General features: G+C 46.3%; 43 protein-coding genes, 4 tRNA genes and 1 pseudogene (2 of these 48 cut by a window edge). 28 read left to right on the plus strand and 20 right to left on the minus strand.

Features of this window, described 5'->3' with window-relative positions; genetic code table 11:
• The 5 genes from ACYVGO_RS21020 to ACYVGO_RS21040 all read right to left on the minus strand — a co-directional run.
• Positions 1-662 carry the 5' portion of an efflux RND transporter periplasmic adaptor subunit gene (locus ACYVGO_RS21020; protein WP_460970954.1) on the minus strand. 442 nt of this gene lie to the left of the window's left edge, so only the first 662 of its 1,104 coding nucleotides appear in the window; the start codon lies at positions 660-662; the stop codon falls past the left edge of the window.
• A 9-nt stretch (positions 663-671) separates the two neighbouring features.
• Positions 672-2,030: a TolC family protein gene (locus ACYVGO_RS21025; protein WP_460970955.1), complete on the minus strand. Its 1,359-nt coding sequence runs from the start codon at positions 2,028-2,030 to the stop codon at positions 672-674.
• A gap of 45 nt (positions 2,031-2,075) precedes the next feature.
• Positions 2,076-2,705: a TetR/AcrR family transcriptional regulator gene (locus tag ACYVGO_RS21030; protein WP_460970956.1), complete on the minus strand. Its 630-nt coding sequence runs from the start codon at positions 2,703-2,705 to the stop codon at positions 2,076-2,078.
• 255 nt (positions 2,706-2,960) lie between these two features.
• Positions 2,961-5,453, minus strand: coding sequence for a zinc-dependent metalloprotease (locus ACYVGO_RS21035; RefSeq protein ID WP_460970957.1), 2,493 nt, complete (start codon positions 5,451-5,453; stop codon positions 2,961-2,963).
• A 215-nt stretch (positions 5,454-5,668) separates the two neighbouring features.
• Positions 5,669-6,142, minus strand: coding sequence for a DUF4293 domain-containing protein (locus ACYVGO_RS21040; protein ID WP_142775437.1), 474 nt, complete (start codon positions 6,140-6,142; stop codon positions 5,669-5,671).
• Positions 6,143-6,266: 124 nt separating this feature from the next.
• Here ACYVGO_RS21040 and ACYVGO_RS21045 point away from each other — a divergent pair, with 124 nt between their 5' ends.
• Positions 6,267-6,551 (plus strand): hypothetical protein, encoded by a 285-nt coding sequence (locus ACYVGO_RS21045; protein ID WP_460970958.1) that lies wholly within the window; start codon positions 6,267-6,269, stop codon positions 6,549-6,551.
• A gap of 54 nt (positions 6,552-6,605) precedes the next feature.
• Here ACYVGO_RS21045 and ACYVGO_RS21050 read toward each other — a convergent pair whose 3' ends face one another.
• From ACYVGO_RS21050 to ACYVGO_RS21060, 3 genes and pseudogenes are all read right to left on the minus strand, one after another.
• Positions 6,606-6,845 carry an IS1 family transposase gene (locus ACYVGO_RS21050; RefSeq protein ID WP_460970994.1) on the minus strand — a complete coding sequence of 80 codons (240 nt, stop codon included), beginning with the start codon at positions 6,843-6,845 and terminating at the stop codon, positions 6,606-6,608.
• 49 nt (positions 6,846-6,894) lie between these two features.
• Positions 6,895-6,969, minus strand: a pseudogene (locus ACYVGO_RS21055) (IS1/IS1595 family N-terminal zinc-binding domain-containing protein); the annotation flags it as partial.
• A gap of 232 nt (positions 6,970-7,201) precedes the next feature.
• Entirely contained in the window at positions 7,202-8,392 is a 1,191-nt protein-coding gene (locus tag ACYVGO_RS21060) for a hypothetical protein (RefSeq protein ID WP_460970959.1), read from the minus strand.
• Positions 8,393-8,935: 543 nt separating this feature from the next.
• On the opposite strand from ACYVGO_RS21060, the gene ACYVGO_RS21065 reads away from it, so the two are divergent.
• The 16 genes from ACYVGO_RS21065 (at position 8,936) to rpoC (ending at position 26,197) form a co-directional block, all read left to right on the plus strand.
• On the plus strand, positions 8,936-9,532 hold the full coding sequence (locus ACYVGO_RS21065; RefSeq protein ID WP_460970960.1) for a thioredoxin family protein: 597 nt from the start codon (positions 8,936-8,938) through the stop codon (positions 9,530-9,532).
• Between the two features lie 120 nt (positions 9,533-9,652).
• Positions 9,653-11,674, plus strand: a complete 2,022-nt coding sequence (locus ACYVGO_RS21070) for a M13 family metallopeptidase (protein WP_460970961.1) — start codon at positions 9,653-9,655, stop codon at positions 11,672-11,674.
• Between the two features lie 24 nt (positions 11,675-11,698).
• Positions 11,699-12,244, plus strand: a complete 546-nt coding sequence (locus tag ACYVGO_RS21075) for a hypothetical protein (RefSeq protein ID WP_460970962.1) — start codon at positions 11,699-11,701, stop codon at positions 12,242-12,244.
• A 116-nt stretch (positions 12,245-12,360) separates the two neighbouring features.
• A tRNA-Tyr gene (locus ACYVGO_RS21080) sits at positions 12,361-12,446 on the plus strand.
• A 69-nt stretch (positions 12,447-12,515) separates the two neighbouring features.
• Positions 12,516-12,588: transfer RNA gene (locus ACYVGO_RS21085), tRNA-Gly, on the plus strand.
• Positions 12,589-12,752: 164 nt separating this feature from the next.
• Positions 12,753-12,824, plus strand: a tRNA-Thr gene (locus ACYVGO_RS21090).
• 154 nt (positions 12,825-12,978) lie between these two features.
• A complete protein-coding gene (gene tuf / locus ACYVGO_RS21095) occupies positions 12,979-14,169 on the plus strand; it encodes an elongation factor Tu (RefSeq protein WP_142775442.1) in 1,191 nt (396 codons plus the stop codon).
• A 201-nt stretch (positions 14,170-14,370) separates the two neighbouring features.
• A tRNA-Trp gene (locus tag ACYVGO_RS21100) sits at positions 14,371-14,441 on the plus strand.
• 17 nt (positions 14,442-14,458) lie between these two features.
• Positions 14,459-14,650: a preprotein translocase subunit SecE gene (secE, locus tag ACYVGO_RS21105; RefSeq protein WP_012928967.1), complete on the plus strand. Its 192-nt coding sequence runs from the start codon at positions 14,459-14,461 to the stop codon at positions 14,648-14,650.
• A gap of 112 nt (positions 14,651-14,762) precedes the next feature.
• On the plus strand, positions 14,763-15,323 hold the full coding sequence (gene nusG, locus ACYVGO_RS21110) for a transcription termination/antitermination protein NusG (protein ID WP_460970963.1): 561 nt from the start codon (positions 14,763-14,765) through the stop codon (positions 15,321-15,323).
• Positions 15,324-15,476: 153 nt separating this feature from the next.
• Positions 15,477-15,920, plus strand: a complete 444-nt coding sequence (gene rplK, locus ACYVGO_RS21115) for a 50S ribosomal protein L11 (RefSeq protein ID WP_111344336.1) — start codon at positions 15,477-15,479, stop codon at positions 15,918-15,920.
• Between the two features lie 26 nt (positions 15,921-15,946).
• Positions 15,947-16,645, plus strand: a complete 699-nt coding sequence (gene rplA / locus ACYVGO_RS21120; RefSeq protein WP_142775443.1) for a 50S ribosomal protein L1 — start codon at positions 15,947-15,949, stop codon at positions 16,643-16,645.
• 3 nt (positions 16,646-16,648) lie between these two features.
• Positions 16,649-17,182, plus strand: coding sequence for a 50S ribosomal protein L10 (gene rplJ, locus ACYVGO_RS21125; RefSeq protein ID WP_142775444.1), 534 nt, complete (start codon positions 16,649-16,651; stop codon positions 17,180-17,182).
• Positions 17,183-17,240: 58 nt separating this feature from the next.
• Complete coding sequence (gene rplL, locus ACYVGO_RS21130) at positions 17,241-17,624, plus strand: 50S ribosomal protein L7/L12 (RefSeq protein WP_460970964.1); 384 nt, start codon at positions 17,241-17,243, stop codon at positions 17,622-17,624.
• Positions 17,625-17,872: 248 nt separating this feature from the next.
• Positions 17,873-21,742, plus strand: a complete 3,870-nt coding sequence (gene rpoB / locus ACYVGO_RS21135; protein ID WP_142776874.1) for a DNA-directed RNA polymerase subunit beta — start codon at positions 17,873-17,875, stop codon at positions 21,740-21,742.
• A 105-nt stretch (positions 21,743-21,847) separates the two neighbouring features.
• Positions 21,848-26,197 (plus strand): DNA-directed RNA polymerase subunit beta', encoded by a 4,350-nt coding sequence (gene rpoC / locus ACYVGO_RS21140; protein WP_142775446.1) that lies wholly within the window; start codon positions 21,848-21,850, stop codon positions 26,195-26,197.
• Positions 26,198-26,279: 82 nt separating this feature from the next.
• On the opposite strand, the gene ACYVGO_RS21145 is transcribed toward rpoC, so the two are convergent.
• From ACYVGO_RS21145 to ACYVGO_RS21175, 7 genes are all read right to left on the minus strand, one after another.
• On the minus strand, positions 26,280-26,609 hold the full coding sequence (locus ACYVGO_RS21145) for a type II toxin-antitoxin system PemK/MazF family toxin (RefSeq protein ID WP_460970966.1): 330 nt from the start codon (positions 26,607-26,609) through the stop codon (positions 26,280-26,282).
• A complete protein-coding gene (locus ACYVGO_RS21150) occupies positions 26,597-26,854 on the minus strand; it encodes an AbrB/MazE/SpoVT family DNA-binding domain-containing protein (RefSeq protein WP_460970967.1) in 258 nt (85 codons plus the stop codon). Before ACYVGO_RS21150 ends, ACYVGO_RS21145 begins: the two co-directional genes overlap by 13 nt.
• A gap of 141 nt (positions 26,855-26,995) precedes the next feature.
• Positions 26,996-29,857 carry a TonB-dependent receptor gene (locus ACYVGO_RS21155; protein WP_460970968.1) on the minus strand — a complete coding sequence of 954 codons (2,862 nt, stop codon included), beginning with the start codon at positions 29,855-29,857 and terminating at the stop codon, positions 26,996-26,998.
• A 246-nt stretch (positions 29,858-30,103) separates the two neighbouring features.
• Positions 30,104-32,671 carry a TonB-dependent receptor gene (locus tag ACYVGO_RS21160; protein ID WP_460970969.1) on the minus strand — a complete coding sequence of 856 codons (2,568 nt, stop codon included), beginning with the start codon at positions 32,669-32,671 and terminating at the stop codon, positions 30,104-30,106.
• 380 nt (positions 32,672-33,051) lie between these two features.
• The gene (locus tag ACYVGO_RS21165; protein ID WP_460970970.1) at positions 33,052-33,645 is read right to left on the minus strand and encodes a YbhB/YbcL family Raf kinase inhibitor-like protein; all 594 of its coding nucleotides are present in this window, start codon (positions 33,643-33,645) and stop codon (positions 33,052-33,054) included.
• Between the two features lie 102 nt (positions 33,646-33,747).
• A complete protein-coding gene (locus tag ACYVGO_RS21170; protein WP_460970971.1) occupies positions 33,748-34,425 on the minus strand; it encodes a hypothetical protein in 678 nt (225 codons plus the stop codon).
• Between the two features lie 256 nt (positions 34,426-34,681).
• Complete coding sequence (locus ACYVGO_RS21175; RefSeq protein ID WP_460970972.1) at positions 34,682-35,131, minus strand: winged helix-turn-helix transcriptional regulator; 450 nt, start codon at positions 35,129-35,131, stop codon at positions 34,682-34,684.
• A gap of 101 nt (positions 35,132-35,232) precedes the next feature.
• On the opposite strand from ACYVGO_RS21175, the gene ACYVGO_RS21180 reads away from it, so the two are divergent.
• The 4 genes from ACYVGO_RS21180 (at position 35,233) to ACYVGO_RS21195 (ending at position 40,684) form a co-directional block, all read left to right on the plus strand.
• Positions 35,233-36,081 carry an SDR family oxidoreductase gene (locus ACYVGO_RS21180; protein WP_460970973.1) on the plus strand — a complete coding sequence of 283 codons (849 nt, stop codon included), beginning with the start codon at positions 35,233-35,235 and terminating at the stop codon, positions 36,079-36,081.
• Positions 36,082-36,289: 208 nt separating this feature from the next.
• Positions 36,290-37,879, plus strand: coding sequence for an amidase (locus ACYVGO_RS21185; protein WP_460970974.1), 1,590 nt, complete (start codon positions 36,290-36,292; stop codon positions 37,877-37,879).
• A gap of 74 nt (positions 37,880-37,953) precedes the next feature.
• On the plus strand, positions 37,954-40,170 hold the full coding sequence (locus ACYVGO_RS21190; protein ID WP_460970975.1) for a penicillin acylase family protein: 2,217 nt from the start codon (positions 37,954-37,956) through the stop codon (positions 40,168-40,170).
• Positions 40,171-40,234: 64 nt separating this feature from the next.
• Positions 40,235-40,684, plus strand: a complete 450-nt coding sequence (locus ACYVGO_RS21195) for a hypothetical protein (protein ID WP_142775457.1) — start codon at positions 40,235-40,237, stop codon at positions 40,682-40,684.
• A gap of 89 nt (positions 40,685-40,773) precedes the next feature.
• Here the strand turns inward: ACYVGO_RS21195 and glmS are convergent, their stop codons facing one another.
• From glmS to ACYVGO_RS21210, 3 genes are all read right to left on the minus strand, one after another.
• Positions 40,774-42,627 carry a glutamine--fructose-6-phosphate transaminase (isomerizing) gene (glmS, locus tag ACYVGO_RS21200; RefSeq protein ID WP_142775458.1) on the minus strand — a complete coding sequence of 618 codons (1,854 nt, stop codon included), beginning with the start codon at positions 42,625-42,627 and terminating at the stop codon, positions 40,774-40,776.
• Between the two features lie 156 nt (positions 42,628-42,783).
• On the minus strand, positions 42,784-43,167 hold the full coding sequence (locus tag ACYVGO_RS21205) for a RidA family protein (RefSeq protein WP_142775459.1): 384 nt from the start codon (positions 43,165-43,167) through the stop codon (positions 42,784-42,786).
• 21 nt (positions 43,168-43,188) lie between these two features.
• Positions 43,189-43,995, minus strand: a complete 807-nt coding sequence (locus ACYVGO_RS21210) for a glycogen/starch synthase (RefSeq protein WP_111344377.1) — start codon at positions 43,993-43,995, stop codon at positions 43,189-43,191.
• A gap of 140 nt (positions 43,996-44,135) precedes the next feature.
• Between ACYVGO_RS21210 and panC the strand changes: the two genes are divergently transcribed.
• Together panC and ACYVGO_RS21220 are read left to right on the plus strand one after the other, a co-directional pair.
• Positions 44,136-44,975: a pantoate--beta-alanine ligase gene (gene panC / locus ACYVGO_RS21215; RefSeq protein WP_460970976.1), complete on the plus strand. Its 840-nt coding sequence runs from the start codon at positions 44,136-44,138 to the stop codon at positions 44,973-44,975.
• Positions 44,976-45,016: 41 nt separating this feature from the next.
• Entirely contained in the window at positions 45,017-45,184 is a 168-nt protein-coding gene (locus ACYVGO_RS21220; RefSeq protein ID WP_168207885.1) for a hypothetical protein, read from the plus strand.
• 147 nt (positions 45,185-45,331) lie between these two features.
• Here ACYVGO_RS21220 and ACYVGO_RS21225 read toward each other — a convergent pair whose 3' ends face one another.
• Positions 45,332-46,378, minus strand: coding sequence for a M28 family peptidase (locus ACYVGO_RS21225; protein ID WP_460970977.1), 1,047 nt, complete (start codon positions 46,376-46,378; stop codon positions 45,332-45,334).
• Between the two features lie 105 nt (positions 46,379-46,483).
• Positions 46,484-47,212 (minus strand): M15 family metallopeptidase, encoded by a 729-nt coding sequence (locus ACYVGO_RS21230; RefSeq protein WP_460970978.1) that lies wholly within the window; start codon positions 47,210-47,212, stop codon positions 46,484-46,486.
• 76 nt (positions 47,213-47,288) lie between these two features.
• On the opposite strand from ACYVGO_RS21230, the gene ACYVGO_RS21235 reads away from it, so the two are divergent.
• The 5 genes from ACYVGO_RS21235 to ACYVGO_RS21255 form a co-directional block, all read left to right on the plus strand.
• Complete coding sequence (locus ACYVGO_RS21235; RefSeq protein ID WP_460970980.1) at positions 47,289-48,524, plus strand: nucleoside recognition domain-containing protein; 1,236 nt, start codon at positions 47,289-47,291, stop codon at positions 48,522-48,524.
• 895 nt (positions 48,525-49,419) lie between these two features.
• A complete protein-coding gene (locus ACYVGO_RS21240) occupies positions 49,420-52,602 on the plus strand; it encodes a SusC/RagA family TonB-linked outer membrane protein (protein ID WP_460970981.1) in 3,183 nt (1,060 codons plus the stop codon).
• A 21-nt stretch (positions 52,603-52,623) separates the two neighbouring features.
• Positions 52,624-54,102 carry a RagB/SusD family nutrient uptake outer membrane protein gene (locus ACYVGO_RS21245; protein ID WP_460970982.1) on the plus strand — a complete coding sequence of 493 codons (1,479 nt, stop codon included), beginning with the start codon at positions 52,624-52,626 and terminating at the stop codon, positions 54,100-54,102.
• Between the two features lie 172 nt (positions 54,103-54,274).
• The gene (locus tag ACYVGO_RS21250) at positions 54,275-57,424 is read left to right on the plus strand and encodes a SusC/RagA family TonB-linked outer membrane protein (protein WP_460970983.1); all 3,150 of its coding nucleotides are present in this window, start codon (positions 54,275-54,277) and stop codon (positions 57,422-57,424) included.
• A 24-nt stretch (positions 57,425-57,448) separates the two neighbouring features.
• Positions 57,449-57,671: the 5' portion of a SusD/RagB family nutrient-binding outer membrane lipoprotein gene (locus ACYVGO_RS21255; RefSeq protein WP_142775467.1), read on the plus strand. It continues 1,241 nt past the right edge of the window; the window shows 223 of its 1,464 coding nt (coding positions 1-223); its start codon is at positions 57,449-57,451; the stop codon falls past the right edge of the window.

Consider the following 57,671-nt stretch of genomic DNA (forward strand, 5'->3'; position numbering starts at 1 on the left):
CTGGCTTTGTCGCCTAGTTTAAGTTGATAAACAGCTTGTTCTGGCACACTGACAACCAGTTTCAAATCCTGTAAATTGATAACCGATGCGATTACCGCGCCAATAGCTACGTATTCGCCGTTCTCTACCTTTTTGTCGTACACATACCCGCTGATGGGGGCAATGACGGCACCATTTCCTAGCACGCGTTGCTGTTGTTTGGTATTCAACAAGGCAGTTGTGTACTGGTCTTTATATTTCTGATAGGTCTCCTGGGTTACGGCCCCACCTTGCAGTAATCGTTCGTAACGCTCCATTTCACGTTTGGCGTTGGCAACGGCAGTTTCGTTGTTTTGCACAACTATACCCTGCACCTCATCCTGTATGTAGCCTACCTGCTGGCCTTTTTTAACGAACGTACCTAATACTAATTTGAAATTCTGAAGTTTACCGCGTGTTTCGGCTATGATGTTGGCTTCGTTCTGCGCTTCTACCGTTCCTAATAGCGACAGGTTCTGATCAAGCCGCTCGTAGGAAACAGGCTGCACATCCACAACCGGCGTTGTCTGGAACTGTACCGACGACGTTTTGGCGGCATCGATATCCTTTTTGTTGTTTATTAATCGAAAAGCAATCAGCGCGATCAGGGCAGCTACCGCTCCAATTATAAGAATTCGTTTCATGGTAACTGTTTATTTTTGAGTGACGTATTGAAGTATGGTTCCTTGTGAATTTTCGTAGTCTAATCGAGACTGATACAAACTAATAAGCTTATTGGCCAGATTGTTTTGAGCAGTCGTCAGCGCGTCTTTTGCATCGATCAGCGTTACCGACGTCGCGATTCCTTCCTTGTATTCCAGTTCGGTAACCGTTAGGATTTTGCGAGCCAGGGTAATATTGTCGCGTTCGCGCTGAATATCGGTCACCAGATTCTGGTAACTAACCAGTGCGTTGCTCAGGCTCAACTGCGCCGACTCGCGGGCCAGAATTTGCTGTAGACGCAACGTTTCCAGATTCAATCGATTTTCGCGATCTCGGTATTTTCGTTGATTGCCATCGAAAGGCGTCCAGGAGAGTGTGAGCCCAATGGTCGAGCTTTTAAACCAGGGCAGGCTGCCATCGAAAAAACTAAACGTTTGCCGTTGAGCATTCGTAGCATAAGTGCCATAAAAACCCAGCGATGGGAAATAGCCCCGGTTGTTCGATTGTCGGTTTAAGTCCTGCAATTGTGTATTCAAAACCAATTGTTTAAAATCAGGGCGGTTCTCAACAAAGCGGCTATCGGCCATTGGCAATTCGTTTACCTGCAATTCTTTCTCAATCTCCAGAGGTTGAAGTGCCAGCGTTTCGGCAAGCGGCATCCCCATCTGGTATTTCAGTTGATTGATCGCCTGTTCGTAGTTCCGATTTGCCTGCTCTAACTGCGACTGTAGATTGTTTCGATTCAATTGAATACGCCCGAAGTCGATCTCACGTGTGGTGCCGTTTTTCAGACGAACCTGCTCCTGCCGCAACAACGTGTCCGACGAAGTCAGATCGCGGATGGTCAGGCGTTTCTGCAAATCAATAACCAGCGTCTGGTAGTACGCCCGCGCAATGTTATACGCCTGCGTTTGCTCAGCCTGGATTGTTGCCTGAGCCTGCACCTGGGTTGAAATTTTAGCCGCCTTCAGTGCCAACCCGAACGAAGGATCGAATAGCTTCTGATCGACCCGACCCGTTAGCGTAGAGCTGTATTGGGTACCAAATTGAACGGGAAGAAAGGTGCCGGGTTGCCCAAAAAACTCGCCAGGCAGTAACTGAACCGGAATCTTGACGTTATCCAGCACTGATCCCGAAACCGAAACTTGTGGTAAATTCCGCCCGATCACCTGCTGCGTTTGCGCCACAGATATTTGCTCATTAACCCGGGCAATCTTGATGTTTGGGTTGTTGACCCGTGCGTACTCAACGCACTGGGCGAGTGTATAACCACCCGATGGCGCGTTTTGCGCCCTGGCTAAATTTGCCAGCAGGCCCAGCGTCAGTAGCATCAGCGTAGTGTGCTTCATGCTTTTCATTGTTTATAAATTCTGATCTTAGTGAAGTAAAATGGGTTATAAACTTTTTATAAATCGGCGGATGGCCCGCTCGAATAGTTGGGTGGGTTGTTTAAATAAAGCTACCATGTTAGGGTCCTGTACGTTTTCAAGCATTTTGGCGCCCTGTTCTGGCCGGATGTTCGTAATCAGATTGATATAGCCCTGCATCAGACAGAACCAGTTGAAAATCAGCTCGCCCATATTTTCTGTATCTGGGCTAACTTCCCGAAATAACCCTTCAATTTTTTGTTTGGCATCCTCCATTCCTTCGCGCATCATATCCCGCTGCTGCTCCATACGTTCCGGGTTATGCATGAGTCGAAATATTTCGGGTTTTTCATTGGCAAATGTCCACTGCACCATTGATAGTCGAATTATCTTCTCCTCGGCGCTCAGTTCCATGGCCAGAATCTCATCAAATACCCGTCGATTTTCAACATGACCCTCCTTTACGATACTTAGGAGTACATCCTCTTTATTCTGGAAGTGTTCGTAGACAATTGGGGGAGTATAGTCGATGGCCTCGGCTATACTCCGAATAGTCACGGCATTCCAGTCTTTCTCGCGGGCTATTTGCCGGGCTGCGTCTAAAATCCGTTGTCGGATTTCGGCCTTTTGCCGCGTTCTGCGATCTATAACACTCATAATCTAACAACTTTCAAATTATCTAACAAAGATAGATTTTATTTGTTTCGTCAAATTCGATTTTTCCTAAAAATTGTTTAAACGGTTGATTTTGGCATAAAAAAGGCCATTACATCCCGAAGACGTAATGGCCTTTCTCGATAAAGTACTATTAATTGCAGCTGAACTCCAGTGACACCGTGGTGTCGGTTTCTCACAGCCGACACGACAAGGTTTTAAGAACCTGACCTCACTGGCTGTACTGATATATCCTTATCAAAACTCCCAATCGCAGGCTGGTGCAAGCCACTCCTGACCCGTGTCAATTGGCATACCATCGGGTGGTGTTTGAGGATTGGTTGGTTTAATATCAGCCACATTACCCTCAGCCCGACGAATCTGATCGAGTGCAAACAGATGGTGAGCCGCTACTTTCGGGTTAGTAGCTGGTGCAGCAAGCTTGGTTTTTAACTGGTTAATTTTTAGTAAAGCTAAAGCCCGTACCTGAGAAGTACCTTCCTGATTATTAGCTAAATCAATCAGTTTTTGCAAAACCAACTTATCCGTTAACCGCTTTACCTCAGCTTGATAACTATCAGCTGGGTCTGCTTTATACCAGGTAGCACCCATTAATTGATCGAGCATGGATTCCAGACTGAGTTGAGCCGGATCAACGGCCGATTGGGCTACCAGTCGACTAACACGCTCGCTATTCATCAACATCTGAAGCGTCATACCGGCAGCCGCTTCGGGTGCAGCCATTGGATCGAACGATAACCCCGTTCGACGTTTGAATACTTCCCGAGGGTTCGGGTCATAGCGGAATGGGTGGGGCGGAATCAGCGCCAATATGGATTTGGGAACTGCCAGAAATGCCGGGTCAATCGTGGCCAGTAAGACATCTAAAGCCCGTTTCTGCTCCTGAACCGGAACAGTCGATACCACTGGTTGCCCATCGCCCCGGAGCGCATTTGTATAAACCTGTCCACCCACTACTTTAGCCGCAGCTTCCACCTGATACCGGTGAAACATATACATAGGAACCAGAACTTCTTCGAGCGTTGCCATGGGCGTACCAACTGGAATTTTCTTCTCGGAGAAATTAGCCAGTGCCATCCGTCGTACATCCGATACGCGCTTCAATTCGTCAACCGCATTGGAGCCGTTGTCCCACAAGTGCGTACCTGGATGCACTGAACCTTCGGGCCGGGCATCTTTATCAGTCAGAAAGGTCAGACCCGTCTTGTGCATATCGTTGACGATCTTGTCCAACGCCTGTTTTTCGTCGGCACCGGCAGGAAACTGCTCGTACCCATAGCGAATGCTCCATTTGTCGTACTCGCCAATATTTTTGGCATACGCATCGGATAAATCGATGCTGGCTCCTTTTATTTTGGCGACCATCGTTGGGTAATCCATTACAGACGCCCGACCAAACATACCTCCACCTTGTGTGCTGGCAATATAATTGTGTGGTAAGCCAAGCGTATGACCAACTTCATGAGCCGCCAATTGACGTAAGCGCTCAATCGACATTTGCATCATTGGGTCCGATGCAGGAGCCGTTGCGCCCGAATAATTACCAACAAGCCCTTGGGCAATCAGATAATCCTGCCGAACCCGCAAGGAGCCCAGCGTAACCTTTCCTTTAATGATCTCTCCCGTGCGCGGGTCGCTAATGCTTCCACCATACGACCATCCACGCGTAGACCGGTGAACCCATTGCACCAGGTTATACCGAATGTCCATTGGGTCGGCGTCGGCAGGAAGCAGCTTCACCTGAAACGCATCTTTGTAGCCAGCAGCTTCAAATGCCTGATTCCACCAAGCCGTACCATCCATCAATGCCGACCGAATAGGCTCTGGCGTACCGGGATCTATATAATAAACAATGGGTTTAACGGCCTCACTTACAGCTGCCGATGGGTCTTTTTTCTCCAGCCGATGCCGCGAAATATAGCGTTTCATAATTGGCTGGCTAACGGGCGTAGCGTAATCAAAATACTCGATGCCGCCGTAACCGATGCGCGGATCGAACACGCGGGGTTTAAAACCAGCATCGGGCAACTGAACAAACGAGTGATGCTGATGAACCGTAACAATGGACGGAGTTGGTACAACTTCCCGTAAATAAGCTCCCGGATTGTCGCCCGTAAGGGTAATAATCATCTCAAACTCGGTATTCTGTGGGAAAGCTTTTGTACGGGGCAAATAGATGGCACTCCGCGTTGGGTCGAGTTTAAAAGCCCCTTGCTTGGTTCGGCTTATAGCCTGTACCGCCCCGACAGCGTCCTGCATCAAAAATGGCGTCAGATCAACAAGCACCCGACCACTTTCTTCGGCGGCAATCTCAAAACCAGCCTGAACGGATGTAGCAAATGACTCTTCAACGGCCCGACGTTCGAGCGGATCATTGCTGATAGCGCGGTAGCTGTAGTTCGGTTCAATCATCAGAACCTTGTTACCGCTGCGTTGAAATTTCACCACGTGCTCCTGTCCCAAACGGCCCCGGTCAAGTCCGATATCGTTGGAGCCCACGCCCTGCGCCAGCGATGGATAGTACAGAAGCTCGGTATCGAACGAAGAAATTTCGAGCCAGATTTTCCCTTTTTTAGCATCCCAGTAATACGTCAGGAAACCCTGGTTACGCTCCATGCCAGCCGTAAATGTCGCAATGCTGGCCGATGAGTTAGCGCCCGAAGGAGATTGGGCGAGAAGTAAGCGTGTAGCTGTAAGTAAGCAAAGAAGTGTGAGTAAGCGTTTTCGCATTTTAAGCAGAGGTTGTAGTTGCTGCTCAAGTTACGGCAAAAACGGTTAGTAGGAGTGAAGGGGTATAGGACAAGTTTAATTTGAATGGCTATCGGCACAGCTTGGGCCTCTTTTTTGACAGGATTACAGGATTTAACAGGATTTTCGGCCAATAAAAATCCTGTTAAATCCTGTAATCCTGTCAAAAAATATTTGTCTCACGACCAATAGAACTTTTATCGAATTCGGTCGGAGCCACGTACCAGCTTTTCATCCCGACGGATAAATCGGTTGGCTAATGCGTTAAAAACGAGGGCCGCAATAATGGCATAAAAGCCAACTAGAAACGTACCCTGATCGGCAGGATTACCGTATGCTTTACCTGCATAAAGTGTTCGATAAAGTATAATACCCATAATAGCGGTGAGCATTAACGCATTCACCGCACACAAAGCTGTTTGTGTCAGTCGGTTACGATATTGAAAGATCGCGTAGAGCGATACTAAACCTACTAGAGCGATTAGCAGAGCTAAATACCAGATGGTATCAGCATAGGTCGTAACTCCTTCCTGGTGTGTGTATTGAAGCGCTGTTAGATGGGCCATCTCCGGCGACGTCAATCCAGCTTTTTCCCAAATTGGATTAGAGAGCGCAATGCCCATTGCGACGGCAATAAGAAACAAAAATACTGTCTGAATGCGTTGAATCATTGTTTGTAATGGATAATGAATAATGTGCAATGGATAATGCCCTCTGAAATCCGTACATTATTCATTGTACATTATTCATTATCCATTACCCAGAGTGCAAAAATAGCCCAAAAACTGATAGTTTATGAAAGCATACGTTCGTCTGATAGTAACTGCCGACGGTTCGCATACGGCCATTAATCAGGCGCTTGATAAAACCTATCATTCGATTCATGGGGCCTTTCAGGAATCGCAACGGGTGTATATTGAACTGGGTTTACTGGACGCATTCGAAAAATTTCCAGATGAGGAGTTACACGTGTTCGAAATGGGTTTCGGAAGAAAGCTGAACGCCTTAATAACGACAGATGAAATGCCCCAAAGCACTAGCATAAAGCGATTTATACAACGATTAAAATCTAGCAAATAATCAATATAGAGGCAATATTAACCTAGTTTATTTAGTTGCATTATCAGTAGTGGCTTAATTGCGTTTATCAGTGAAGAAAAACTGATTGATAAACAGGAAGATTATCGTTTCATGGACCGCAATCGATTTGGAAAAGAAGATTGTTGGGTGAGTTAATCGTTTTAACCGCGTTCGAAGAGTGAGATGCTTACGCTCAAGACTCTGTAAAGAAGCTTTACGGATTAAACGTAATCGTTGATCTAGGCAATTAAAGTAGGTCCACCAAGAGACCGATATGCACCGGATTACCTCGATTTAGCCAGTTCCAACAGACGTAGCAAATGGCAGCAAAACGTTTGGTGAGTTAGGTTTGAACAAACGTTCGGCCGCAGTGAAAGCATCGGTAGCGTTGGATACCCGTACGAGTTGTACTATAGCGTTTGGCTTATTGTATTTTGCCACAATGCTTACAGACAACCGCTTCTAGTATCTTTAACAAATGATACTCAACTTAACGCAGGTGATCCACTACTGTATTATCAATAAATTAACCTCTTTATAGAGATTATATTTTGCTGTAGTTTAAACTTAAAGTTGCATACTCTAAGTTTAAAATTACCGCATACTAAGATAAAAGTTGTTTTACAAGTTAGCAATAGTTTACTTAGACATTAATGATTTTTCAGAATATTTTTTAATTCTCGCCAAAAAGGTTTGTAGTTTTCCATCATCCTAGAGAGTTGGTAATTTGAATAAATTTTTATTATCAGATTGACAGCAACATTTTTCAATCCCCCAACTACATTTCCGGTTACAGGGTCACCTAAGCTTTTACTAAGATCAATCACTAGATTAGGAATAGAACCCAATATACCATATTTATCTTTTTCTTTTATAATATATTTTTTATATTCTAATATCTTTTTTTCATCTGTAGGCGCTATAATATTTTTATATTCAAACATACTAATTTCTTCAAGCATCTTAAAAATTTCAGATTTAAATCCTTTCCAAACATCAAGGTCTCGAAATCGCATAACATTACCAATGTCTCCTTTCAAAAACTTATCTAAATAATTTGCTCCTAATTCTTCAACAAATAGTGAGGAAATGAAATTAGGAGAATAAAGTTCTCGTAAAATATTATTTTTATCTTTAATTGCATAATTATATTCAATCCTGTTATTATATATGACTTTTCTATCACCTAGATCTAATCCACTACTATTTATATAAATAGAATTAGTTTCACGCCATATATCTTCTTTATCGCTAATGCTAAGCTCATTACTTTTCTTTACTTCTTCTATGAATTTCTCATGTAAAAAAGGAATATCTCCATATACTGACTTCTTTTTTATCTCAGATAAAATACTACCTACTTTTTCATTTATATCTATTTTGCCAGAAATGTAATCTTCAAATTTATCTATATTATTCTGCGACTCTACTTTACTATTAATCTTAACAGAATCAAGGTTTTTAATAGTATCTATAAAGTTAGTATTAATATATGGAGACCATTTATTGTTTTTAATGCGTTCAACAACCCTTTCAGTATCACTATAATTATCAAGGCTTGGCAAAGAAGATGACAATATAATATTATTATTAGATAAATATCTAAAATCATTATTAGTCAAATATGATTTTACGAAATCATAATGATCTCTCCCTATTTCATAAAAAGTAAGAAAATGTGACCTAGGTATATAGATTATATCAAAGAATAAAGTTAAAAGGCGCATATCATATTCAAGCCTTTTATTATCATATATAGAGTTTTTTTTATTATCAAATGGCAAAAAAGTAGAATACCAGAGTCCACTATAGTAAACTACATTTTTGTCAAAGCTATTCATTTTTATATTCTCATTTAATAAAAAGTAAGCATTACGTCTTTTAAAAGGCACTCAAATGTTTCTATATCTTAAAAATGGTGACTTTTTTTATTCTCTTCTTGACATAAAAGTACTTATTTTATTCTCATTGTTTTCTAATTATGGACTATAAAATGTAAAGCATACATACTTATTGTTACATTTTTTAAAAATATAACAATAAGTATGTTAAATTTATCTTTATATATATGAAAAATAGCCTTCTTCGCGGTATGACATAAATATAGGCTTTATATAAATAAATTTTTACATACAAATAGTACACTTATTATTAAAAATTATATATAGCAAAATCTGCGTGCAGCCACATTGACTGCCGAAAGAGCACCCCGGTCCGCCCCACAAACGGAATATTCTGAGAGCGGTAAAAATGGTCTGAACTGCACCAGCAGTAAAAAACTTTGCGTTCGCTGCGTATTCCTTTGTGCTCTTTGCAGTTAAAAACCAGGATTTCGCTAATTTTATAAACCGCCGAACGTTATTAGTTAAAATAACATCACTTGTATGAACCGTCTGCTTCTCTTTTTTGCTGCCTTCGTTCTGCTGACGATCAGCGCTTTCCGAACAACGCTGCCTGCCGAGCGGCCCGCAACCCCAACTAAACTCACCGACGAACGTAAGCATATCAATTGGCTCACGATTGAGCAAGCTTACGCGTTGACGCAAAAGAAACCTAAGAAATTCGTAGTCGATGTATATACCGATTGGTGCGGCTGGTGTAAAGTGATGGATCGCGAAACGTTCTCGAAACCCGCTATTGTGGATTACGTCAACGAAAACTATTATCCCGTCCGGTTTAATGCTGAACAAACCGCAGATGTAACCCTGGGCAAACAGACATTCAAATACATAAGCGGAGGTAGCCGGGGTGTGCATGAGTTGGCAGCTGCTCTATTGAAAAATCAGATGAGTTATCCGACTACTGTATTTCTTGACGAAAAATTCAATCTGATCCAGCCAATTGCCGGGTATTTAGAGCCTCGTACATTTCATCAGATCATTACATATTTCGGTAAAAATTATCACCAGAAAGAACCATTCGACCAGTTTAAGATCGGTACATATAAAGAATTTCAGTCGGCTTTGACGGCTAGCAAATAATAGGAACGAATAACTAAGAGAAAAATAGGGACGTGTATGGATGGGCCAGGTTGGTACCCCATACACGTCCCTATTTTTCGTTAAATTTGTGATCTTTCATCAACCCCAACTGTCAACAACATGACAAAACGTGTGGCTTTTCTTTTTTCGGTAGCCTTGGTTATTGGTTTTATGGCGGCTGGCCCTCGCAAATTCATTGACCCCCAAAACATGGATTTATCCGTAAAACCGGGCGATAATTTCTACCAGTACGCTAATGGAAACTGGCTCCGGCAGAACGCTGTTCCGGCCTCTAAAACCTCATGGGGAAGTTTCAATGAGCTGCGGGAAAAGAGTCTCGATGCCATGAAGGCATTACTCGAAGAAGCCTCAACGTCAACAACAAAAGGCCGCTTGTATCAGATGGTTGGCGATTACTATGTCAGTGGCATGGATAGCACAACCATCGAAAAACGAGGTTTCGACCCCATTAAACCCGACCTCGCCCGCATCGATAAAGTCAATAATAAAGCTGAGTTTCTTAATGAACTCGCCTATCAGCGGACGCAGGGCAATGGCATGTTGTTTGGTTTTTTCATAGGACCTGACCGCAAAAACGTTACGAAATACCTGCCGCAGTTCAGTCAGGGCGGTACTACCCTCCCGGATCGAGATTACTATCTGAAAAATGACGCCCGTAGTCAGAAAATTCGTGATGCCTACCGGGACAATCTGAGTAAGATGTTTGCGCTAATCGGCGAAGAGCCCACCCAGTCATCGCAGGACGCTGACGTAATCATTCGGGTCGAAACCGCCTTAGCAAAAGCCCAGATGCCTCGGGTCGACCTTCGCGACCCTTACAAAACCTACAACAAATTCGCGATTGCTAATTTTAGCCAGCAAACGCCGGGCATCAATTGGGCCGATCAATTGGTAAAATATGGGGCCAAAGGCCAGGACACAGTTCTGGTACAGAGCCCAACTTTCTTCCGCTCGCTAGATAGTCTGGTACAGGTAACACCTATCGAAGACTGGCGAACGTATATGCGGTGGAATATCCTGAAAGGTGCGGCTCCGTACTTAAGTGATGCGTTTGTTAAACAAAATTTTTCCTTCTCAAAAGTATTGACAGGCCAGAAAGAAGAAACACCCCGCTGGCAGCGTGTGAGCAGTTTAATTGATGGTTCTCTGAGCGATTTATTGGGGCAGCTCTACGTACAGAAATACTTTAAGCCAGAAGCCAAGCAACGCATGCTTATGCTGGTCGATAATCTGGAAGCTTCGTACAAGGAGCACATCAAAAATCTCGACTGGATGAGCGACGGAACGAAGAAAAAAGCACTTGCCAAGCTAATGGCCTTCAAACGCAAGATCGGTTATCCTGATAAATGGAAGAGTTATGAGGGTGTAGTTATCGCTCGAAACGATTACTACGGCAATGTGAAGTCGGCCAGTAAATGGGCGTACAATCACATGATTAACCGCTTAGGCAAGCCGGTTGATCGTACCGAATGGGGCATGACACCACCAACCGTAAATGCACAATACAGCTCCGTAAATAACGACATTTCATTTCCAGCGGCCATTCTCCAATTTCCTTTTTTTGATTTCGATGCCGATGACGCCGTGAATTATGGCGGAATCGGAGCCGTAATTGGCCATGAAATGACACATGGGTTTGATGACTCTGGTCGCCAGTTTGATGCAGATGGTACACTACGTGACTGGTGGACCAAAGATGACGCGGTGAAATTTAAAGAACGGGCGGATAAGGTAAGAGATCAGTTTTTTGGATTCAAAGTGCTGGATTCGATCAAAGTCAATGGTCAGTTAACGCTCGGCGAGAATCTGGCTGATCTTGGTGGTTTAGCTATCGCCTATGATGCCTTCAAAAAAACGCCCCAGGGTAAATCGAGTGGCAAGAAAAGTTTGATTGATGGATTCACGCCCGATCAGCGATTCTTCTTATCGTGGGCACAAGTCTGGCGTAGCAACCAGCTTCCCGAATCAACAGCGCAACGGATTCTAACCGATCCACACGCACCAGATATTTACCGGGTTAATGGTCCATTGTCCAATATTACTGCCTGGTATCAGGCTTTTAATATCCAACCCGGCGACAAACTCTACAAAAAACCAGAAGATCGAATAAAGGTCTGGTAGTAAAACCATAAGCCCTGCCTAATCATGAAAACAGTCTGTTTTTTACTCGTTTTAACAACTATAACCCTCTCCTGCCAAATCAAACCGAAACAGGAAACGGCCACAACGTCAACAACGGCTACGGCATCAGAAGATAGTGCATCAGCATTGGCGAAACGCCCTGGACCCGACACACCCCGATCCGCGGCAGATCGCTTAATCAGAGCACTTTACTTTGAGCACAATGCAAAGGAAAATCCATTTCGGGAGAAGAAAGACAGGACATTAGTTGACCAATTCTTTGCAAAACCAGTTGCTGATCTGATCTGGAACGACGCCCTAAAACCATCCGGCAAAGTGAACCGAACTACGCTAAATTTACTCTTCAATGCGCCAGATGCTGCGATAAAAAAGACCTGGGTTTTGCCGGCCGTTATAGGTGGTACACGAGCCATAGTGTATGTTACCTTTGAGAACAAAACCAAGCCTGAAGAGCTCAAAATCGACATGCAGCAGCTAGCCGGGCGTTGGCGTATAACTGAAATGTATTACCCCGACGGTAAGCGATTAACCACCTTGTTTCAGCAATGATCGTAAGCTTCTAAAAATTATTTTTAGAGCTTCTGTTGACAACACCACAAAAACGTGTAATTTTGCAACTCCAAAACCGGAAGCGGGGTTGGAATTGTTCTTTAAAAGTGTTTTTCGGGGAGTTTCCAGAGTGGCCAAATGGATCAGACTGTAAATCTGCTGGCGTACGCCTTCGGAGGTTCGAATCCTCCACTCCCCACCATTTAGTGAATAGTTAATTAGTAATCCGTTGTACTAGTTACTGCTCTACTGTTAACTAACCACTAAGTAAGCGGAAGTAGCTCAATTGGTAGAGCGATAGCCTTCCAAGCTATAGGTTGCGGGTTCGAGACCCGTCTTCCGCTCAATTGGTAGAGTGCTGGTCTTACAAGCTATAGATTGCGGCCGGGGTGGCGTTCCACTTCGAGACCCGTCTTCCGCTCTGTTAATGACTAATGTAGGATGAACAGTGTATTTTTTTATAAAGCATTATTCATCATACATTAACCAGTTTACCTTTATTAAGTAAGCCGTTATAGCTCAGCGGTAGAGCACTTCCTTGGTAAGGAAGAGGTCCGGGGTTCAAGTCCCCGTAACGGCTCAGGGCTTCTTCAGGAAGTCTTTTTGACAGGGCCGCTTAGGCGGTTTAAGCCCAAATGACGTCAGCCCTCAACCGGGATGATTTCGCTGGGTTTAATTAATTTTCAGCGAATTCATTCAATAACAAAAACAGTTCACAATAGCGTTTTAAAAACATGGCAAAAGAGAATTTTGACCGCTCGAAACCGCACGTTAACATCGGTACGATTGGTCACGTTGACCACGGTAAAACGACGCTGACGGCTGCCATTACGAAAGTGCTGGCCGGAAAGGGTCTAGCCGCAATTCGGGACTTCTCCTCAATTGACAACGCTCCGGAAGAAAAAGAGCGTGGTATCACCATCAATACATCGCACGTTGAATATGCAACGGCGAACCGTCACTACGCCCACGTTGACTGCCCAGGCCACGCTGACTATGTGAAAAACATGGTGACTGGTGCTGCACAAATGGATGGCGCTATCCTCGTGGTAGCTGCAACCGACGGACCAATGCCACAGACTCGTGAGCACATCCTGCTTGCCCGTCAGGTAGGCGTACCTCAATTGGTTGTCTTCATGAACAAAGTGGACATGGTAGACGATCCTGAGTTGCTTGAACTCGTTGAGATGGAAATCCGCGAGCTGTTAAGCTTCTATAACTTCGACGGCGATAACATCCCAGTTATTCAAGGTTCGGCTCTGGGTGGCTTGAACGGCGATGCTAAATGGGTTGCTACCATCGAAGAATTAATGCAAAACGTAGATGACTTTATTCCACTGCCTCCACGTCAGACGGATCTTCCGTTCCTGATGCCAGTAGAGGACGTATTCTCGATCACAGGTCGTGGTACAGTGGCAACCGGTCGTATCGAACGGGGTGTTATCAATTCGGGTGAACCAGTTGAAATTCTGGGTATGGGTGCTGAAAACCTGAAATCAGTTGTAACGGGTGTTGAAATGTTCCGGAAAATTCTGGACCGTGGAGAAGCTGGTGACAACGTAGGTCTTCTGCTCCGTGGTATTGAAAAAACCGATATCCGTCGTGGTATGGTTATTTGTAAGCCAGGTTCAGTTAAACCACACGCGAAGTTCAAAGCTGAGGTTTATGTACTGTCGAAAGAAGAAGGTGGCCGTCATACTCCATTCTTCAACAAGTACCGTCCACAGTTTTATTTCCGCACCACTGACGTAACGGGTGAAATCATGTTACCTGCTAACGTTGAGATGGTAATGCCAGGTGATAACATCACGATTGATGTAACACTGATCAACAAAATTGCTATGGAAAAAGGCCTTCGTTTCGCTATTCGCGAAGGTGGTCGTACCGTAGGAGCTGGTCAGGTAACTGAAATTATTGATTTATAGTTAAATACCTAAAAACAAGTGCATTTCTTAGCGGAGATGCACTTGTTTTTTTGATATTAATTCGTACTTTTGCAGTCCGTTTACGAAAGGGCATTCATTGCTATTAGTCGTCAAAACTTGTCATTTATTGTATCCACGACAAATGACTATAAATGACAGCAAAGGGAATGTCACCGTAGGCAAACGACAGGAATATATTCTACGGGTGTAGTTCAAGGGTAGAATAGCGGTCTCCAAAACCGTTGATGGGAGTTCGAATCTCTCCACCCGTGCAAATCCCTTACATCGAATGGACAAGTTTATTTCGTTTCTGAAAGCCTCTTGGGAGGAAGTTCAGCATAACGTGACTTGGCCTAAATTCAGCGATCTGCAATCCAGTTCAACGCTGGTACTGGTAGCTTCGCTGATTTTTGCGCTATTGGTCGGGTTAATTGATTTAGTGTTCGAGAACGGACTGAACGCATTTTATCAGTCATTCTAATAATTAGTCATTCATAGCCATGTATGGTCATTAGTCGTCATTTATTGTGCAAACAGGACGTAACAACAAATGACAACGAATGCCTAGCAAATGACAACAAATGACAACTACTATGAGCGGCATACAATGGTACGTCATTCGGGCGGTGTCGGGTCAGGAGAAGAAAATCAAATCCTACCTCGACAATGAGATTATCCGGCAGAAGTTGGACGAAGTAATTCCGCAGGTATTGATTCCGGCGGAGAAGGTGTACGAAATGCGTAACGGCAAGAAACGCGTTCGGGAAAAATCATTTTTTCCTGGTTACATTCTTATTTCGGCTGATTTGGGTAATAACCGAGCACTCGACATGATTTTGAATATGCCGGGCGTGTTGGGTTTTCTAGGGAACGCGCAAGTTGGAACAACCTCGAAAGTACCCGTTCCACTACGTCAAGCTGAAGTGAATCGGATTTTAGGTAAAGTTGACGAAGAAGCGCAGGAAGTTGCTGCCCCAACCATAGGTTATCTGAAAGGTGAAAATGTAAAAGTTGTTGATGGTCCATTTGGTGGATTTATCGGCACTGTAGAAGAAGTATTCGACGACCGGAAAAAATTGAACGTCGTTGTTAAAATATTTGGCCGGAACACTCCGGTAGAACTCAGTTACGCACAAGTAGAAAAGGAAAGCTAGTCGCAAGATTAGTTCTCCGTGGCCTGGCATCCTATGCTTCCCTCAGAGGATGGCCAACCAAAACAAGTTGATTAACTGCTCAAGGCGTGCGGATTGGTTATGTGACTAACCGGTAGGAAACCAACAGCAGAAGATCGTAACTCAATTACCACAATGGCAAAAGAAGTAGGTGGCTACGTTAAGCTGCAAGTCAAAGGCGGGCAAGCCAACCCCTCACCTCCGATTGGTCCGGCGCTGGGTTCCAAGGGTTTAAATATCATGGAATTCTGCAAGCAATTCAACGGCCGGACACAGGATAAAATGGGTACGGTATTGCCAGTTTTGATTACGTATTATAAGGATAAGTCCTTTGATTTCGTCATCAAAACTCCGCCCGCACCGATTCTGCTGATGGAAGCAGCTAAGCTGAAAGGCGGCTCTGCTCAACCAAACCGCAAAAAAGTCGGCTCAGTGACATGGGATCAGGTTCGGACAATCGCGGAAACGAAGATGCCAGACCTGAACGCGTTCACGATTGAATCGGCTATGAAGCAGGTGGCCGGTACGGCCCGCAGCATGGGAATCACGGTGACGGGTACAGCGCCCTTCGAGAACTAAACAGACTTGCCGAAGCAAACACACAAATGGCTAAGTTAACGAAAAAACAAAAGGAAGCCCAGTCGAAGTACGATGCTGCCAAAGAATACTCGCTCCACCAGGCAGCTGAGATTCTGAAAGAGATTTCGTACACTAAATTCGATGCTTCCGTCGATATTGACGTTCGGTTAGGCGTTGATCCGCGTAAAGCCGACCAGATGGTTCGTGGCGTTGCTACGTTGCCACATGGTACGGGTAAAACGGTTCGCGTTCTGGTGCTCTGCACCCCGGACAAGGAGAACGAAGCGAAAGAAGCAGGTGCTGATTTCGTGGGTCTCGACGAATACATTCAGAAAATCGAACAAGGCTGGACGGACATCGACGTGATTATCACGATGCCGAACGTTATGGCTAAAGTTGGTCGTCTGGGTAAAGTCCTAGGGCCACGCGGTCTGATGCCAAATCCTAAATCGGGTACAGTAACACCTGACGTAGCGAAAGCAGTTCGCGAGGTGAAAGCCGGTAAAATTGACTTTAAAGTTGATAAACAGGGAGCTATTCACACCAGTATTGGTAAAGTATCGTTTACGCCAGAAAAACTGGCCGAAAACGCGCAGGAAATCATTTCAACACTGCTTCGCCTGAAGCCATCTTCGGCTAAAGGAACGTATGTGAAAACGATTAACCTGTCGAGCACGATGAGTCCGGGAGTAACGATTGATAAAGGCACAGTAGCCGGTATTTAAGCCATGAAGCGCGAGGACAAAGGAGCAATTATTGAGGAATTAGCTGGAAAGTTCCAGACTATTCCCTTCTTCTACATCACGGAAGCCAATGGCATGACGGTTGCTGAAACCAACAATCTCCGTCGGATGTGTTTTGACCGGGGCATCGAGTACAAAGTGGTGAAGAATTCGTTCATCAAAAAGGCACTCGAACCCCTCGATACGGATTTTACGCCGTTCAACGATACGGTGCTGCATGGTCAGTCGGCGGTGATGTTTCACCCCAGCAATGGCAAAGCACCAGCACAGCTTATTAAGGAGTTCCGTAAAACGAGCAAAAAGCTGGAATTGAAGGCTGCTTCAATTGATTATAGCCTATTTATTGGTGCTGACCAACTCGATACGCTCATCGCACTGAAGAGCAAAGAAGAGTTGATTGGCGAAATCATCGGTCTGCTGCAATCACCTGCCAAAAACGTCATCTCGGCGTTGCAAAGTGGTGGCAACAAATTGGCCGGTATCCTCAAAACGCTGTCGGAGCGCGAGGAAGCAGCTTAATTTTTCCGACACCAAGTTTTTCAATATTGTATCACAATCAAATTAAGAAAATACTACAATGGCAGATTTGAAAGCGTTCGCGGAGCAGCTTGTAAGCCTGACAGTTAAAGAAGTTAACGAGCTAGCTACTATCCTGAAGGATGAGTATGGCATCGAACCAGCTGCTGCTGCTCCCGTAATGGTAGCCGGTGGCGCAGGTGCAGGTGATGCTGCTCCAGTTGTTGCTGAGAAGACATCGTTCGACGTCATTCTGAAGTCGGCTGGTGCTGCTAAACTAGCTGTCGTAAAATTAGTTAAAGACCTGACTGGTCTTGGTCTGAAAGAAGCCAAAGAATTGGTTGATACAGCTCCAAAACCAGTAAAAGAAGGCGTTGCTAAAGACGAAGCAGAAGCACTGCGGAAACAACTTGAAGAAGCTGGTGCTGAAGTAGAAGTTAAGTAAGCAGATAGCTCTCTCGCATATCGCTCCAGGCAGGGGAGGCCAGACCAACGTCTGGTCTTTTCCTGTTTGGAGACTTTTTGTCTAAGCTCTTGCAAAAGACAAACTTATTTTTATTGCTATATGTTCTTTATTTACGCTCCTTGGGTTGGGTGACACCTGGAGTCTGAATACCGCTTAGTTCGAGTGCCGTGGCAAATCTTCGCAACGCACTCATTGAGAATCGGTTACGCACTAAACGAAGCACAATCTTGGCGACAAACGCGAAAATCAGTACGCGCAAAAATTTTGCGACGATTCAGCCAGTGATTGGATACCCAGACTTTCTGGACATCCAAGTAAAATCCTTCAAAGATTTTTTCCAGCTTGACACGCCCTCCAACCAACGGTCGGAAGAAGGCTTGTTCAAAGTTTTTCAGGAAAATTTCCCCATTTCTGACTCCCGTGAGAATTTCAAACTGGAGTTCATCGATTACTCTGTCGATCCGCCGAAATATTCGGTCGATGAGTCGATCGACCGGGGCCTGACCTATTCGGTGCCTCTAAAAGCCAAACTGCGTCTATCAAACAATGATCCCGACAACGAGGACTTTGAAACGATTGAGCAGGAGGTATTTTTGGGTAACATTCCGTATATGACCGAGAAAGGCTCGTTTGTCATTAACGGAGCAGAACGGGTCATTGTTTCCCAGTTGCACCGTTCGCCGGGCGTGTTCTTTTCAATGAGCAAGCACACGAATGGTACTAAACTTTATTCGGCACGGATTATTCCGTTCAAAGGCTCATGGATTGAGTTTTCGACGGACGTAAACAATGTCATGTATGCGTACATCGACCGGAAGAAGAAATTCCCGGTAACGACGCTGTTACGTGCCATTGGCTTCGGTTCGGATAAAGACATTCTGGACCTGTTCGGCCTGTCGGAAGAAGTTCCTGCAACGCCTGCTAACCTGAAGAAGGCCATTGGCCGTCGGTTAGCGGCTCGGGTACTGCGCACGTGGACGGAAGACTTTGTGGATGAGGATACGGGCGAAGTAGTTTCCATCAGCCGGAACGAGGTGCTCCTGGAGCGCGATTCGGCCATCTCGGCAGATGATATTGATGTAATTACGGAATCGGGTCAGAAATCGGTCATCCTGCATAAGGAAGACATGAACATGGCCGATTACAACATTATTTATAACACGCTGCAGAAAGATAGCTCTAACTCTGAAAAAGAGGCTGTAGAGCAAATCTATCGGCAGCTTCGGAACGCCGACGCGCCCGATGAACAAACAGCCCGCGAAATTATTCAGAGTCTGTTTTTCTCGGACAAACGCTACGACCTTGGCGACGTAGGCCGTTACCGGATCAACAAAAAATTAGGTCTCGACATTTCGTCAGAAATGAAGGTATTAACCACAGAAGATATTGTGTCTATTGTGAAGTACCTGATTGGTCTGATTAACTCGAAGGCCGTTGTCGATGATATTGACCATCTGAGTAACCGACGCGTTCGGACAGTAGGTGAGCAGTTATATGCGCAGTTTGGGGTCGGCCTGGCCCGTATGGCGCGGACAATTAAAGAACGGATGAACGTTCGGGACAACGAGGATTTCAAACCTGTTGACCTGATCAACGCCCGGACTTTATCGTCAGTTATCAACTCGTTCTTCGGTACGAACCAATTATCGCAGTTTATGGACCAAACGAACCCATTAGCCGAGGTGACGCACAAGCGTCGTATGTCGGCTCTTGGACCCGGTGGTCTGTCGCGTGAACGGGCTGGTTTTGAAGTTCGTGACGTTCACTATACTCACTACGGTCGTCTGTGTACGATTGAAACGCCTGAAGGTCCAAACATCGGTCTGATTTCATCATTGTGTGTCTATGCTAAAATCAATAGCATGGGCTTCATCGAAACCCCTTACCGTATTATCGAAAACGGGAAGGTATCGATGGATAAGCCAGTGATGTACCTGACGGCCGAAGAAGAAGATACCCACTACATCGCGCAGGCTAACGCAGGCGTCGATAAAAAAGGGAACTTCCAGGTTGATCGTCTGAAAGCCCGTTTTGAAGGTGACTTCCCAATGGCAGAACCAGCGAACGTTACCTTTATGGATATTGCCCCGAACCAGATTGTATCGGTGGCGGCTTCCATGATTCCGTTCCTTGAGCATGACGATGCTAACCGTGCCCTGATGGGCTCGAACATGCAACGTCAGGCAGTTCCACTGCTCCGTCCTGAAGCTCCAATTGTAGGTACAGGTCTGGAAGGACGTGTAGCTGTTGACTCACGGACGCTGGTAATTGCCGAGGCTGATGGCGTAATCGAGTTTGTTGATTCGACTAAAATTGTTGTTAAGTATAATCTTGACGATGATCAGCTAGCGACAACATTCGACGAAGACCGAAAAACGTACAAACTCATCAAATTCCGCCGGACTAACCAGGATACGTGCATCAACATTAAGCCAACCGTGCTGAAAGGCCAGAAGGTGAAAAAAGGCGATGTATTGTGCGAAGGGTATGCAACCCAGGCGGGTGAGTTGGCACTTGGCCGGAATATGAAAGTTGCTTTCATGCCCTGGCAGGGGTACAACTTTGAGGATGCTATCGTGATTTCGGAGCGGGTCGTTCGTGAAGATATCTTCACCTCGATTCACATTGAAGAGTTTGAACTGGAAGTTCGTGATACGAAACGGGGCGAAGAGGAATTAACCTCCGAAATTCCAAACGTATCGGAAGAAACAGTTCGTAACCTCGACGAAAACGGTATCGTTCGTGTGGGTACGGAAGTAAAAGAAGGTGACATTCTGATTGGTAAGATTACGCCGAAAGGTGAAAGTGATCCAACGCCAGAAGAAAAACTTCTCCGTGCTATCTTCGGGGATAAAGCCGGTGACGTGAAAGATGCGTCGAAGAAAGCACCACCGTCTCTGAAAGGTGTCGTTATCGATACCAAATTGTTTGCCCGTCCGGCCAAAGAAGATCGGGGTAAGCACAAAGACGAGGTGAAAGCCTTAATGAAGAAATACAGCCGTGAACTGAATGACTTCCGGGCGCGCATGATTGAAAAAATCGTGCCATTGCTCGATGGAAAAACCAGTGCGGGTGTTAAGCATAAGTTCGGCGATGAGATCGTTAGCAAAGGGGTGAAGTTCAACCGGAAGAATATTACGGATAACCTCTTCCCAGATAAAAACGCTTATCGCGACGAAAGCAGCTATGCTGTTCCGGAAGAGGCTAACCTCTTGTCGGATATGAATCTGAACGACTGGACAGAAGATCCTAAGTTGAACGAGATGGTTGTTGCTTTAGTGAAAAACTACAACAACCGCCGGAGTGAAATTACGGGACGGTTCAAACGCGAACGGTTCACGCTTGAAGTTGGTGACGAACTCCCAGCAGGTATTGTGAAACTGGCTAAAGTATATATCGCCAAGAAGCGTAAGCTGAAAGTGGGGGATAAAATGGCTGGTCGTCACGGTAACAAAGGGGTTGTTGCCCGGATCGTTCGTGATGAAGACATGCCGTTCCTCGAAGATGGAACGAAAGTGGACATCGTATTGAATCCGCTTGGCGTACCTTCCCGGATGAACATCGGTCAGATTTACGAAACTGTATTGGCCTGGGCTGGTCAGAAACTAGATCGCAAGTATGCAACACCGATTTTCGATGGAGCAACGGAGCAACAAGTAGCCGACGAGTTGGACGAAGCAGGTTTGCCATCGTTCGGCCGGACGTACCTTTACAATGGTCTGACGGGCGACCGTTTCGATCAGCCAGTAACGGTCGGTATCATTTACATGCTCAAACTTGGCCACTTAGTAGACGATAAAATGCACGCCCGTTCGATTGGACCCTACTCGCTCATTACGCAGCAGCCGCTGGGTGGTAAAGCGCAGTTTGGTGGTCAGCGGTTCGGTGAGATGGAAGTATGGGCATTGGAAGCCTTCGGTGCTTCGAACATCCTGCAGGAAATTCTGACCGTGAAATCCGATGACGTAGTCGGCCGTGCGAAGGCATATGAGGCTATCGTAAAAGGTGAGAACCTGCCGAAGCCAAATATTCCTGAGTCGTTCAACGTACTCGTTCACGAGTTACGTGGTCTTGCACTTGAAATTACATTAGAGTAAGGAGAAGGGAGGAAGGGGAGAAAGGAGGAAGGGGTCAAAAAACTCACTTTCCCTTCCTCCCTCTCCTCCCTCCTCCCTTTTCTCCTTAAATTAAACCTCCAACCAATGTCGTTCAAAAAGAACAAGAAACTCAACAGCGACTTTGCCACTGTGACGATCAGTCTGGCATCGCCGGAGTCTATTTTGGAGAGTTCCTACGGCGAAGTAACACAGCCGGAGACGATCAATTACCGGACTTATAAACCCGAAATGGGCGGCTTGTTCTGCGAGCGCATTTTTGGGCCTGTTAAGGACTGGGAATGTCATTGCGGTAAATACAAGCGGATTCGCTATAAAGGCATTATCTGTGACCGTTGTGGCGTAGAAGTAACCGAGAAAAAGGTTCGCCGGGAGCGTATGGGCCACATCGAACTGGTGGTGCCTGTTGCGCATATCTGGTACTTCCGCAGTCTGCCTAACAAAATTGGGTATCTGCTGGGCCTTTCGACCAAAAAACTCGACCAGGTTATCTACTACGAACGCTACGTAGTTGTACAACCCGGTGTTAAAGCCGAAGACGGTATCAATCAACTCGACTTCCTGACGGAGGACGAGTATCTTGACATTATTGACAAACTGCCGAGCAGCAACCAACACCTCGACGATAAAGATCCAAACAAATTCATCGCCAAAATGGGCGCTGAAGCGTTGGAGATGTTATTGTCTCGGGTGGAGTTAGATGAGTTATCGTACTCATTACGCCACGCTGCTGCCACAGATACGTCGCAACAACGGAAAGCAGAAGCGCTGAAACGATTGAAAGTCGTTGAAGCATTCCGGGAAGCCAATGGCCGCATTGAAAACCGTCCCGAATGGATGGTGATCAAGATGGTTCCAGTTATTCCTCCCGAATTGCGCCCACTTGTCCCATTGGATGGTGGTCGTTTCGCTACGTCCGATTTGAATGACCTGTATCGTCGGGTTATCATCCGGAACAACCGTCTGAAACGTCTTATCGAAATCAAAGCTCCCGAAGTAATTCTCCGTAACGAAAAACGGATGTTGCAGGAAGCTGTCGATTCGCTGTTCGACAACTCACGTAAGGTAAACGCCGTTCGTTCGGAAGGTAACCGTGCGCTGAAGTCGTTGTCCGACATGCTGAAAGGTAAGCAAGGTCGTTTCCGGCAGAACCTGCTCGGTAAGCGTGTCGACTATTCAGGTCGTTCGGTTATCGTGGTTGGTCCTGAATTGAAACTGCACGAGTGTGGTTTGCCCAAAGACATGGCGGCTGAATTGTTCAAGCCGTTTGTTATTCGGAAACTGATTGAGCGCGGTATCGTGAAAACGGTGAAATCGGCGAAGAAAATCGTTGACCGGAAAGATCCTGTTATCTGGGATATTCTGGAAAACGTATTGAAAGGCCACCCTGTTCTGCTGAACCGGGCTCCAACGCTTCACCGCTTAGGTATTCAGGCATTCCAGCCGAAACTGATCGAAGGGAAAGCTATTCAGTTACACCCTCTCGTTTGTACCGCCTTCAATGCTGACTTTGACGGTGACCAGATGGCCGTTCACGTGCCACTGGGCCAGGAAGCTGTCCTTGAAGCGTCTCTGCTGATGCTGGCGTCGCACAATATCCTGAACCCTGCCAACGGTGCGCCAATTACGGTACCATCGCAGGACATGGTATTGGGTCTGTATTATGTGACCAAAGGTCGCAAGAGCATTCCTGAGTACCCTATTGCGGGTGAAGGCATGACGTTCTATGGTACGGAAGAAGTAATTATCGGTATCAACGAAGGTAAAGTTTCTAAACACGCCAATATTAAGTGCCGGGTGAAAGTTCGGGACGAAAATGGCGATCTGGTTTGGAAAGTAATCGACACAGTAGCTGGTCGCTTGCTATTCAATCAGGCTGTTCCTGAAGAAGTAGGTTATATCAATGAATTGTTGACGAAGAAAAAACTTCAGCAAATCATTGCGTTGATCTTCAAAATCTCGGGTGGTGCCCGGACAGCTCAGTTCCTTGACGAAATCAAAGAACTTGGGTTCCAGATGGCGTTCCGGGGTGGTCTGTCGATCGGTTTGAGCGACATCATGATTCCTGAAGCCAAACAAGGGCTTGTTGACGAAGCAAAAGCTGAAGTACAGTCGGTTTGGGATAACTACCTGATGGGTCTGATTACGGAGAACGAACGCTACAACCAGGTTATCGATATCTGGACGCGCGTAAACTCCCGTTTGACCGAGACGCTGATGAAGCAACTCGAAGCCGATCAGGGTGGTTTTAACTCAATTTATATGATGATGCACTCGGGAGCCCGTGGTTCTCGCGAGCAGATTCGTCAGTTGGGCGGTATGCGGGGTCTGATGGCTAAGCCACAGAAAAACCTGCAAGGCTCGGTTGGTGAGATCATCGAAAACCCGATTCTGTCGAACTTCAAAGAAGGTCTCGACGTATTGGAGTACTTCATCTCGACACACGGTGCCCGGAAAGGTCTGGCCGATACAGCTCTGAAAACAGCTGATGCTGGTTACCTGACCCGCCGTCTGCACGACGTAGCGCAGGATGTTATTATCAGTGAAGACGATTGCGGTACCTTACGTGGTCTGCAAGTATCGGCCCTGAAAGATAACGAAGACATCGTTGAGCCACTGTCCGAACGGATTTTGGGTCGTACCACGGTACATGATATCTATGATCCGCTTACGAAAGAGTTGATCGTTGCTTCGGGCGACATCGTAACCGAAGAAGTAGCTGCTCATATCGACGAAACCAGCATTGAAACGGTTGAAATCCGTTCAGTACTGACTTGTGAGTCGCGGCAGGGTGTTTGCGCTAAGTGCTATGGTCGTAACCTGGCATCAGGCCGCATGGTTGACATCGGTGAAGCTGTGGGTGTAATTGCCTCGCAGTCCATTGGTGAACCAGGTACCCAGTTAACGCTTCGTACCTTCCACGTGGGTGGTACAGCGTCGAACATTGCCGTTGATGCGTCGATCAAAGCGAAATTCGATGGATTGATCGAACTGGAAGAAATGCGGACGGTTCAGTCGGAAGACAGCGAAGGTAACCCACAAACGGTCGTAATGGGCCGCTCGGGTGAAGTTCGGATTGTCAATCCGGCAGATCGCAACGTAGTGCTGATCAGCAATAACGTTCCTTACGGTGCGTTCCTGCGGGTGAAAGATGGCGATATGGTGAAAAAAGGCGACGACATTTGCGCCTGGGATCCTTATAACGCCGTTATCCTGTCGGAATTAACCGGTACGTTGAGCTTCGACGCTATTGAAGACGGTATTACCTACCGTGAAGAGTTCGATGAACAGACCGGCTTCCAGGAGAAGGTAATCATCGAAACTCGTGATAAAGCGAAGAACCCTGCTATCATCGTTCAGGGCACAACGACATTGTCGCTACACTTGCCTGATAACGACGGTGGACCGCTCCAGAAGAGTTACAACTTACCTGTTGGCTCACGTCTGGTTGTGAAGGAAGGCCAGAAAATTAAGGCTGGTCAGCCACTGGCGAAAATTCCACGTAACGTTGGTAAAACGCGTGACATTACGGGTGGTCTGCCACGGGTAACGGAATTATTCGAAGCGCGTAACCCATCGAACCCAGCTGTAGTAAGCGAAATTGATGGTGTTGTTACGTACGGCACAATCAAACGTGGTAACCGTGAAATCTTCATCGAGTCGAAAGACGGCACGAAGAAGAAGTATCTGGTTCCCCTGTCGAAGTTCATCCTTGTACAAGACAATGACTTCGTTCGTGCTGGTGCGCCATTATCTGACGGTGCCATTACGCCAAGCGACATTCTGGCCATCAAAGGTCCAACTGCCGTTCAGGAGTATCTGGTAAATGAAATTCAGGAAGTTTACCGCCTGCAAGGGGTGAAAATCAACGATAAGCACATCGAAGCCATCGTGCGTCAGATGATGCAGAAAGTTGAAATCATCGACTCAGGCGATACCAACTTCCTCGAAGGACAGGTTGTTGATAAGTGGGCGTTCCGCGAAGAAAACGATAAAGTACTTGATGCCAAGGTTGTTATGGATGCTGGCGATTCGCCAAACTTCAAGCCTGGTATGATTGTAACGAGTCGTCAGTTGCGGGATGAGAACTCAAGCCTGAAACGCCGTGATATGGCTCTTGTGACCGTTCGCGATGCTATGGCTGCGGTTTCTCAACCAACGCTGATGGGTATCACTCAATCATCGCTGGGTACTGATAGCTTTATCTCTGCGGCTTCCTTCCAGGAAACAACGAAGGTATTGAGTGAAGCCTCTATCCGCGGTAAGCGTGACGTACTTGACGGTCTGAAAGAGAACGTTATCGTGGGTCACCTGATTCCAGCCGGTACGGGTCTTCGTCGCTACCAAAGTGCCATTGTTGGTTCGAAAGAGGAACTGGAAACAGTTACCGAATCGCGCGAACAGTTTGCCCGCAGCAAGAAACGGGCGACGGTTTAATCGTTGGCCTAGTCATACAATACAAACTAAAAATGCCCCGGTCAGAAATGACTGGGGCATTTTTAGTTTGTATGAATTATCTCTAATACGTAAACATTTCTACTAACGTAGCGCAAATTTGTTGGTTTGCAGCTTCGTCTAACCGCCCAAGATTTTTTACTAAACGCGATTTATCCACACTCCGCTCCTGATCTAGTGCTATCTGGCCAGCCCGACCATCGAACTGACAATCGACTCGTGTTGGATATGGCTTATGAGCACTGGTTAGTGGAGCAACAATAACCGTATTTAGATACTTGTTTACCGAATCCGGCGAAATAACTACACAGGGACGTGTTTTGGCAATTTCGCTACCCCGAGTTGGATCTAAAGACACCAACCAAACTTCGAAGCGACTAATTACCACTGCCATTCGGTTTGATCAAAATCATTCGATGCACCGTTAAACAAGTCTTTCTCAGGCTTATGACCAGCTTCAATCGCATTCTGAAACAGTTGACCCCAATTAGCACGAGGGTCTGACTTCGCAGGGCGAAGAACAATAGCACCATCTATTACCTCCAAGTCAACCTCATTTTCAATACCCGCCTGTTGAAGTAAAGGTCTTGGAAGAATAATGCCCTGAGAATTACCGATACGTCTGATATGTACTTGCATAGTTACCTTTACATGTTATAACAAAGGTATAACAACAAATAGAAAGAAAGTAGTTTATCTGAATTGAGTTTGTTACTCTAGGCCAACTCTGGATGTGACACGGATGTACTACTTACTGATTTCCAATAACCAGTTTTCACCCTACCGCATCAACTCATCAAACGTAATACTCACATAATACAATCCCCCAATGCGGGCCAGCCCATAACCCTGGGCATAGTATTTATTCAAAATATTCGTCCCACCCAACTTAACAACCGATTTATAAGTCGGGACTTTATACGATACCTGCGCATCTAAACTTGTCCAGGAGGGTAACCAGGTATCGCCAGCGGTAGTACCCTGCTCGAACCAGGTCTTATCCGTCCATCGATAGGTGATGGTAGCGCCAAGCCGATCCGTCAGTTGCGGGTTGTTTAGACCGATGTTGTAGCGATTTTCGGGAGAGTTAAAGAAGTTACGTCCTTTTTGCACAACTTCAGGATTGCTCATTTTGCGGTTAACGATTGGCGCTCCCGCATTATCGTTGACTACATTTCCCTGTGCATCCCGAAGTGTTACAGTACCAACCTGGCGGGCGTAATTACCAGTAAGCGTAAAACCCTGACCTAAACTATACTCCGCTCCTACTCCCCAGCCATTTACAAATGCCTCATTTGTGTTGTTAAAATTGATCTGTACTACGCGATAAGAATTTGTGGCAAAGTCAGTAAGCTGGCCATTTGTTGGTTGATAAAAACTTTGGGCTGTTATAAAATCCGTGTATTTGCTATGGAAGTACATTGCATCAACGTATAATCTACTTTTAATCAAGGCTTTGTAGCCTACTTCCCATGTCTGTATTTTCTCCGTCTTAAAGTTGGTCGGCCTGTAGGCACGACTTCGGAGTTGATCTTCGGTGATCCGCCCAGCGGTAAAATCAGTTACGTCGCTATCTACATAGGCTGAATTTGAGACTAGGCCAGCCGACGCTGCTACCGACTCTAGACCACCCACTTCGCCCGCTTTGCCAGCAGCCGGAACCGCAAACAATTGCCCTGGTGAAGGATTACGAAACGCCGACTGCCACGATCCCCGAAAGTTATGTTGACCAATGGTAACAACGGCTGATGCGCGAGGGGTAAACCCACCGTTGAGATACTGATTCTTGTCGTATCGAATGGCTATAGTTGGCTTCACCATGACGGTACTACTTATACGCGCTTCTTTTGATACCTGCACATAGGCTCCATACTCATTGATAGTATATTCAGAACCATCAGCCTTCAGTGCGACAGCCGTACCGCCCGTATTTAAGCCATAATGGCGAACGCTTCCTCCAATAATTACCTCCGCCACCTCTACCAGTTTGGAGAAATTATACATGCCCTCGTAGTGCCAGAGAGCCGAATTGTCACGGAAGCGCATACCTCTGGCACCTCTGTAGCCTGGAACCGAGTCTGTATTGTAGGTAGTAGCAAATGCATCACGTACCGCATTGAATCGATCAGTACCGGGCAGATAACGACCCCGATCGGCGGTAGCGCGGGAATCGCCAACAATGAATTTGTTGTCAATATAAACCTGACCAAATTCAGCAGCCCACTGTCCAAGTGATTTCCAGCTATTGTTGATAGCAGCAGCCATCTGTCCAATGTTCCAGGCTTCGGCTTTTTGCTGGGTGGTATAAGCCCGCAGGAAGAAATTTTCACCACGCAGCTCTGCCTTAATCTGATGCCGTTGGTAGTCAGGGAAGTACTCCCGAAAGCTGGCCGTGCGAATGAAGTTGCCATTGCCATAATACCAACCCAAGGATGCCTCGATGTTTCCAGGCAGTTTATAATGGAGTGCTACGTTGGCCCGGTTATTAAACACCTTGCCATTATTCCCCAATAATTCTAGCTCCGTATAACCCGTTCGGGTCACTAGCTTATTCTGTAACAATACGTTGGCATAGTCTTTTGGAAAGGTATAGGCACTGCCATTACCACTGATTTCATCCCCGTATATATTTACTCCATCGTATTGAAAATTGGTATTGGCATTATTATTCGGTAAGTAGCCAATACCCGTGGCTATTCCACCCCGGCTCGGGTCAGTAGCAAAAAAGTTAGCCCGTGAATGAGTCTGACGATCACTATAATCGTCGGCAATGAAATCGGTACCGCTGGTTCGCTGGAAATTCACTTTAAAGGCGAAATGGTCATTCACCTGTTTGGCATAACGGACCGCTACATCGCTGTAGCCCTTAGGCCCGAAATCTGCTTTACCGAAATTATTGGCACCAACTTTTAACTGAACACTCAGTCCTTGGTACGTGAAGGGATTCTTGCTTGAGGTAAGCATCAACCCTTGTAAGGCATCTGGTCCGTAGAGGGCCGATGATGCGCCGGGAATCAGTTCGATATTGTCAACATCCAGATCCGAAATACCAGCTATGTTTCCGAAACCAAATCCCAAACCTGGGGAACGGTTGTCCATTCCATCCGTCAGTTGCAGAAATCGGTTGTTATTGTTGGATCCGAAACCCCGAAGATTAATCGATTTAAATGTCAGGCTTTGGGTTAATAAATCAACGCCTTTAACATGCTGCAGGGCATCGAACGGAGTAATAGCTGGTGATTGTTGAAACTGCTTGACACCGAGCTTCTCTACGGTTACAGCGGCTTTCTGAATATCTTCTGGCACACGGCTGGCCGATATAACAATCTCTTCGCTCAGGATTACTTCTTCGGCTAATTTGACAATGATGTTCCGAAAATTATTCCCCCTAACCAATACATCTTTCCGTTGGTAACCTATAAATGATACGCTGATCGTTAACGGCAGATCACCACTGGCCTGTACTGCAAATTGACCGTTTTCCCGCGTTGTGGTACCGATGTTCGTTCCCCGGATAATAATCGTTACCCCCGCTAAAGGATGTTCGTTGTCATCAGTAACGATACCGGCAAGGTTAATTTGAGCCCGAACCGTTCCCATTGACAAAGCTATAAAAGCCAGTAAAAGAAAGAGTTGTCTCATAGTTGGCAAGAGTAGTAAGCAATTCCAAACGGAAGGTAAACAAAAAAAGTAGAAAATAGAAAAGCTGTTTACGTTATTCACAATAACGTAAACAGCTTCTACTAAGTCGAAAAACTTATAATCTGGCCTGGGTGCTGGTAGATCAGACGCGTTGATCGATCGATCAGTGTTAAATAACAAACCTCATGACTACCTAACAAGGGGCAGGTAGTCATGAGATTAGAGCGTATGGGCCATTCCCTTCCGTTAGAACGTGTAGCGTAATGTAGTCCCGTAGGTTCTGGGGTCGCCTACAATACCGGCATAATGGCCTGCACTTCCTGGAGCCGCCAATAATTGCTCGAAATAGTTTGTATTAAACAGGTTTCTACTCCAGATAAAAATCGAAATTCCAGTGGAAGCCCTAAAGCCAAGTCGGCTGTTTACCAGAGAGTAACCATCAATATTCAAATATTGAGACGGCGATGGACTCGACGAAAATGACGAGCGGTAGAAGGCATCTACACCGAAAAAGTAATTTCCTTTTAGACCGATGAGCAGTCCACTAGCAGTTACCTCGCCACCTACAGAACCTGACCATTTTGAGATGCCGGGCAACACACCTCCCGAAATATCTTTGAAGGCTTGTTCGCCACCTGTTTCTTCAAGTGGAACGGGCGCATTCGTGAAGGACACATACTTACCATCTGTATAGGCAACGGCCGCGTTCAGGGTTAATCGATTAGCTACCCGTACATTTCCGTCTACCTCAACACCCATTACCCGTACTTTTTCGGCATTGGCCAGATAACCTCTGTTCACGCCCGGCTCGGGTGTTTGAACTTGAGTCTGAAAGTCTTTGATTTCAGTGTTATAAACTACCAGATTCAGGATAGAGTTAGGCGACGGTTTTGTCTTCAGGCCAAATTCCAGGTGGTTTACATGCTCTGGCTTTACTCTGGCCAGGTCAAGTAGTGTCTGCCCATTGGCCGTTGGTAACCCACCAATATTGATCCCAACGGGTTTGTAACTTATCGCATAGGTTCCAAAGGCATTGATCGCTTTCCCAACTCTATATTGCAGGGTAACCTGCCCCGAGAAATTACCCTCAGATACATCTGTATCGAAGGCCTGATTCGTATAAACTCCATTTTTTAAAGCTAATAAAGCGGGATCGGTCGTTTGCAAACCGCCGTAAGTTTCCCGTTTATAGTTGGCAACTTTCTTGTCATAATTATACCGGACACCAGGTAAAACGTGAATTTTATCGGTCAAGGCCCAGTCTAGCTGACCAAAGGCAGCCAACCCTGTACTCTGGATTCTATTGGTTGTACGGATACCGAAGTTATCGAACAGACCAGGGGTTTTCCAAAGAGCACTGGTGGAGCTTTGCGCAAAACGCCATTGGGCTGAACCGGCTTCTTCTGTCTGTACGGGATCCGATTTCAAATCCTGCCAAAGACCAAATAAACCAACAACGCCACTTAACTGGGGCGAAATTTTACCTGCATATCGTATTTCCTGCGACCACTGGTCATGAACTGAGTTGCCCGACGAAATTGTAAAGACAGGCAAACCGATATAATCCCGGTCATTCAGCGGGGTCCACTGCCAGTGACGCCAGGCCGTTGTAGAGGTTAGCGTACCATTACCGATCTTAATATCCGCATTCACCGATACTCCACCCAGGTTATTATCGGCTTTTGAGGGTGTATCAAGGTCAACGATCCGCTCAAACGCGCTTGAGTAAGGGAGTTTGTAATTTAAATCGGCGATGATAGCATTGAATTGACGATAGGCCGCTCGTTTAGTAGGCACGACACCCGCAACTGGCCAGCCATAGCCATTGGGTTTTTGTGTGGAAACATCCCCTATTATAGTGATTTTGACATTATCGCTTGGGGTGTACAGGAGTTGTGCCCGCACACCAATATTGTTAATGTCGTTAATTGGCAGTTGGGTATGCACGTTGTAAAAAGTTCCGTTCCGTTGCGTACCCGTGAACGATACCCGCGCGGCAAGCTTTTTACTCAGTGGTCCCGTAAGAGATCCTTTAGCCTGTATGTATCCGTAATTGCCATAACTCAACTCAAAACTTCCGCTTGGCGTAAAACCAGCAGCGCGCGTCGTAATATTGAAGGCCCCGGCTGTTGTGTTTTTCCCAAAAAGTGTTCCCTGAGGTCCACGCAGCACTTCCACCTGTTCTATGTCAATGAAATCGAGTGCTGTAGCTGCCGGACGAGCGTAATAAACGCCATCTACATAAAATCCAACCCCTGGGTCAATACCATCGTTTGTTAACCCATAGGTAGAGCCCAAGCCGCGAATATTAAGCGTTGTGTTTCGGGCATTGGAGGCATATAACTGAACGGTAGGTACTAGTTCTTTTAATCGGTTCACGTTAAAAGCGCCCGCGTCCTCGGCACGGTTACCGCTTACAACGGAGATCGGAATAGGAACATCCTGCGCTGATTCCTGTCGACGTCGGGAGGTGATTACAACATCCGATAGCTGATTCGAACTTTCTTCAAGTTTAATATCTACGTTATTATCACTGATTACAACTTCTTTGGTCAGATAACCTACGAACGATACGACAACAACGAAGGGAAGTTTCTGACCTGTGAGCAATTTAAATTCCCCATTCTGATCGGTTGGACCGCCATTGGTTGTTCCTTTGATGACTACCGTGGCACCGATCAAGTTTTCGTTGGTACGGGCGTCAACAACTCGTCCAGTTACGGTTGAATTTATAATTGGAGCATTCTGAGCGGATAAAAATAAGGGCAGGAGAGTCAATCCTAGTAAAAAAGCTGCCTTTAAACTGTGTTTCATTCCTAATTATGTTTGGTGGTAATTGTGATTGGCGACGCCTGGTTTTTGATTATTTATACAATTCTCCCTATTCTCCCGGTTGTAGATAGACTATTAGTACTTATAGTCTATTGAATTAATAGGTTATGCAAAACAGCAGTATCTACCTGTCACTTCCAAATAAAAGCCAGTTAATTCCCCTAAGTCGATTGATTTTCTTGATTACAATACAAGAAATCTTAAAATAAGTCAACTAAAAAAAGTTTACCAACTATACAAAAGGGCATGGTCTTACTTTTGTCCGGCTATGTAATTGATATACTTGTCGTGAAAAGATCAACCGGAAGCTACTCATAGCAAGCGAATCCATGATTAGCAACTAGTCCAGTTCACCTAAATCGTTACTGAAAATAACCGATTAGCTCACCGTAGCTCAAAATGTGACCTTCCATTGCATTGAGGAGTGTATGCTTATCTGGCACAATCGAAAACGACAGCATTTGGTTGAGCGCGTAGATTCGGAATACATAGGCATGCCTACCAACGGGTGGGCAGGCGGCAATGAATGTTAGATTGCCCATCGAGTTTTTACCGATTTTACCGCCTAACATCTGCATCTGCTCACTGCTTACGGCCTCAGGTATACTCCGTACGGAGGCAGGTAGGTTGTAGATGACCCAGTGGGATAAATTGAAAACCGAAAAAGCGGGCGATGGCACATCATAATCGGTTGTTAAAATTACGTATGATTTGACAGCAGGCTCGCTTGTTTCCCACATCAGTGCGGGCGATACCTCTTTCCCCCTACAGCTACAATCCACAGGCAAATCGCCGTTCGGTGGAAAGGAGAGGCTTGACAGTGTAATATTTTTTTTGATCGTCGCCAGGCTTTGTTCTTCACTTTCCCGTGCATTCTTTGCGCGAATATGCATAGCGATCAGCACGACCACAACTAACAGTAGTAAGCCTGTAGGAATTCGCCAGAATTTGCCCATAAAAAAGCTGGTTAAACGCATTCTCGCATCTAACCAGCTGACTCTTACTAAAGTTTAAAATAGCCTTATTACCTGACTGACAACCAATTGGCAAGTAGCCAATTAAGCTGCCCGACTGCTTTGCGGCCGACGCAGAATGGTAGAGCGCAAGGGTTGCGAAGCTTCTTCAATTACCTGCTCCGATACCATGCCTAAATGATTCGCACGTTTCAGTACATAATCGAACGGTAAATTGAAATAGTTGGCCACTTCGCTCCGGAAACTATCCGGAAAGCGGGTTAAGCGCAGGCCGAAAAACTTGCGCACTTCGGCCTCAGGGAGCATGGCTGCCAGCGCCACACGTTCGGCTTCAGCCAGCAACTCCTTCCGAACTGGAAACATGTGCTCAAGGCCTACAGAGGCTGCCAGAATATTTAAGAAGAGGTTTTTATACATAGCCGATAACTCAGCCGGCAGAATAACCCACCCCTGCTCACGGAACTTGGCCGAAAAACCTGTCAGGCCCTGCTCACCCCGAATTTCACCGGCGATGAATTCATCGGGAAAACGTAGTCGATCATCGGTCTTCTGCAACCGAAAAACGACCGCTTCAACGGGGCTTTTATGAAACAATAGATTGGCAGGCATGGCACGCGTATTTTCCCATTGATCGGTCATACGCATGAACAGGCTCTCGTTAACGGGCAGGTTATCGGGATTGCCGAGACTGATGAGTATTTGGCGAAAAGCGGCCAGAAAGTCGATCTGGAGCTGGTTTGGATTCGAGCGTCCTTTTTTCATTCGGATTGAGTAGCCAGATACTGATTTTTATTCCAAAATCCGGCCCATTAGTATGGTTGTCTGTTATAAAATCGGGGAGGTAAATATACACAATAACCCGCTGATTACAAAGACGTAACACAAACATAATTAGAACCCCACCGCTAGCTTTAATCCGGGATACACATTCTTGAAAAATCCGTTCATATTCCCTTTTTGACAGGATTTTATCTAATCCATAATCCTATCTTATCCTGTAAATCCTGTCAAAACTTATCTAAACCAGAGTCGAATCAACAACCCCGTGCTCCCGGGCATCAAACCGTTTTCGAGCTTCCACAATTTGATTACTGTGATTACTGGCCCAATCACCTAGCTCGATGATCTGTACTAACAGACTTCGGCCTAAATCCGTCAATTGATACTCAACCCGAGGGGGAATTTCAGCGTAAATCCGGCGCGTCACCAGGCCATCGCGCTCCAGTGTACGAAGCGTTACAGTGAGCATCCGCTGTGAAACACCATCGATCCGTTTTTTCAATTCATTGAATCGCAACGTGCCTGCATCGCCAAGATGAAAAATAGATAAGGTCGACCATTTATCGCTGAATCGGGCCAGAATATGGCGAATTGGGCATGTGCCCCCTTCTGATTCTACGTTTCCTAAAATTTTCTGCAATTTTTCTTCCAACCGATCTCTCTGATTATCAACAATAGTTATGTCCATGTGCCTGACGAATTAAAAAATGCCCTCTTGTGGGCACTCTGATTACCAAATACCTTTGAGTTACCAAAAGTAACCAAGGAACTAAAAAAAACAATAGACTCATGATTGCAATAACCGGAGCCTCTGGCCATCTAGGCAAAGCCACACTCGAATTCCTGCTTACTAAAACAAGTCCAGAATCAATCGTTGCTATCGTACGCGACCCGCAGAAAATTGCCGAGTTTGCGGATAAAGGAGTGACCGTTCGGCAGGGCGACTATACGGACAAGGCGTCGTTCGTAACAAGCTTGGCCGGGGTAGATACGCTACTTCTGATTTCCAGTGCTGTATTAGGTGATGAGCGGGTTAACCAGCACAGCAATGTCATTAATGCAGCCAAGGAAGTTGGGGTGAAGCATATTTTCTATACCAGTGCGCCGAATCCATCCCCAACTGCGCTCTTCGCTCCGGCTATCGACCACTTTCGTACCGAAAATCTAATTTTAGAATCCGGGTTGACGTACACGTTTTTCCGTAACAACCTCTATCTGGATATATTACCAATGGTTATTGGCGATGCAGCCCAATCGGGGAAACTCTATTATCCAGCCGGTGATGGGAAGGTCAATTTTGTTCTACGGACAGACATTGCCGAAGGGCTAGCCAACGCGCTAACCAGCGAAGGGCACGCCAATAAAGTATACGACATTGGTACACCTTCAGCCTCGTCGTTCAGTGATATTGCAGCTAGCTTGAGTAGTGCCGACAAGACAGTAGATTACATTGACATACCGGGCAGCGCTTACGAAGCGGAATTAGTGAAGCACTTACCGCCCGTAGTAGCCAAGATTTATGCAGGCATGGCTGAAGGCATCAAACAGAATGAATTCAACGTGCCTTCGTCAACGCTGAAAGACTTACTGGGCAGAGAACCCATTAGCCTGGATACGTATTTGAAGAGCTTATCGTAAAGCATACGTGTTGCGATAACATTCAGCTAGATCAAGTTCCAGTGGTGTCGGTTACTACTAACCGACACCACGCCAAATACACGCTCTATTTATTTCGTCATTTACCCTACTATCAATATAAATAAGGCTCGTCCGCCAATCCATACGCTAATTCCTATCAAGAAAGACTATTTTTGCCATACGATTATACCGTTCGCCACTATACCGTATGCCGCGACCTATTCGTCTTCTTCATCAACTACGCATTAATTTCTGTTTAGTACTTCTAAGCCCATTCTGGCTGGCTGCGGCTTATGCACAGCCAAAGACAGCAGCCTCTTCTAGTAGATTCGACTTACTTGAAACGACAATCAGCGACATTCATCGGGCGTTCCGAAATGGCTCGCTGACGAGCGAACAGCTGGTCAAGGCTTACCTGGCACGCATTCAAGCCTACGATCAGCCGACCAAACTCAATTCAATAATTCTCGTCAATCCGGAAGCCATTGCTACGGCGCGTGCGCTGGATGCTGAGTTTAAGAAAACGGGCAAACTCCGCTCACTACATGGCATTCCGGTTATTGTAAAAGATAATTTCAACACAAAGGGGTTGCAGACAACAGGTGGCTCAATTGCGCTGAAAGGGTTTATACCTACCGAAGATGCCTGGCAGGTTCAGAAACTGCGTGAGGCTGGCGCTATCGTACTAGCCAAATCAAATATGGCCGAGTGGGCGTTTACGCCCATGCACTCGCAAAGCTCAATGGCGGGCGAAACCCTGAATCCCTACAATTTAGCCTACGTGCCCGCCGGTTCGAGTGGCGGAACGGCGGCAGCCGTAGCGGCTAATCTGGGGGCTATCGGTTTGGGGTCTGATACGGGAAATTCAATCCGGGGGCCATCGTCGCACAATGCACTCGTGGGCTTCCGAACATCATTGGGGCTGGTGAGTCGGTACGGTATTATTCCGCTTTATACCCGAAACGACGTGGGTGGGCCTATGTGCCGCACGGTCGAAGATGCCGTACGGGTGCTGGAAGCCACAGCAGGTTACGATCCACATGATCCGATCACGAAAAACAGCCAGGGGAAAGTACCCAAAAACTATACCCAGTTTTTACGGAAAGATGGGTTGAAGGGCGCTCGCATTGGCGTAATACGCCAATTGACCGCTACCAACATTCATCCAGAAATCAAACAGCTTTTCGATCAGGCAATCGCCGATATGACGCGGTCGGGCGCGCAGGTTGTTGATGTGACCATCCCAAATTTCGACTCGTTACGGGCCAATCAGTGGTGCGCCGACTTTAGAGTCGATATAGAAAATTACCTGCAGACCTTTGTTAAACGCGATACCCTGAAAACGCTGGAAGATATTATCCGCATTGGTGGTTATTCCGACATTGTTCGTAACCGACTTATTACGCAGCAAACCCATTCGGGCCGTGCCAACCATCCCGAAATCCCTTGTGGTGACGCCTTCACCGACCCCCTTCGTATTGCTTATCGCAAAGCTGTTGAAGCCGAAATGGATCGGCTGCATGTTGATGCACTCATTTACCCAAGCTGGAATTACCCACCCGCCCAGGTGGGCGATGCGAAGGGATACAAAGGAGATAACAGTCAGTTGATTGCTCCGTCAACAGGACAGCCCGCCTTTACAATTCCGATGGGTTTCACCACGGGTAATTTACCGGCTGGTATTCAGTTTTTGGGGCGTATGTTCGCCGAGCCAACCTTAATTCGTCTCATCTACGGTTATGAACAGGCAACGCATCATCGTGCAGCGCCAAAGCAATTTGTGGCTCTTGGCCAATAAATTATGGTTATCTGGCCAAGCCTGAGTTTGGCCCGGATAAACTACATTCCCTTATTACATCAAATTTATCATCAATGAACCGATCCTCGCTGCCGTCAATCTTCCTGTTATTAAGTTTACTCACCTTTCTGGATGGGTATGTCCTTCAAGCTCAAACCTTTACCAAAGCCGAAATAGCCCGTTGGCAACAGAAAGCCAAACAGGTGACTATCACGCGTGATACCTGGGGCGTTCCGCATATCTACGGAAAAACAGATGCAGACGTGGTGTTTGGCTTGCTGTTTACGCAATGCGAAGACGACTTCGGCCGGGTTGAAGAAAATTATATTACCTCTACCGGCCGACTAGCCGAAGTAGAAGGCGAATCGGCGATCTACCATGACCTACGGGCGCGGTTGTTTCTGGACACGACCCAGGCCATTGCCATTTATAAAAAGAGCCCGATTTGGATGAAAAGCCTGCTGGACGCTTTTGCCGATGGCACAAACTATTACCTCTATACGCACCCCGACGTGAAGCCCCGACTCCTGAAGCGTTTCCAGCCCTGGATGCCGCTCATGTTCAGCGAAGGTAGCATTGGCGGAAATATCAGCGTAGTATCCACCGAACGGCTGAAAGCATTCTACGAGCAGCGTAAATCAACCTCTTATATCGACCACGGAGATCATTACGAACGGGAGTCTATTGGTTCCAATGGTTTTGCCATTGCTCCGTCCAAAAGTGCCACCAAAAACGCGCTACTGCTCATTAACCCACATACCTCGTTTTACTTTCGGTCGGAGGTACACATGATTAGCCAGGCAGGTTTGAACACCTACGGGGCCGTGACCTGGGGGCAGTTTTTCATCTATCAGGGGTTCAACGAAAACTGCGGCTGGATGCATACCACCAGCTATGCCGATTCGATGGATGAGTATCTGGAAACCATCGAGGAGAAAGGAAACGCCCTGTATTACAAGCATGGAAAAGACCTTAAGCCGGTTCGTACCCAGACTGTACGAATTCCATACAAAACGGCCAGTGGGATGCAGCACAAAGACTTCACGATGTATTTCACCCAGCACGGCCCTATTGCGGGAGAGAAAGATGGCAAATGGATCGCCATCGATATGATGAATACGCCCCTGAATGCGCTCTCGCAATCGTATCTGCGGACTAAGGCTACCGGCTACGACAGTTTCAAAGAGGTAATGAAGTTGAACGGTAACGCATCTAACAACACCATCTTTGCCGATAAGAACGGGACAATTGCCTATTGGCACGGCAACTTTATGCCCAAACGCGACCCCAAATTTGACTGGGAACAACCCGTAGATGGCAGCAACCCCGAAACGGACTGGAAAGGTCTACACGCAGTCGATGAGATTGTGCAGATACGCAACCCCGCCAGTGGCTGGATTCAGAACTGCAACTCCACGCCGTTTACGGTTTCGGGCAGCAGTAGTCCCGACAAAAGTAAGTACCCAGCCTACATGGCACCCGACGCCCAAAACTACCGGGGTATCAATGCCGCTCGGGTCTTAAGTCAAAAGTCCATTTTCACGCTCGATACTCTGATCGCTGCCGCCGATGACCCACATTTGACCGCGTTCGATGAACTGTTACCTCCGTTATTGGCCGCTTATCAAACCGTTTCGGCCGAGGCAGCAAACCAATCAAAAGATCTGGCCGAAGCCATTGGCGTACTAAAAGCCTGGGATAAATCGTATGGTAAAACATCGATTGGGCAGACTCTGGCCATTTTCTGGGGTGAGAAAATACAGAAGCTAGCCCGGAGCCGTGCGGCTGGCGATCAGCGATTCGACAACCTGTCGCTTACCGCCTACATCATCAGCGATACCTCGCCCCAGGAGAAGGTAAAAGCCCTGGCCGAAGTCCTGACTGACCTCACCCGCGACTTTGGCACCTGGAAAACACCCTGGGGCGACATTAACCGCTATCAACGCTTAACCGGCAAGATTCAGGAAAGCTATGACGACTTAAAACCAAGCATTCCCGTTGGCTTTACCTCTTCGGCCTGGGGGTCGCTGGCGGCTTTTGCGGCACGAACGTATCCCGGCACCAAAAAACGCTATGGTAGCGTTGGGAACAGTTTTGTAGCCGTTGTGGAGTTCGGTAAGCGTGTAAAAGCCCGCTCGGTCGTGACCGGTGGCCAAAGCAGCCAACCCGGTGCCCAGCACTTCACCGACCAGGCCCCGCTCTACTGCGACGGCAAGTTTAAAGACGTGTTATTCTACCCTGAAGACATTCAAAAGCACGTTGAGAAGACGTACCATCCGGGGGAGAAGTGAGATAGTAAATTAATAACAATTTCTATAACCAATAACTTCCTAAACCAAACCTTAAACCCTAACAATGAACTTAAAAACTACCCTACTTTTCATAGCAGCCATCTCTGCTTTGTCCAGCTGCGCTAAAAAAGAATCCGCACCACCTATCATTGGCACCTGGGAGTTAGTTTCAGCGACGACGATAGAAAAAGACACCAGCTTTTCTACGTTTGATCCGACCCATAAAATGATAAAAATCATTAACCCCACGCATTTCGCATTCCTGAATCATGCTGTCTCAAAAAACGACTCGTCGGCGACTCGGTTTAGTGCGGGTGGCGGGAAATATACATTAGCAGATAGTGCTTACACGGAGAATCTGGAGTATTTCACGGACAAAGCCTGGGAAAACAATAAATTCGAGTTCGTGGTGAAAATTTCCGGTGATACGCTGATCCAGAAAGGCGTTGAAAAAGTCGATAAACTGGGAATTGATCGGGTGATTATCGAAAAATACAAACGGGTGAAGGAATAGCTAGTCTGGCAAATTTCAACCGATATGACAACAACGCAAAAAGCGCGATAAGGCCACCCTATCGCGCTTTTTATCGAATAACTACTCTCCTATTCCACCGTTACCGACTTCGCCAGATTTCTCGGCTGGTCAACGTTACGCCCACGCATGACAGCAATATCGTAGGCCAGTAGTTGAAGCGGTACAACCGATACCAGCGGCATCAGCATCTCATGAACTTTCGGAATTTCAATTGTAAAATCGACCATGCCAGGCAGGCTCGTATCGCCTTCTGTTGTGATGGCAATAACGCGGCCTTTGCGAGCTTTCACTTCCTGAATGTTCGAGACAACTTTCTCGTACGAACTATCTTTGGTGGCAATCACAACTACCGGCATGTCTTCGTCGATGAGCGCAATTGGCCCGTGCTTCATTTCGGCGGCTGGATAACCCTCTGCATGGATATAGCTTATTTCTTTCAGCTTGAGGGCTCCTTCGAGCGCTACAGGGAAGTTTAAACCCCGGCCGAGGTAGATGAAATTACGGGCGTAGGTAAAGATGTACGCGATCTCCTTAATCTTATCGGCCGCCTGTAATACCTTTTCCACTTTCGCCGGGATACTTTCCAATTCAGCAAGCAATTGCCGGAACAGAGAATCTGAAATTGTGCCTTTCCGTTTGGCAGCCGCAAGGGCCATCAAGGTGAGCACCGTTACCTGTGCGGTGAATGCTTTCGTACTGGCTACGCCAATTTCCGGACCGGCATGCGTAAAGGCCCCGGCATGCGTTGCCCGGGCAATGGACGAACCTACCACGTTACAAACCCCGAAAATAGTTGCTCCTTTCGATTTGGCCAACTCAATAGCTGCCAGGGTATCGGCCGTTTCACCCGATTGCGAAATGGCAATTACAATATCTCCTTCTTTGATAATCGGATTCCGATACCGAAACTCCGATGCATATTCCACTTCGACCGGAATCCGGGCCAGTTCTTCAAAAATGTATTCGGCTACTAAACCCGCGTGCCAGGAGGTTCCGCATCCAATAATCACGATCCGTTTCGACTTCGCCAGTTTGTCGAGGTAATCGCGCAAGCCCCCGAGTTGCAGTGTTCCTTCATCGGCCCTGACGCGGCCCCGCATGGAGTCGGCAATGGAGCGAGGCTGCTCAAAAATTTCCTTGAGCATAAAATGGTCGAAGCCACCTTTTTCAATCGCTTCCAATTCGAGTTCAACCTTGTGGACGTAGGGCGTTGTGGTGGCATTATCGAGCGTAACCACTTTTAAGACGCCATCTTTGATCACTGCAACTTCATAATCATTGAGATAAATCACGTCTTTGGTATACTCTACAATCGGTGTCGCATCGGATGCCAGAAAGAATTCATTTTCGCCAACACCAATCACCAGCGGAGATCCTTTCCGAGCGGCAATCAGTTGAGTGGGATCAGCTTCATTCATGATCACAATTGCGTAGGCCCCTACAACCTCCTGCAAGGCCAGTCGTACCGCTTCTTCGAGCGTACCGGCGTGCGACGCCCCGGCATTATTCTCCCAAATGTCTTCGATAAATTGACCTAATACTTCCGTATCTGTTTCACTAGAGAACGTATGGCCCTTTTTGAGTAACGCCTGCTTAATGGCTGCGTAGTTCTCAATAATGCCATTATGAATAATGGCTAGTTTTTTATGGAACGAGTAGTGCGGGTGTGCATTCACATCGTTAGGCTCGCCGTGAGTAGCCCAACGGGTATGACCCATACCTATGGTCGAGTGGGTGTCTTTGCCCTCCAGTTCGTGTTCCAGCGCAACTACTTTGCCTTTCTTCTTATAAACCTTCAGCCCCTGGCTATTCATCAGCGCTACACCCGCGCTATCGTAGCCTCGGTATTCCAGACGCTTTAACCCTTTTATCACTAATGGACACGCTTCTCGGTGCCCTACATAGGCTACAATACCACACATAATCTAGTACCGGTTATAGTTATCAGTTATCCGTTGGGTGGGATGAAGAAAGATAAACTTATTTCGGGAGTAAAATAAATGCAAAAAGCCGGGCATTCCGGCTTTTTGCGAACGAAGTTGATGTAAATCTTTCTTAAAAATCTGATGCCTTAATAGTTATAAAAGCGCAATACACTCAATTGAAACCAGAATTCCTGCCGGAAAAGGCATGACTTGAGGAGTACTGCGTGCAGGAGCATTAGTTGGAAAAAATTCAGCGTACACTTTATTGAGAATACCGAAATCATTACCCGTTACCATAAAGACAGTTGTTTTTACAACCTTACTCAGACTGCTTCCAGCATCTTCCAGGATTTGCTTGATGTTCAAAAAAGCCTGTCTGGTTTGGTCTTCAAACCTATCGCTAACAACCTGACCAGACTCAAGACTTAGACCCGGTGTACCTGAAAGAAAAATAAAGTTACCGGCAATGACGGCCTGCGGAAACACCGGGTTCATGCGCGGTGCGTTCGTCGTATTAAAACTTATTTGTTCTTCCATAAGAACCCAAGCAAGTAAAGTTTACCCAGCCAGCTGCGTATAAAGATTGTAATACCGATCGGTTACGTCTTCATCTTCAACTGTCTCGAATTTGTGTTCGGGTAAATCGTTCAGGATGGCATTCAGGCTTTCGCTCGATTCTTCTTCGGCCCGCACTACGGCGTCAGCATAGGCAGAACCAATACGAATAAAGCCCTGAAAATCAGCCGTCTTTAATTCAGATAACATCTCATCATCAATGTCCATCATACGAGCTTTCTCAATGATATCTCCCTGAAAACGGTGTTCAAATGAATTGTTATACACCGTAAAAACCGACTTGGTGTCCTTAAACATGGGGTCGTTTTTGTAGGTCGTTTTCAGATAGAGCGGAATAAGTGCCGTCATCCAATCGTTACAGTGAACGATATCGGGAGCCCATCCGAGTTTCTTAACTGTTTCCAGTACACCTTTGCAGAAGAAAATAGCCCGTTCGTCATTGTCGTCGTAGAAGCGATTCTCTTTATCGTGGAATACATATTTCCGTTGGAAATAGTCTTCATTATCAATAAAATACACCTGCAATTTCGCAGTCGGTATTGACGCCACTTTTATAATCAGCGGCTTTTCATCATCACCTACGGCGATATTAATACCCGACAACCGTACTACTTCGTGCAACCGATTTTTGCGCTCATTAATCAGCCCAAAGCGCGGCACCAAAATTCTGATTTCCATCCCACGCTCCTGCATGGCCTGCGGCAGTTTGCGGACGAAGTCAGCGACATCAGACGTTTTCAAGAAAGGATTGATTTCGCTGGCGACGTAAAGGATGCGTAATTTGCTCATAAGTAGGGAAGCGTGTGTTGTCTTGAGAGAACCAAAAAACTTGCAAAATTATACAAATTTTTCCCGTATTTCAATATGTTTTATCCAAAAAAGATGCGGTTCCCGTATCATTACAGCCGAAAATCGTACAATTACCCATTATGACTCGTTTTGAGACAATTGATAGTCTTCGTCCGTATCTAGCCACCCTAAGGCCCGAAAAAACGATTGGTTTTGTTCCCACTATGGGCGCACTTCATGAAGGACATATAAAACTAATTGAAACTGCCCGCCAGGAAAATGACATCGTTATCAGCAGCATCTTTGTCAATCCCGTTCAGTTCAACAATCCCGACGATCTGGCCCGTTATCCGCGTACCCTCGAAGAAGATAGCCAGCAACTCGAAGCAGCTGGCTGCGATTTAGTTTTTGCCCCTTCCGTTGCCGAAATGTATCCTGAACCACCGGCCATTCGACTGAATTTCGGGGAGTTGGAAACCGTACTGGAAGGTGCTTTTCGACCCGGACATTTTAACGGGGTGGGGATTGTGGTTTCTAAACTGTTCAACATTGTTCAGCCGACACGTGCTTATTTTGGTCAGAAAGACTTACAGCAAGTGGCCGTCATCCGGCGGCTCATCCGCGACCTGAATTTCCCCGTTGAACTCATCCGCTGCCCAACCGTCCGTGAAGCCGATGGGCTAGCCATGTCGTCACGCAACCGCAACCTAACAAGCACCGAGCGGGAACAGGCGCCAACTCTGTTTAAGGCACTAACGCTGGCCCATGACTTGCTAATGGAAGGTCAGGGCACTGTGCAGGCGAAAGTAGCTGTAACAAGTTTATTTGCGGCCAATCCTCATTTTCGGTTAGAGTACGTCGAAGTAGTGAATGCTGATACGCTCCAGCAAGCCAGTGAAGTACTGGCACCGGGGCAAACAGCCATTTGTTTAGCAGCCCACTTAGGCAACGTCAGACTGATTGACAATCTGGTGTTTTAGGGGGTAAACGACTATCTTTACAGTAGAAACCAACAAAAACTATGAAACCAACGACCACTCAGGAAGCACCTAACGAAACCATTGCACTACTGCGTCGGCTGGCCGCTGAAAAGCGCGAAACAAAGCGACAAATGCGGGAAGCCTTTGCAACCGACCCGGAGGTTCAAAGAGCTATCACCCGATTGAAACAACGCAATAATGAAAATTGATGCAAACTTCCCCGACGTCAATAACATTACTTACTAAGTATCGCTTATCTTTCGCTGGAAGCATCCACAACGCCATCTCATCATGGATGAATTTGATCTATTGGGTCAACGGTACAACACCACTAAATAGGCGTTTTGACAGGGTTACTATTCCTGGTTTGCTACGCGCCAGGCCGTTTGAAAAATTAACGTAGCCCGTTTCTGTAGAATCTCATAGGCTATTTTATCGGCTGTGTCGGAAGGCTTGTGGTAATCAGCATGTTCTCCACTTGTAAAGAACAGAGCTGGGATGCCCTGTTTGGCAAAATTGTAGTGGTCTGAGCGGTAAAAGTATTGTTTGGGATCATTTTCAACATCGTACCCGCCCCGATTTAAGACTAGATTTACCGATTGCCGATTCGCAACCTCAGCGGCTTTTTGTAGTTCTTTGCCCTGTGCATCTGTAATCAGGTAACAGTAATTGGGTTTCTTCCGATGTGCCTCATCTATACGGCCCACCATATCCACATTAAGATCGCACACAAACTGATTTAGAGGAAGTGGGCTGTTATAAACGAAATAGTTAGAGCCTAATAAGCCTCCTTCCTCACCCGAAAGCAGGACGAACAAGATACTTCTGCGGGGCCTGATTCCTTGTTGCGCTAAACTATCAACTAGAGCAGCCATACTCAGCACTGTTGCCGTACCGGATGCATTGTCGTCGGCACCATGAAACGTCCGTCCTCCAACTCGCCCTAAATGATCATAATGAGCAGACACAACGACCACTTCTTTTTTTAAATCGGTTCCTATGATCAGTCCACTTACATTGTCGCCCAATAAAACCTTACTGCTATCTGTAGCCGTGAGCGGTATTGGAACAAGTTCATGTCGCTTGTAGGTGGTTGAATTCGTTCCATAGGTACGCATGCCTCCAAACAAAGCAACCTCACTGATAGTAAAATGGAACGTTTGTCGAAAAGAGCCTCGAATTGAATCAAGCCGAAATGGCGCGATCAAATGACTTTCCCTGAATTCCCGTGAACAATAAAAAGCCGCTTGTAATTGTCCCTTGGTACCTGTTTCACGTCCACTTAAACTGTCGGAAGCCAGGAAGAAAACATGTTTTCTTAATAACGAGGACGACACTGAAACTTGAGAAATATCTGGTTGAGCATACGCCTGAGAAAGCGTAGTTATAACGATAATAAGCATAGGCAATAACTTGCTCAACATCGGGATGCACATACTGTAATTGGCTAGTTTAAACGTGGCAGCCAATGTAAGCAAACTGCGGAAAATAGTTTACCTGTATACTTGTTAATCCACAATCCGAAAGGCCATTTTAGCCTTTGCCCGCGAGAGGGCGTTAAAATGCCACCACTCGTATTCGATGGGACTAAAACCCCCTTGGCGCATGGCTGTGCGCAGAATCTTGCGATTATCGATCTGCTTTTGAGTGAGCTTGCCAGCTTTCAGCATTTCATTCTCTCGTGATGGATAAGCCAACTCGCCAAAGAAATCGTACTTCGTACCCATATCTAATGGCTCCGATACGCCGGACCTTCCCTCTTTGGTGGCAACCGTTAAGTCAACAGCACAGCCGTAGTTGTGAATAGAGCCCTGACGTGGATCAGCTACATACTTCCGGCGTTCCCGCTCTGAGAGGTTAGGTAGTGCATTCCAGAGATTCCATTGCGCCGAACGAGGCCGGGCGGCATCGTATACCAGTAACCGTAGGTTAGGGTAATGAGCTTGCAGGTATTTACTGGCTTCCGCTAGTTTGTGAGCCGCCATGGGTTGCATATAAGCCCGTGTGAGATCCCCATACACGTCTTTCCCGACGAAATTATCGGTTGTTGAATACTTCAGTTCCACAAGAATTGTGGGGTCAATGTTTTGTATGTCGACTAAGCCCTGTTTAACCATAGCCTGCTCGACTTTGGGCTGGGCACTCAGCGTTGCGACACAGAGATACACACAGAAGACACAGAGATAGACGGAGAATCTGTGTACATCGTTGCGCATCTTTGTGGATCTCTGTGACATAACTTTTTTATACATCATCATAACGCAAATAACGCCAAAACACGCTACTTTGCTTCATTATCCCCTTATTAGCGGCATGGCTCTTAACTACATCTGGGTTGCTTTCTTCGTAATTGCGTTTTTAGTGGCGCTGGTCAAACTGATTTTTCTGGGCGATACCGAAATCTTCAAAATCATTGTCGAAGGTCTTTTCGATTCATCCAAGGTAGCCGTCATGGATATAGCCTTGCCCCTGGCGGGTGTCATGACGTTTTTTCTGGGGTTGCTGAATATAGGCGAAAAAGCAGGCGCAATCAATTTCTTAGCCCGTATCATTGGGCCATTCTTTCACAAGCTGTTCCCGGAAGTACCCAAAGATCACCCCGCCAATGGGCAGATGATTATGAACTTCTCCGCGAATATGCTTGGGTTAGACAATGCCGCTACTCCTTTTGGCCTACGTGCAATGGCCAGTTTGCAGGAATTGAACCCAACCAAAGAAACGGCTTCGAATGCCCAAATTATGTTTCTGGTGTTGCACACCTCGGGACTGACCATTATTCCGCTAAGCATCATGGCACAGCGAGCTATTCTGGGAGCAAAAGATCCCTCCGATATTTTTATCCCCTGCCTGATTGCTACCTACGTTGCTACCGTAGTAAGCATGATTGCTGTAGCGATAAAACAACGGATCAACTTGTTGAACAGCACTGTGCTAAGCTGGTTGGGTGGCATTACAAGCCTGATTGCGCTGGCGTTATGGTTCTTGTCAACAAAAACCAAAGAAGAAATTGAAGTCATTTCGAAAGTAACAGGCAACCTAATTCTGATGCTGATTGTGGTCTCGTTTCTTCTGGGAGCAATGCGCAAAAAGGTAGACATTTTCGACGCGTTCATTGAAGGGGCAAAAGGTGGCTTTGAAACGTCTGTACGCATTATTCCTTATCTAGTCGGCATGTTGGTCGCCATTAGTGCGTTCCGAAATTCCGGCTCTATGGACTACGTTATTGATGGCCTGAAATACATGTTCAGCCTGACTGGTATGAACACAGAGTTTACGGACGCGTTGCCTGTTGCTCTTATGCGCCCATTGAGCGGTTCGGGGTCGCGAGCGCTGATGATTGACGCCATGAAGCAATTTGGCCCTGACTCATTTGTTGGCCGATTAGCCTGCATGTTTCAGGGAGCCGCCGATACTACGTTTTATATAGTGGCTTTGTATTTCGGCTCGGTTGGTATTCGAAACTCCCGGTATGCCATTCCATTCGGCTTATTTGCCGATTTAATGGGGGTTATAGCAGGTATAGCCTTAGGCTATTTCTTTTTTCATTAAAACCACAATTTATTGTTATAAAAATGAGTAAAAACACTGGCTTTATTAGGCCGGTGTTTTTATTTACAGGCAATTAGTATCAACTACCCACAGCCATCTGGCCTATAGCTAAACCCCTTACCAGCTTCTTTTAGGGTAGTGTTATAAAGGGACTAAAATGCCCCTCATACTTAAGAAAGTGAAATTCTCCAGGCCGTATTGATACCCATTAATTCTGCTATTAACCTTAGAGAATCGTTGACTTAAGGCATTTCCAGCATCCTGCCATCTTACCCTATTTTATCGCAAATTAGCTGTCTTAGCAAAAGGATATGACCTAAGTAGTTTCACGGAATTGTACAATCAAGAGTCAAACAAACTAAATTTTACTTTTCACAAAAAATACAATATTTAATACTGATATTACCTAAAATATTTAATTATTATTTTACCTAAAGATCATATTTAGCACTTATGAATTCGGGAAATTTAACATTATTCTCTATTTTTAATAAGTATATAAGCGCGGGTATACTCACTTAATCAAATCCAAATAATAGCCTTATTTAAACAAAAAAGAAGCTAATAATGAGAACGTTAAGTATAAATACTCAATAATTTATAGGGCATATTATAAAAAGCTAGTCATTATAAATAGCCCTTCCAACTACAAATAGAATTTTCCAGGCACTCCTAAACGAGTTTGCAAATAAGTGGCTTTCTCCGCTTATTCCTGTTCGATCATGAATTATTTCTACTGTTCTAAATGTCTACTCTATTCTATGTTCTCAATTTTGGGAATTATCGGAATATTACAAAAAAACCTTTCGACAATAGGTATGGAATTTGTATTCTATACATTAACTTTGTTTCCCAATTTTTAGCACGTTTAGTATAAATTAATCGCTACTTACAAATGAAGAAAATTTTATTTGGAAGTTGGATACTTACAGTATTGTTCTGTCTACCCGTTTTAGCACAGGATGTAGTGGTAAGTGGCCAAGTTACTTCATCAGACGACGGGTCACTCCTGCCAGGGGTGACTGTACAGGTAAAAGGTGCCAACCGGGGTACAAACACCGATGCACAGGGCAATTATCGCATAACTGCTTCGGCTAACAGTACGTTAGTGTTCAGTTTTATTGGGTATCTATCACAAGAAGTTGTTGTTAACAGACAATCAACCATCAACGTCGGATTGAAGGGTGATTCTCAGCAACTGAACGAGGTAGTCGTTATTGGATATGGTACGCAGACCCGTCAGGATGCTACAGGTAGCATTTCATCCGTTAAAGGGGGTACTATTGCTCAGATGCCTATCCAGAGCTTCGAATCAGGTCTGGCTGGCCGGTCGGCCGGGGTTCAGATCACGGTTCCGAACGGCGTTCTTAACAACCCACCGGTTTTCCGGATACGGGGAACAAACTCTATTTCGCTTAGCTCGTATCCGTTGATCATTGTGGATGGTGTCCCAACTTTCACCGGTGATCAGGGATCGACTAATGCCCCCAGTAACCCACTGGCCAGTATCAACCCAAATGATATTGAAAGTATGGACGTAGCTAAAGATGCAGCTGCTACGGCTATCTACGGTAGTCGCGCGGCTAATGGCGTTGTCTTTATTACCACCAAACGGGGTAAGTCAGGTAAAGTCCGGGTGAACTACGATGGCTGGGTAGGCTTCTCAAACACCTACCGGTTACCGGAGATGTTGAATGCCAGCCAGTATATTAATTTTAAGACGCAAGCGGCTGCCAATAACCCCACGGCTTCGGCGGTAAAGTTCACGCAAACCAACGATGCCAACGGCAATCCGATCGACACCAAATGGTATGATTATATCTACCGCCAGGGCGTTTCGCATAGCCATAACCTGAACGTTTCGGGTGGCAGTGAGAATACGAACTACTACTTCTCAGTAGGCTATACAAACCAGAAGGGTGTTCTCCAGAAAAATGATTTTAACCGGATGAACGCGCTGTTTAATGTAGACAGCAAGCTTAGCAAACTGTTTACCATTGGCGGTAAAATAGCGATTTCGAATGAGCGTAACCTGGCCGCCGGTACGTCGGGCTCGTTGAATGGTGAAGCCTTTAATACGAGTGGCCTGGGCCGGGTTGGTCTTGTACTGCCTCCAATTCTTTCGCCTTACAACAACGATGGTACGTATAATGTAAACGGGTCGGCTATTGGTGTAGCCAATAACATAGCAGGCACCTCGGTTTCTTATCCAAACCCAGTACCTACATTAGATTTGAACCGGTCAAATACGGAGAACAATCACATTCAGTCGAATGCCTACATTCAATTCAAGCCATTGGATTGGATCACGCTGAAAAGTACATATGGTATTGATTATCTGCTGATTGATAACGATATATTCCAGGCACCTATCACTAGTGATGGCTATAGCTCAAATGGTAATGCGACGAGCAATTTCCGTAAGTTAAAAACGTGGTTGTGGACCAATACAGCGCAGTTTGATCGTTCGTTCGGTGCAGCCCACAACTTTAGTTTGCTATTGGGTCAGGAACAACAACGGTCAACTACGTTAGGGTATGGTATCAATCGTCAGACACTATCAGATCCGAACTACACCGTTATTCAGGCAGGTTATGTAACGACGAATACAGCCGGGCTAGCTTATGGTGAAAACTATTTACTGTCGGCTTTTGGTCGTCTGAACTATAACTATAAAGAGAAGTACTTCCTGAGTGGCAACTTACGCCAGGATGAGTATTCGGCGTTGGGCCAGAAAAAAGGAACGTTCTACGGTCTTTCTGCGGGTTGGGAAATCACCCAGGAAGGCTTCTGGAAAGCCGCTTCGCTGGATAACATCTTCAGCAGTTTCAAAATCCGGGGTAGTTATGGTAAAGTAGGGAATATTGGCAGTATTAATGACTATTCGCCATATTCGCTCTATGGTTCCGGTTTATATGGTGGTGCTTCAACCTTGTTTTTCTCGGTTGTGGGTAACCCATCACTTAAGTGGGAAACCAGTACCAAAACAGATATTGGCTTTAACTTTGGTCTGTTCAACAATCGGATTACGGGGGAGGTTGCCTACTACAAAAATGATATCGACAACCTGATCCTCAACGTAGCTCAATCGCCATCTACGGGTATTCCAGGTACACTGTCTGGTGTTGCTTATCCACCCCAGAACGTTGGAACAATGTACAACAAAGGTCTTGAGGTTTCGCTCAACGCTCGGGTTGTCAACACCAAGAGTTTCCAGTGGAGCTCGAACTTCAACATTACCTTTAATAAAAATGAAGTTACAGCGCTGGCTCCTGGTTTAAATGTACTCCAAACTGGTACATCGGGTCTGGAAACGGTAAACCAGACGGCTCCAGGTTATTCGCTAGGTCAGTTGTGGGTTGTTCGCACCAATGGTGTTGACCCAGCAACGGGCAAACGGATTTTCGTTAATTCAGCCGGACAGAATGTGTATTATCAGTTCTACGCTCCATCAGGCGAGTTTAACTACTCAACCACGCCCGACGGAAAAACGAGATACGTTAGCCCAACCGGCGGTACATCCATTACCCAGGCTACGGACGCCGTTATGTACGCAAACGTGATCCCAAAAGTATATGGTGGTTTTGATAACAACTTCAAATTCAAAAACTTCGATCTGGGCGTTCTGCTTACCTACCAATTAGGTTTCTCGGTTTACTATGGTACCAACGCGGGTCTGCATGACCAACGTTTCTGGAATAATGCAACCGATGTTTTGACCGATGCCTGGCAGAAAGAAGGGGATACGGGCAAGAAATACGCGAAGCCTGTTTTCAATGACAACACCTCCAATGGCTCAGCCTTCCCAATGGACATCAACGTATTCAAAGGTGATTTCCTGAAAGTTCGGTCAGTAACCTTTGGTTACACGCTCCCCGCATCGTTGCTGTCGAAAGCTAGAATCAGTAGCCTGCGTCTCTATGTGAGCGGTCAGAATTTAGGTGTACTCACGAAATACCCTGGTCCAGATCCAGAAGTATCCTCTAACGGATCGACTGTCAATGGTGGACAGGGTGTCGACAGAAATACGATCGGTAATGCCCGTACGATCACCGTTGGTCTGAAAGCCGGTTTTTAATCAAGAAAGAAGAACTAACAAATGAAAAATATAGGAAAGTATTCCGCAGTTTTGGGCCTGGTTCTGCTAGGCGCCAGTTCATGCAATCGGGATTTGCTTACTCCAATTCCGCAGACATCGGTATCCGATGCATCGGCCTTCAGTACCACAACCCGGGTACAAACTCAGCTTCTATCGTTGTACGGAGCGCTGAAAGATGGTAACTTCTACGGTGGACGCTATGTGATTTATGGCGATATTCGGGGTGAAGAGTTCATTAACGAAACCTCTAACCTGGTTACAGGCTCGGACGTATGGGGGTTAAACGCCACAAACGGTGCTACTGCTGTTGTAAACCTGTGGTATTTCGCTTATCTGGCCATCAACAAATGCAATATCTTTATTGATGGGATGGCCGCTGGTGGTACCACGGTTGTTGGTGCAGATGCGTCGGCAAAGTACATTGCTGAAGCTAAATTGATTCGGGCGCTGAGCTATTACAGCTTGCTTCAGTACTATGCTCGTCCGTATGCAGATGGCAATGGCAGCAAGCCAGGCGTTCCGCTTCGGTTGAATGGAATCAAAGGGGTTGGTCAGTCGAATCTGGCACGGAGTACCGTTGCCGAAGTGTATACGCAAATCCTGAAAGATTTGAACGATGCCGAAACCGGTTTGCCCTCAACTTACACGGCTGCGTCTGACAATACGACCCGGGCGCATAAAAATACGGCCATTGCCTTAAAAACACGGGTGTATTTAACCATGCAGAATTACGCCAGTGTTATTACGGAAGCGAACAAGATTGTGAGCGCAACAGCTCCGTTCAAAGCACCTACGGGTGTTCCGCATCAGTTGCAATCGGACATTACAACCGTGTTCACAACCTATGCTAACCCGGAATCTATCTTCTCGATGCCGATGACCTCCACAACTGGCGATTTCCCCGGCACGCAGAATCAGTTAGCTTATTATTTCTCGCCTAATACAGCAAATGGTGGCGTTGGAAACGGTGAATATTCACTGAATCCAAAAGGAATTGTTGCTGAACCAACCTGGACGGCTACCGACAAACGGCGGTCGTTCATCAAGCAATCTGGTACAGGTGCAACAGTTAAAAACTGGTTGAATAAGTACAAAACAGCAAGCCCATATACGGATTGGGTTCCTGTAATACGGTATTCGGAAGTATTGCTGAACCTGGCAGAAGCAAAAGTTCGCAGCACCAATACGGTAGATGAGCAGGCTGTTGCGCTACTGAATGCCGTTCGTAACCGATCCGATGCGGCAACGACCTTTACGGCAGCCAATTTCGCCGCGTCAGCTGATCTGGCCAATGCCATTTTGCTGGAGCGTAGAATCGAATTCCTGGGAGAAGGTCTACGAAATAACGACCTGATGCGTCTGCTCCAAACGATTCCGGCTAAAGGAACGGTACCGGCTAAAGCGCCTACGGAGCCAAATTATATCTGGCCTATTTCGGCTTCAGAACTGGCGTTGAATAATCTCGCTACAGATAACTAACTAATAAAAGGGTTCTATCTTCAAAAAGGCGATTACTCCGATCGGAGTAGTCGCCTTTTATTATAAAAAAGGCAAAAAAAGTGCCATGAAATAATGAAAAATAAAAATTTCAGGTAGTACATTTGTCTTTAATTGCAATTTTTTTAAATGACAATTTAATCTTTACTCACAAATGAGGAAAATTTTATTAGGAAGCTGGCTGCTTTGCTTGCTCTTCTGCCTACCTGTGTTGGCACAAGACATTGCTGTTAGTGGTCGCGTCACTTCATCAGACGACGGCTCTGCCCTACCGGGTGTGAGCGTACAGGTAAAAGGAACAACCCGTGGTGCCATAACCGATGCCAGCGGGAATTACTCAATCAACGTACCAGCCAACGCCAGACTTGTATTCAGTTTCATTGGCTATACAGGTCAGGAGGTTGCCGTCGGCAATAAAACGACCGTCAACGTAGTGCTTGTGGCAGGCTCCCAGAGTCTGGATGAGATTGTGGTAACCGCTCAGGGTATTGAACGGGACAAGCGGTCGCTGGGGTATGCAACGCAGGAAGTAGGCGGCAACATTCTGGCTCAACGCTCTGAACCGAACCTGCTTAATGCACTCCAGGGTAAACTTGCCGGGGTTAGCATTACCGGTTCCAGTGGTGCGCCAGGTGCATCAACCAACATCAACATCCGGGGGATTACGTCGTTCAACGGTAGTAACCAACCGCTGATCGTTGTTGATGGGATTATCTTCAGCAATGATGTTAACAACACGCAGAACACCCTCTTTGGTACCCAGCCCTCTAACCGACTGGCCGATATTAATCCAGAAAGCATCGAGTCCGTCAACGTACTGAAAGGACCTGCAGCTGCTGTATTATATGGATCGCGGGCTTCGGCGGGCGCTATTGTCATCACTACCAAATCGGGTCGTAACCAGAATAATAAGACGGAAGTGACGGTCAATTCATCCTATAACGTCCAGAACGTATATGGTATACCGAAATTCCAGAATGACTACGGTCAGGGAGCCAATAACCTGTTTACGGCTAATTCAGCCAACTCTTGGGGACCGGCTTTCGCAGGAGGTCCTACGTCGGTAACGAATACACAGGGGTTGGTTGTGCCCTATCAGGCGTATCCAAACAACGTCAAGGATTTCTATAAGCAAGGAAGCATCATCCAGAACTCGGTCAATATTGCTTCGGGGGATGCCAATCGCAACTACATTATTGCCATTGGAAATACCCTCCAGAACGGAGTTGTACAAAACTCGAAGTTTAACCGGACCAACGTCCAGCTTGGGGGGGAATCACGTCTGCAAAATGGCCTGAAGATCAGCGGTACAGGCACTTACGTCCAGACGGTATCGACAGGTATTCCAGGTGGTAATGGAGCGAGCGCCTTTGGGCAGATTACCCGTATTCCTCGTAGCTACAACCTGGCCGGCGAGCCTTATCAGGATGCCAATGGAAAAAGTATTTATTATTCTACGACATCGGTCAATCCACAATGGAGTGTAAATAACGAACGGCTCGATAGCCAAGTAGACCGCTTTTTCGGTAACTTCCAAATCAGCTACGACATTGCTAAGTGGCTGAACGTAGCCTACCGGGTAACGGGTGATACGTATACGGATCGTCGTAAATTGACCTTACCGATTGGCGCAGGTCGTGCACCTTTAGGTCAGGTACAGCAGGATAATTTCTTCCGGAATGAATTGAACGGGGATTTATTGATTACAGCCCGCAAAGACAATTTATTTCTGGAAGGTCTTAATGCCAACTTATTGTTAGGCAATAATATTAACCAGCGCAAAACGCAGGAAGTGATAGCAGACGGAGCCTCACTAACCATTCCAGGTTATTATAATATTAATAACGGAACGGTATTTACGGGCAGTGGCGAAACGAGCACACAGCGTCGGTTAGTTGGTTACTATGGTCAATTATCCCTGAATTATAACAACTACATATTTGTAGAATTATCAGGACGTGCTGACCAGTCCTCTACCTTACCTCAGGCGAACAACACCTACTTCTATCCGTCGGCATCCGTCAGTTTCGTACCAACCGATGCGTTCAAGGTAAACTCAGATGTATTATCGTATGCGAAAGTTCGGGCTAGTGCTGCCCGTGTAGGCCGTGATGCCGATCCGTATCTGTTGAATTCGGTGTATGTAACTTCAGGCTATGGTAATAACGTGGCCAGTATCGCCTTCCCATTGTCTGTCAATGGTGCCAGTATTCCGGGCTTTGGTATCAGCAGCCGGATTGGCAGTAATAGCCTCAAACCTGAGTTTGTTACATCTTACGAAGCCGGTATTAACCTCGGATTCTTTAAAAACCGGTTGAGCATTGATGCTACCTACTTCGATTCTCGTAGTACGCAGCAGATTTTCAACGTAGCGGTATCGAACTCATCGGGTTATGACACCCGCACAACCAACGTTGGGGAATTGCGTAACCAGGGTGTTGAAGTAGTTCTGAATGCTACGCCCATACGGGCAGGTGGCTTCAAATGGGATGCAACCCTGAACTATACCCTCATTCGAAATAAGGTCGTGTCCATTGCACCCGGTGTTGTTTCGTCTAACATCACGGGTAACTCGTTTGTTGGTATCGCACCATCTATTTACGAAGGATTCCCGTATGGTGTAATCGTTGGTACGGCCAACGCTCGTGCGCAGAGTTCGGATCCCAAAGGGCTATACTATGATGCAACAGGCCAGTATGCGGGCCAATACATCATTAACGGAACCTCTGGCCAGTTTGCACCCGGTATTGCTAACTCGGTCATTTCAAACCCACAGCCTAACTACACAGCAGGTTTGACCAATACCTTCTCCTATAAAGGTATTGCTTTGTCGGTGTTAGTTGATACGCGGCAAGGTGGTCAGCTCTACTCATTCAATGCTGTAGATGTCCGGTCGAATGGTACTTTGTATGTAACGGGTCTAGACCGTGACCAGCCCCGAATTTTACCCGGTGTTATTCAGAATACCGACGGTACGTTCCGGCCTAACAACATTCAACTGCCAGCACAGACGTATTGGCAAGGACTGGGTGGTTTAGCTTCAGAAGGAGCCGTATTTGATGCTACAGTTTATCGTCTACGCGAAGTAGCGCTGAACTATACGTTACCAAAGAGCTTGTTGAGTAAAACCCCATTCGGTGCTATTTCAATAGGTGTTAGTGGTCGTAATTTATATTTCTACGCACCTAACTTCACAGCAGATCCTGAAACCAATACACAGGGCGCTGGTAACATTCAGGGACTTGACCTGAACGGTCCGCCAAACACCCGCAACTTCGGGGGTAACATTCGGCTTACGTTCTAATCACCTTATTCATTCGATTTACTTATGAAATTTATAATTCCCAAAAGCTACCTGCTGATTCCTGTCTTTTTAGGGATGGGGGCCTGTAGCAAATACCTGGACGTTAACGTAACCCCCAACAACCCGACATCGGTAACACCGGCGGTGTTGTTGCCAGGTGCTCAAGCTGGTTCTGCATTCGCCAATTCTAATGAATTGAACCGCTTTGCATCAGTATTGGTCCAACAATTGACTGGCGCTGCCAACA

Source organism: Spirosoma migulaei (assembly GCF_054776855.1).

Coding starts and splice junctions, on each gene's coding strand:
- ACYVGO_RS21025 (WP_460970955.1), bottom strand. CDS start 2,030: ATGAAGCACACTACGCTGATGCTACTGACGCTGGGCCTGCTGGCAAAT.
- ACYVGO_RS21030 (WP_460970956.1), bottom strand. CDS start 2,705: ATGAGTGTTATAGATCGCAGAACGCGGCAAAAGGCCGAAATCCGACAA.
- ACYVGO_RS21035 (WP_460970957.1), bottom strand. CDS start 5,453: ATGCGAAAACGCTTACTCACACTTCTTTGCTTACTTACAGCTACACGC.
- ACYVGO_RS21040 (WP_142775437.1), bottom strand. CDS start 6,142: ATGATTCAACGCATTCAGACAGTATTTTTGTTTCTTATTGCCGTCGCA.
- ACYVGO_RS21045 (WP_460970958.1), top strand. CDS start 6,267: ATGAAAGCATACGTTCGTCTGATAGTAACTGCCGACGGTTCGCATACG.
- ACYVGO_RS21060 (WP_460970959.1), bottom strand. CDS start 8,392: ATGAATAGCTTTGACAAAAATGTAGTTTACTATAGTGGACTCTGGTAT.
- ACYVGO_RS21065 (WP_460970960.1), top strand. CDS start 8,936: ATGAACCGTCTGCTTCTCTTTTTTGCTGCCTTCGTTCTGCTGACGATC.
- ACYVGO_RS21070 (WP_460970961.1), top strand. CDS start 9,653: ATGACAAAACGTGTGGCTTTTCTTTTTTCGGTAGCCTTGGTTATTGGT.
- ACYVGO_RS21075 (WP_460970962.1), top strand. CDS start 11,699: ATGAAAACAGTCTGTTTTTTACTCGTTTTAACAACTATAACCCTCTCC.
- tuf (WP_142775442.1), top strand. CDS start 12,979: ATGGCAAAAGAGAATTTTGACCGCTCGAAACCGCACGTTAACATCGGT.
- secE (WP_012928967.1), top strand. CDS start 14,459: ATGGACAAGTTTATTTCGTTTCTGAAAGCCTCTTGGGAGGAAGTTCAG.
- nusG (WP_460970963.1), top strand. CDS start 14,763: ATGAGCGGCATACAATGGTACGTCATTCGGGCGGTGTCGGGTCAGGAG.
- rplK (WP_111344336.1), top strand. CDS start 15,477: ATGGCAAAAGAAGTAGGTGGCTACGTTAAGCTGCAAGTCAAAGGCGGG.
- rplA (WP_142775443.1), top strand. CDS start 15,947: ATGGCTAAGTTAACGAAAAAACAAAAGGAAGCCCAGTCGAAGTACGAT.
- rplJ (WP_142775444.1), top strand. CDS start 16,649: ATGAAGCGCGAGGACAAAGGAGCAATTATTGAGGAATTAGCTGGAAAG.
- rplL (WP_460970964.1), top strand. CDS start 17,241: ATGGCAGATTTGAAAGCGTTCGCGGAGCAGCTTGTAAGCCTGACAGTT.
- rpoC (WP_142775446.1), top strand. CDS start 21,848: ATGTCGTTCAAAAAGAACAAGAAACTCAACAGCGACTTTGCCACTGTG.
- ACYVGO_RS21145 (WP_460970966.1), bottom strand. CDS start 26,609: ATGGCAGTGGTAATTAGTCGCTTCGAAGTTTGGTTGGTGTCTTTAGAT.
- ACYVGO_RS21150 (WP_460970967.1), bottom strand. CDS start 26,854: ATGCAAGTACATATCAGACGTATCGGTAATTCTCAGGGCATTATTCTT.
- ACYVGO_RS21155 (WP_460970968.1), bottom strand. CDS start 29,857: ATGAGACAACTCTTTCTTTTACTGGCTTTTATAGCTTTGTCAATGGGA.
- ACYVGO_RS21160 (WP_460970969.1), bottom strand. CDS start 32,671: ATGAAACACAGTTTAAAGGCAGCTTTTTTACTAGGATTGACTCTCCTG.
- ACYVGO_RS21165 (WP_460970970.1), bottom strand. CDS start 33,645: ATGGGCAAATTCTGGCGAATTCCTACAGGCTTACTACTGTTAGTTGTG.
- ACYVGO_RS21170 (WP_460970971.1), bottom strand. CDS start 34,425: ATGAAAAAAGGACGCTCGAATCCAAACCAGCTCCAGATCGACTTTCTG.
- ACYVGO_RS21175 (WP_460970972.1), bottom strand. CDS start 35,131: ATGGACATAACTATTGTTGATAATCAGAGAGATCGGTTGGAAGAAAAA.
- ACYVGO_RS21180 (WP_460970973.1), top strand. CDS start 35,233: ATGATTGCAATAACCGGAGCCTCTGGCCATCTAGGCAAAGCCACACTC.
- ACYVGO_RS21185 (WP_460970974.1), top strand. CDS start 36,290: ATGCCGCGACCTATTCGTCTTCTTCATCAACTACGCATTAATTTCTGT.
- ACYVGO_RS21190 (WP_460970975.1), top strand. CDS start 37,954: ATGAACCGATCCTCGCTGCCGTCAATCTTCCTGTTATTAAGTTTACTC.
- ACYVGO_RS21195 (WP_142775457.1), top strand. CDS start 40,235: ATGAACTTAAAAACTACCCTACTTTTCATAGCAGCCATCTCTGCTTTG.
- glmS (WP_142775458.1), bottom strand. CDS start 42,627: ATGTGTGGTATTGTAGCCTATGTAGGGCACCGAGAAGCGTGTCCATTA.
- ACYVGO_RS21205 (WP_142775459.1), bottom strand. CDS start 43,167: ATGGAAGAACAAATAAGTTTTAATACGACGAACGCACCGCGCATGAAC.
- ACYVGO_RS21210 (WP_111344377.1), bottom strand. CDS start 43,995: ATGAGCAAATTACGCATCCTTTACGTCGCCAGCGAAATCAATCCTTTC.
- panC (WP_460970976.1), top strand. CDS start 44,136: ATGACTCGTTTTGAGACAATTGATAGTCTTCGTCCGTATCTAGCCACC.
- ACYVGO_RS21220 (WP_168207885.1), top strand. CDS start 45,017: ATGAAACCAACGACCACTCAGGAAGCACCTAACGAAACCATTGCACTA.
- ACYVGO_RS21225 (WP_460970977.1), bottom strand. CDS start 46,378: ATGCTTATTATCGTTATAACTACGCTTTCTCAGGCGTATGCTCAACCA.
- ACYVGO_RS21230 (WP_460970978.1), bottom strand. CDS start 47,212: ATGTCACAGAGATCCACAAAGATGCGCAACGATGTACACAGATTCTCC.
- ACYVGO_RS21235 (WP_460970980.1), top strand. CDS start 47,289: ATGGCTCTTAACTACATCTGGGTTGCTTTCTTCGTAATTGCGTTTTTA.
- ACYVGO_RS21240 (WP_460970981.1), top strand. CDS start 49,420: ATGAAGAAAATTTTATTTGGAAGTTGGATACTTACAGTATTGTTCTGT.
- ACYVGO_RS21245 (WP_460970982.1), top strand. CDS start 52,624: ATGAAAAATATAGGAAAGTATTCCGCAGTTTTGGGCCTGGTTCTGCTA.
- ACYVGO_RS21250 (WP_460970983.1), top strand. CDS start 54,275: ATGAGGAAAATTTTATTAGGAAGCTGGCTGCTTTGCTTGCTCTTCTGC.